The sequence below is a fragment of the Burkholderia sp. BKH01 genome (assembly GCF_025685725.1).
GTDB classification, from domain to species: Bacteria; Pseudomonadota; Gammaproteobacteria; order Burkholderiales; family Burkholderiaceae; genus Burkholderia; species Burkholderia pyrrocinia_C.
In genome coordinates this window covers 515,390-571,627 of record NZ_JAOTQT010000001.1, presented here as the reverse complement: position 1 = coordinate 571,627, position 56,238 = coordinate 515,390, and the positions used below count along the sequence as shown (strand labels likewise).

Sequence of the window (56,238 nt, the reverse complement as noted above, 5' to 3'; positions counted from 1 at the left end):
TTTTGCCACGGACTGGCAGGCGCGATGAAGGCCGGACCGATTGCAGCGTCTCGCAGCCAGCGCATGACCTTGGCCGCGGTAAATTCAGCGCCGTTGTCAGACCGAACGAATACGCGCTTGCCGTACAGCCGCATCAGTCGCGACAGCGTCAGGATGACATCCTGCGACCGCAGGCTGGCACCGACTTCGATCGCAGGCTGGCACCGACTTCGATCGCCAGGCACTCGCGGGTATATTCATCGATCACGCAAAGCATCTTCAACGCTCGCCCATCGACCAGTTGGTCATGCAAGAAGTCGTAGCTCCATACCGAATTCGGTTGTGTCGCACCGGGCAAGCGAATGTCGTTGCCACAACGACGACGGCAAGGCCGCCGCCGCGGAATGTTGAGCTGCAAGGCTCGCCATATTCGCCGCACGCGCGATTCGCCCAGCGCCAGCCAAGCCGACATGCGCCGTTAGCCGAAGCGCAGCACTTCCTGCGCGGCCGCCATCAGTTGCTCGCCCAGGCTCCGATCCTTCTCCGGTTGCTTGAGCGTATAGGTGGCCACCCGGCGGCTCAACCCCAGATAACGACTGCCTTGCGTTGCGAGAGACCCCGCCGAGTCAGGACTTCCAGCGCTTCGCGCCGGCCCGTTGGGGTGCTCATTTTTTTCGGCTGAATTCCTTCAGGCCGTGGATGACCAGCAATTGCTCGGCAATCAGGCGCTTGAGCCGCTCGTTCTCCGATTCCAGATCCTTGAGCCGACGGGCGTCGGCCACATCCATGCCGCCGAACTTGTTGCGCCAACGATAGAACGTCTGTTCCGAGACGTTGTGGCGCTTGCACAGATCCTTCACCGGCTCGTCCTGGCTCTCGGCCTCGCGCAAGATTCGGATGATCTGCTCGTCGGTAAATCGCTTCTTCATCGAGTTCTCCTTGCCTCTAGGATAAAAGAGAACTCGCTTGCCAAATGGCTACAAGAAACGTCTCAGGTCATATCGTCGATTGGATCGAGGGCTATTGCAATCGGCAACGCCTGCATATCTCGATCGACTTCCTCACTCCCGTCGACTACGAGGCTAGCTTGATCGCCGCATGAGTTGCTGTACGTGAAAACGAGGCAGGGTCAAAAGTCGATATCCCGGAGCCGCTCAACGTGAAGCATGTGTTCGTCAAGGCTGCAGCTCTTGTCGACAAGCGAGCAGAGAACAGCCATCATCCCACACGGGAGCGCGAGCGGCGCATGCGAGGCTTTCGCGTTCCGAAGCGCACACAGGCATCCTTGTCGAGCGTCGGTCCGATCCGGCAGCACTTCGCACTAAAACGACATTTGCTGCGGGTTTCTCTCTATCGCAAGCACCTCGCGGCCCGGTTCGTCGCATGGCGCGAATTTACCAACGTCGCCCAACTCAGTCGAATGATTTCAGAGACACTGTGCGTTATGCATCGTCATTGACGAAGTCTCCCAAGTTGACGGCGCCCGTGGAAAAGCGACGCGCCGCATGATGCGACGGCCGCCGGCTCGGCGGATCACGGCGCAATATCGGCGCGCTGCGAGGGCTACCCGTCAGGGTTCCGCGATGCACATGCCGACGCGATCGTCGCCCGTCTCGACGATCCACGCGTTCGACGCGAGCTTGCGAAAGCGCAGGTCGATCTCGTCGCCGACGTCAGGCAGCGCGGAAGGAAGCGGCTGCGACGCTGCGCTGTCGCGCGCCGTGTAGGCAACATGATTGACGCGGCAGAGCAGCGAGCCGTCGCCTCTGAAGAGCGTTTGCAGCGACCCGACACGATCGATGGACAGGTTCACTTTCTCGTGCTCGAAGCAGCCCGAGACGTGCACGCGATGCACGTCGAGCCAGAACGACGTTGACAGCATCGCCTGACGCGTCGCGCCGTCCTTGCTCAGCACGAAGCGCGGCTGGCGGATCACGCATTTGGCGTGCGGCAGATCGCGATATGCGCCGATCGTGACGTACCAGGCAGTCCATCCGCTCAGCGCCACAACGCACAGCGCGATCAGTTGCTCTTTTCGATGAAATAGGCTTGGCACAGTTCGGGCGTTTCGTAAATGGATTCCGGGCACACCGCGAGCCAGTCGTTCGAACCCAGTTCGATCTCGTAGACGTAGCTGCCCTTGAGCGGTTTGACGTCGATGGCTTTCAGCAGAGCGGGCTGGTTCATGCGGCCGTCGGAGAAGTAGTGGATGCCGTCGAGGGTTCGCGTGAAGCGGAACCGGAAGGTGTTGTCTCGATGCCGGAACGTCTCCCACGCGAGCACGCTTGCCCATGCCGCGAGCGTCACGTAGATCGCGAGATACGTCGCTCGGCGTCTTGGCGATCGGCTCTGCGCCGCGTGCTTGACGGGGGCCGGCACGCTCGGCGGAGGTGCGGGCGCCGCGATCGGCGTAGGCGACGCATTCGACACAATCGGCGCGTCCGGCGCAGCGGACTCCGACTCGGGCGCAAGAGACGGCTCCGATGCGGCCGGCGGAGCGGACGCGGCGTGCGCGTCCGGAGAAGGCGGCGATTCGTCGAGCAGCTTGGCGACCCCGAGGAAGCGAAGGCCGAGCCGCGGCAACGTCTTCACTTGCGTGGGCGGGATGCCTTGCTCGTCGAGCTTCACGCGCAGCGTGCGCACGAGTTGGTGATAACTGCCTTCCGTGACGAAGAGCCGTTTGCTCTCCCAGATTTGCTCGATCACCGCCTGCTTGCTGGCCGTGCCCTGCATCAAGATGCAGAGCAGCTCGGTTTCGTTGGCGGTAAGCGTGGTGACGATGTCGCCGCGAGAAAGCGTCATTGCTTGACTATCGAATACGACACTGCCGTCGATCTGATACTTGCTCAAAATATGGCACTTCTCACTGTTTGAAAATCATTCGAAGGCGATGTGAATTGCTCCATATTAGCCGACTCGACCGAGTGCGCGTCGAATTGCGCGCATTTCTTTTCGAGTACTGACCAATGGCGGTACGTGTGGGCGCTGCGACGCTGGGCGGCGTCTGCGTCAATCTGTCGCGGAGGTCCGGATCAAGCGAGCGGTGTTTGGTACTCCGATGGTGGATAGCGCTGAAGCGTTTCTTGTGACCTCGACAGCTGGCAGACACTCCATTATCTTTTGCTTACTTGTTGTAAGCAATTATTTAAAAAATGTGTCCGATTTTGCTTCTCGACGATTCAAGTCGAATGATGTCGAAATTCGGTCTGCGAATTGAACGCTTTAAATGGAAATTTCGCGCTGAAAAGCGCCTGGCGAGAAATGAGGCGGCAATGCCGGAATCACGAGGGCCGATGCGCCGACGCATGTTGAGCATGCGTTTCGCGGTCGACGCGCACAGTCGGCGCGTTGTCGCCGATGGGCAAGACGATTTGTCGCGCCGCCGATTTCGCGCGGCGTGCGCAAGGCGCGTGACGCGTGTGATGACGGGCGTTGCGTTGCGACGCCTTGGGCGGCATCGAAATTCGCGCGGCGCGAACGTGGGGAGCGGTGGATGACGCCTGAGGGCATGTCGCCGCGCAGCGCATCGGAACGCCGTGCATCGCAGTGCCTCGTAGCGCCTCGAGTCGAGCGCGCACGAAGCGTGACATGCGCGTGCGCGCCACGCTCGCGATGTGCCGCGCGCGCTGTGCGGGCCGCTCCGTTCAGCGGAAATCCTTGGTTCTACGGGCGAACGCCGGGGGGCGCGGCGTATCGCGCGCGCGTTCACCAACTGCCGGTGCCGTCGAACGTCGGGCACGCGCTCGGGTCGTCGGGATCGGGGAACATCACCTTCTGCTTGAAGTCGTCGAGCAGCCATCGTCTCATCATCTCGTCGAGCGAGGTGGACGGCTTCGACGAGTCGCGGTCCGTCGAGCGGGGCACAGCGTCAGTCTGCGCGTGCGTCCCGGCTTGCAGGGGTGTCATGGCCTTGCTCCGTTTCGGTTGAAGTGTCGATGGATGCGGGCGGCCGATCGTCGTCGGTCGTCGCGCGCTGCGTGAGCACGTCGCCGTCGGCGGCCGCGCGGCACGCGTCGAGCGCCGCATCGCAGAGCTCGCGCGCGATGTCGCGCGGGTCGAATTCGAGAATTGTCTTGTCTGATTCGACGACGAACGTTCGCGTGTCGGCGACGATAACCTGCACCTCAGGGTATGCGCCGTTCAGGCGTTTGCGTATCGCAGGCGCGATGCGTCTCGCGTGCGCCGGCACCGACACGCGCAGTGGGCGATCGGCCGCGCATGCGCGACGGCTCGCGAGCGCGTTCACGATGCGCAGCAGCAGATCCGGATCGTCGAGCAGGCGTTCGAGCGAGCCGCGAACATCGTCGACGACGCGCTCGAGCAGCGTCGCCCGCTGCGCGTCGATCCGCTCGACGCATGCGGCGACGTCGGCAATCGCGCGGGCGAATCCGGCTTCGTAGCCGGCCGTCTCCGCATGCGCACGGCATGCATCAGCGTCGCGCACGAGCCGTTGTGTGCGGCGCTTCGCTTCGTCGAGCAATCGGTCGGCGCGCGCCGCCTGCGATAGCGGTGCGCGTTTGAGCAGCACGCCGGCGAGCGGCGCGAGCGTGTCAGGAAGCCGGCGCAGGGTCGAGGAGCGCATAATTCACCGCGAAGGAGAAGAGTGTGGGAGAGCAGGCGACGCGTGCGTCGCCGCGCGTGTCGTCCAGTTCGGAGGCGAGCCGTGTCGCATGCGCGCGCGGGAACAGTAGCGGCAGGCGCTGGCGCAGCGCGCGCGGCGCGGCGCGCAGTGCGGCCGCGACGCATGCGGCGCCGGCGGCGGCGATCGCATCGTCGTCGGGCGCGCCGGCGCACGCGGCTTTCGGCACGGCCGCGAGCGGCACGCACAGAAAGCGCTGGCTCGACGCATCGAGCCGCACGTATCGGCCGTGCTCGACGAGCGCCACGCGCAGCCGCTGCACGCCGATCAGGAACGCGATGCGCGGCAGACGCGCCCAATGGTCGACGCAGGGCGTTGCGAGCGGCGCGCCGCGCCAATCGAAATCGATCGCGGTGTCGAGCCGATGATGGTCGATCAACCATTGGTTCGCGATGTCAGCGGGCATGCGCGCGAGGTCGACGCCGTCAATCGTCCGATGATCCGGATGCGCATAGCCGAGCGGGCCGTAGATCACCTGTATCAACGCGTGCGGATTCATCGGCATGGCTCCTGTGGGGCGCCGCGCGATGCGTGCGATGCATCGGCCGCGGCGAAGCGCGCGTCGTCGTCGGCTGCATCAGAGGCATCGGCGGCATCGGCGGCATCGGGCGCGTTGCGCGCCGGCGTGTCGCGCGCGGCGCCACGCTGGCGGCGCAGGTACGCGAGCCCGCCTGCGGCCGCCGCCGCGAGTGCGGCCGGGATCGCGGCGAGCCAGTAGAGCCACGCGGCGCCCGCATGCGACGCCGCTGGCGTCGGCGCGCCGCGGAACAGCTTCGGCGCGCGATACAGGATCACCGAGATGTCGTCGTAGTCGATGTTCGTGAAGCTGTTCTTCACGAACCGCTTCACTTCACTCACGAGGATGTCCGCGTTCACGTCGTTGCGATACGTGAGGAGCGCGGCCACGTGCATTCGCGCATCGGGCTTGCCGCTGTCGGACGGCTTGAGCGGATAGCTCACCTGTACGCGCGCGCTTACCACGTTTTGCAGCGCGGCGAGATTCTGCTCGAGGCGCTGCTCGACGGCCGACAGAAGCCGCGCCTGCTCGGCCTGCGGCGACGCGACGAGCGAGTCGGCCGGAAACGCCTGCGCGATCTGCACGCGCGCCTGCGACGGCAGGTTGTATTGCCGCAACAGATCGACGGCAGTCGGAAAGTCGGCCTGCTCGACGCTGACCGCATAGCCGGTCTTGCCGAGGTCCTCCTTGCGCACGGCGAGATCGTGCGCAAGGAGCACCGCGACGACGTCGTTCGCCTGCTGCTCGGTCAGGTTCTTCAGCAACTCCTGCTGGTTGCAGGCGGCGAGCAGCAGCAGCGCCGGCAGCAGCGAGAAAGAGACGAATCGCTTCATCGCGTCATTGCGCCTTGACGAGCGTCTCCACTGCCGAGACGGCCTTGCGCGCGAGCGTGCTCGCGAGCGAGACGTAGATGTTGTAGTCGGACAGTTCGACCTGCAGCGCGATCAGCTTCTCCGGATGCGCGAAGTCGACCGGATCGGTGAGCCGCGACTCGATGCTCGCCTTCGCGGCGTTCGACTTGTCGTTCGCATCGGTGAGCGTTTGCTGGAGGATCGCGTCGAGCGTCGCCGGCCGCTCGGGCGATTCGATTTCGCTGAGCGGCGGCAGCGCGGGTGCGGTGTGCGGGTTCGTAATGTTCATGATCGTTCGGTCCGGGAGGGCGCGGCTCGCGCCGCGCCCTCCCGGAGATGAGGAGAGGGTTAGCGGAAGGTCGAGACGATCGTCGAATCGATGTCCTTCATCGATTTGACCGCGCTGCTCTGCGCATTCCGGTACAGGTTGTATTCGGACATGATCATCTGGTAGTTCGCGAGCGCCGTAGGATCGCTCGGGTTCTTCGTGAGATTTGCCTGAGCGTCCTGCAACTGCTGGTTCAGGTCCTTCACGCCGCTGTCGAACGCGCGGCCGATGCCGGTCAGGTAGCCTGACCACTCGTAGTTGAGCAGCGGTGGAGTCGGGAGATTGCTCATCGGTAATGTGCTCCTTCCAGGGGTTGCGGGAAATACCAGGACGCGTGATCGAGCAGCACATAGCCGTCGCCGCCTTCCCGATAGGATTTGCCCTTCAGCCAGTCGGTGCGCAGCGCGATCTTGAAGTCGACGCGGCGCGTGCCCCACTTGTGGCCGAACGAGCGCATGAGGTTCTGCAATGCGGCGAGTTTCTCGTCGCCGAACGATGTCGCCACTTCGAACGTCGCGCCGTCGCGCCGCGCGAGCAGCCGGTAGCGCGCGCCCACCTTGTCGAGCGCGTTGCGCGCCTCCTGCTCGATCGCGCCGAGGCTTGCGTCGGACACGCGCACGTCCCGCACGTACGGCGCTGCGCGCCGCAGCTCGCGGATCGCGCGTTCGCGTGCGGCCACGGGTAGACCGTCGACGACGATCAGCTCGGGGCGCTCGGGTGCGTCGAGGCGCACGGTCACGAAATCGATGCCGGCTTCGTCGAGCCGCCCCTCGATCCGCTGCAACTCCGCGCCGATCACTTCGACTTCGACGTGCTCCGGCAGCCCCGCCTTCAGCAGCGCCTCGCGATCCCATTCGGCGCCGTCCTGCGAAGCGCTCAGCGCGTAGATTCGGCCGTCGTCGCCCTGCAGGATTGCGTTGCGCGCGGGCGCGCCCGCCAGCACGCCGTTCACGATTGCAAGCTTCTGCGTGCCCACGTAACGCTGCACCTGCCAGTAAGCGAGCGCCGCGAGCGCGACGCCGACGATGAGCAAAGCGCCCAGCATGAGCGCGAAGCACGATGCGCGCTCGTCGGCACCACCGGGCTCGCCGGCGACGTCCGCCGCTTGCGGGTGCGACGCGTGCGGCGCGTAGTGCAGGACCGAGTCGGCCCACGCTTCGTCCTGGCGTTTGACCGCGAACGCGACGTCGCCGGTGCGGCAAACGGTGTTGAACGCCGCGTGTTGCGTAACGCAACCGTTCGCGGCCAGAAAATCGACTTCGAAATCACCCTGCGTATCGGCGCCGGTTCCCGCGTTTTGCGTCGCCCGTTCGGTTTGCTCCGGAAAACGCAAACGGAAATTCGGCGAGCCCTTCCGATGCGGGATATACAGCGTATCGACCGCGCGATCCAGGAAGTGATCGACGCGATTTTCAGCATTTTCGCTCTGGCGAGCGTCGACCACGTGCTCGCCGACGCAGAAAAATATTTCTGCCTGCGAAATCGCGATATCCGATCCGAATAGCGGGCCGAACAGGATTCGGAGCTGCAGGATTTCACGTCCGGAATCTGACTTATTCATCTCGGTGATTTTCCAAGGCGACTTTGTCAATACATGATCCGATTAGTGGTGTGCCGTCAGATCGATTTATTTCAATGCCGCCGATCGCGGCCCGGATCGTCGGATTCGAAACAGACGATCACGTCGAGTGGAGTCTTTGCGGAGGCGCCGGATTCCGGCTCGTTGGACAGAATGTAGCGTCGAGCGGCCTTGGGCGCCATTAGCAACCCTGAATAGTTCTAAAAAGAAATATGAATGAAGAATATCAAATAATGAATATATATGATTTTCGTGAGATTTTATAAATCGTCGGTTTTTTGCTTGATCGGAATGTGATGCCTGATTAATCTGGTTTCCGGGAAAGGCCGAGAAATATCGTTCGAGCGTTTCGAGGTCGATATCGAGGAGTGTGAGATGGTGAATCGATTCAATAAATTCGATTGCGTGGTGGTTTCACCTGGAAAATCAAGATCATTTACGGGTCCGGTAATCCATCTGATCAGGTCGGTCACGGAAATCGCGAAACTGGACGTGTCGTTCGGCGCGGCATCTCACGCCGTTTCGATCGACAAGAATAAATCGGCGCTGGTCGTCGGCGCCGGCCAATTCAAAATCGCGGCGCACGAGGGCGCGTGGCGTTTTCATGAAGCGCCGCTATTCGAGGCGGCGAAATTACTCGCGTTTCTGGAAAGCTGCGCGACGCCGAATGACGCCGCACGCGAATATCGCGCGGGTGTTCCGGACGGCGCTGTGATCGCGGTGCCGGGAGATCTGAGCATCTGGAAATTCGACCGGTGGCTGATCGCCCGCGTGATGGGCGCGCCCGGCGGCGCTGATCCGCTGCTCGCGTTCCTGCGCGCGCAGGAGAGCTACGGGCTCGTGCGCTTTTTGCTGCGCGAGCGCGCGAACCCGCAGCCGATCGCCGCGCTCGCCGCGCGCTACGGCGTGTCGGAGCCGCACTTTCGGCGGCTGTGCCGGCAGGCGCTTGGCCGGGGCCTGAAGCGCGAGCTTCGACAATGGCGCGCCGCGCAGGCGGTGCTCGAAGTCGTCGAGAGCCGCGACAGCATGACCGAAGTCGCGATGAGCAACGGTTTCGCGTCGTCGTCCCATTTCTCCAGAGAAATCAAAGACTTGTTCGGTGTTTCGCCGTGCCGGTTCCGCCACAGGATATGAGGAGCACGAACCGATGAGCTATGCTGATACGACCAGACGGTACGCAGTCGCGCTCGCCGCATCGCTGCTGACGACGGGCGCGGCCGTTGCCGCGCCGCCCGACGCGGCGCCGCCAGCCGACGCCCCTCGGCCGCCCGCGCTGCTCGACGCGGCGGACGGCGGCGCGCGCGCGGCCGCGCAGCCGGCGAGCGCGCCGCAAGACGACGAGCGCCATTTCGTCGCGAACGACGCGAGTATCAGCGTGCTGCTCAATGCGCTGTCCGGCCGGCTGCACAAGCCGATCGTCGTGAGCGAGAAGGTGCGTCGCAAGCACGTGACAGGCGAGTTCGACCTGTCGCAGCCACGCGCGCTCCTCGCGCGGCTCGGCGAATCGATGGCGCTCCTCTGGTACGACGACGGCGCGTCGATCTACATCTACGACAACTCGGAGATCAAGAACGCCGTCGTCTCGATGCGCCATGCGACCGTGCGCAGCCTGCGCGACTTCATCCGGCAGACGCGGCTCTACGATCCGCGCTTCCCAGTGCGCGGCGACGACCTGAGCAATACGTTCTACGTGACCGGAGCGCCCGTCTACGTGAATCTCGTCGCCGCCGCCGCGCGCTATCTCGACGAGGTGCGCTCGAACGAGGCGAGCGACCAGCAGGCCGTGCGCGTCGTGCAACTTCACAACAGCTTCGTCGTCGATCGCCAGTACATGCTGCGCGACAAGGAAGTCGACATTCCGGGCATGGCGACCGTGCTCGGCCGCATCTTTGGCCCCGCGCGGCCGGGCGCGCGGGCGGCGTCGCCCGCCGTCCTCCCCGCGGCGGGCGATGCGGCGGGGCGCGCCGGCGCGGGGGGCGCAACCGGAAAGCCGGCGTTCTCGCTCGCCGACGCGTTGCCCGCGCCGCTCGTTGCCGGCAATGTGCCGGGCGGCGCAGGCTCGACGGATCCGGCGAGCCCGACGGGCGGCGTCGCGCTGCCCGCGTCGGACGGCGTGCGTGCGGTCGCGTATCCGGACACGAACAGCGTGATCCTCGTCGGCCGTCTAGACAAGGTGCAGGACATGGAGGCGCTGATCCGCTCGCTCGACGTCGAGAAGCGGCAGATCGAGCTGTCGCTGTGGATCATCGACATCAGGAAGAGCCGGCTCGACCAGTTGGGCATCGATTGGCAGGGCGCGCTCAATGCGCCCGGCATCGGCGTGGGTTTGAACACTAGCGGCGGCAACGTGACGACGCTCGACGGCACGAAATTCCTCGCGTCGATCGCGGCGCTCGGCCAGACGGGCGACGCCACGGTGATCTCGCGGCCGGTCGTGCTCACGCAGGAGAACGTGCCGGCGACGTTCGACAGCAACCAGACGTTCTACGCGAAACTGATCGGCGAGCGCGCGGTGCAACTCGATCACGTGACCTACGGCACGCTCGTCAACGTATTGCCGCGGCTCACGCGCGACGCATCGCAGGTCGAGATGATCGTCGACATCGAGGACGGCACCGCCGACGGCGCGACGAGCGACGGCCAGATCTTCGCCGAGAACAACGCGATGCCGCTCGTGAACCGCACCGAGATCAACACGGTCGCGCGGGTACCGCGCGAGATGAGCCTGCTCATCGGCGGCAACACGCGCGACGACGTTACGCGCCGCACGTTCAGGATTCCCGGGCTCGCGAGCATCCCACTGATCGGCGGGCTGTTTCGCGGGCATTCGGAGCGGCACGAGCAGGTCGTGCGCGTGTTTCTGATCCAGCCGAAGCTGCTGCGCGCGGGCGCGGCCTGGCCCGACGGCCACCCGTGGGAATCCGGCGATCCGGCGGACAACGCGACGCTGCGCGCAACCGTGCAGATGCTCAAACCCTACATGGACGACAAGTCATGAGCTCGAACATCGGCGGCGCCTCCGTCGCGCGGCGCGGCTTTTCGGTCGAAGGCGCCGGCACGGCGAACCGGCTCGACGCGGAGCCGTCGCTCGACGACGCGCCGCAGGCGCCGGCGTCGGGCGCGGCGGGCGTCGACGCGCAGCTCGCCGAGTTCGACGGAGAGGCCGCGAACGCAGCCGTGCAGTTCGGTCGGTTTCGCGCGTCGGAGCGCAAGGGGCGCCGCAGCGACGATCTCGAACGGATCCTCGACACCGACGCCGACGAGAAGCTCGACGAGCTCGCCGCGCTGCTCGGCCGTCCGACCTCGCCCGACGGCCACGCGTCGCGCGGCCGCGCGGATCTCGCGGCGTTGCTGCGCGACGCGCGTGAGCGCTTTCGCGATGAGAGCGACCTGCTGCTCGCGCTGCGCGAGCTGCGAAGGCGCCGCCGGCTCGATGGCGAATCCGTCGACGTGGTCGAGCGCGCGATCGAGGAGCTGCTCGCGGGCGACGGCAACAAGCGGATCAAGGCGGGCATCAACGCGGCGCTGAAGGCAAAGGTGTTCGGTGCGCGGATGCAGCTCGATCCGCGCCGGCTGCGCGAGCTGTATCGGCAGTTTCTCGAGTTCGACGGCTCGCATCTTGTCGTCTACGAGGACTGGATCGAGCAGTTCGGCGTGAGCCGGCGCAAGCGGATTCTCGACTACGTGAGCGCCGCGCTGTCGTACGACATGCAGTCGCACGATCCGAGCTGCGGCTGCGCGGCCGAGTTCGGGCCACTCCTCGGCACGCTGCATCACGTGCGGTTGCTCGCGTCGGGCGACGAGCTGTTCGTCGGCCGGCTGCTCGACGACGCGCTCGCGCGCGATTGCGGGCTTACCGAGGCGCGTGCGCTCGCAACGATGCTGGGCGGCCTGCAGCGGCCGCTTTCGGTTGCCGACGTGCTCCTGGGCACGCTCGGCGATCTGCTCGGGCCGCTTTCGGCCGAGCGCCGTTCGCAGTTGCTGCAGCTCGCGCTGCGCGCGTTCGCGGGCGTGCCGATCGCGCTCTACGGCAACGTCGACGCGCGTCGCGCGGCGCTCGGCGCGATCGAGGAACTGATCGGCGCGACGTACGCGCGCGAGCGGCGACAGGCACGCCCGGACACGGACGCTGGCTGATGCGCGGCGTCCTTCATTCAAACCGGTCGATAGTCATGCTGAAGAATCTCCTGGTCAAGACCCAAGCGCGCCCCGAACTGATCGTCCTGAGCATGATGGTGCTCGTGATCGCGATGCTGATCGTGCCGCTGCCGTCGTACGTGCTCGATTTCCTGATCGGCTTCAATATCGTGACTGCGCTGCTCGTGTTCATGGGCTCGTTCTACATCGTCAACATCCTCGAGTTCTCGACGTTTCCGTCGATCCTGCTGATCACGACGCTGTTCCGGCTCGCGCTGTCGATCAGCACGAGTCGGATGATCCTGCTCACGGCCGAGGGCGGCAAGATCATCACGACGTTCGGGCAGTTCGTGATCGGCGATAACCTCGTCGTCGGCTTCGTCGTGTTCGTGATCGTGACGATCGTGCAGTTCATCGTGATCACGAAGGGTTCGGAGCGTGTCGCCGAGGTCGCGGCGCGCTTCTCGCTCGATGCGATGCCCGGCAAGCAGATGAGCATCGACGCGGACCTGCGCGCTGGCATCATCGACAACGAAGGTGTGAAGGCGCGCCGCACGGCGCTCGAGCGCGAGAGCCAGCTGTACGGCTCGTTCGACGGCGCGATGAAGTTCGTCAAGGGCGATGCGATTGCCGGCATCGTCGTCATCTTCGTGAACCTGATCGGCGGCATCTCGGTCGGCGTGATGCAGCACGGCATGTCGGTATCCGAAGCGCTCACCACTTACACGATCCTGTCGATCGGCGACGGCCTCGTCGCACAGATTCCCGCGCTCCTGATCGCGATCGGCGCGGGCTTTGTCGTCACCCGCGTGAGCGGCTCGGGCAACAACCTTGGCGCGAACATCGTCGGCGAACTGTTCTCGAATCCATTCGTACTCGCCGTGACGGCCGTGCTCGCGCTCGCGATCGGTTTGCTGCCCGGCTTTCCTCTCGCCGTCTTCTTGCTGATCGCGCTCGCGCTGGGCGCGCTGTACGTGCGCCGCGAATGGCCCAAGCCGAGCGAGCCGGCGCGCGAGAGAGGGGGCGTCGGCAAGGTGGCGGGCGCGCTGTCGGGCGGCGGCGCGGCGAAATCCGCCGACGCACCCAACGACGACGTCAACATCGACACGCTGATTCCGGAGACGGTGCCGCTGATGCTGATGGTGCCCGAAGCGGCGAAGCCGATGTTCGAGCGGGACGGCGTGATCGGCGCGTTCAGGCGGCGCGCGTTCGTCGACATGGGGCTGCGGCTGCCTGACATCCGCGTCGTGTATTCGCCGCAGGTGCATCTGCGCGAGGCGATCGTGCTGATCAACGAGATCCGCGCGGCGACGTTCGCGATCTGCTTCGACAGGCATCGCGTGATCGGCTCGACGCTCGCGCTCGAAGGGCTGCCCGTCGACGTCGTGCAGCTGCCGGATGGCGCGGGCGGCGACGCGTGGTGGGTGCCGGGCGCGCAGACCGACGCGCTCGCGAAGATCGACGTCCTCACGCGCTCGGCGATCGACGACCTGTACGGGCAGTTTCTGGCGGCGATGCTGAGCAACGTGTCGGAATTCTTCGGCGTGCAGGAAGCCAAGCGCCTGCTCGACGACATGGACCGCAAGTACCCGGAACTTATCAAGGAAAGCTATCGGCACATTTCGGTGCAACGCATCGCCGAGGTGTTCCAGAGGCTGCTCGCCGAGAAGATTTCGATCCGCAACATGAAGCTGATTCTCGAATCGCTCGCGCAGTGGGGCCCGAAGGAGAAGGACTCGATCCTGCTCGTCGAGCACGTGCGCGCGGCGCTCGCGCGCTACATCTCGAACCGGTTCGCTACAGGCGGCAAGCTGCGCGCGCTCGTGCTGTCCGCCGAGTTCGAGGACGCGGTGGGCAAGGGCGTGCGGCAGACGTCGGGCGGCGCGTACCTGAACCTGGAGCCCGCGACGAGCGAGCAGTTGCTCGACGGGCTCGCGCTCGAACTCGCGCGCGCGGGCTTCTCGCAGCGCGACATGGTGCTGCTCGCGTCGATGGAAGTCAGGCGTTTCGTCAAGCGGTTGATCGAGAGCCGCTTTCCGGAGCTGGAGGTGCTGTCGTTCGGCGAAGTGGCCGACAGCGTCGCAATCGATGTCTTGAAGACGATTTAAGGAGAGAAACGATGAATGTCGATGTCGTCATGCTAGTCAAGCAAAGCATGGAGAAGATGGGCTGCGGAAGCGCGATCGCGGGCGAGATGGATGCGCACGCGCCGATCTGCATAGCCTTTCATTCGATGCCCGAAATGTTCGTCGAGCACGACGGTGAGCACCTGACGATCTGGAGCCGGCTCGACTGCCCGGGCGAAAGCCAGCTCGCGCGCTGCGCGTTCGATCTCCTCGCGTACCAGCTGCCGCGCGGCTCGGACGCGTTCGCATCGCGCCGCCCGTTGCTGTCGCTCGTCGACGACGCACTGATGCTGCACGGCCGCGTCGAGCCGCGTTGCCTCGCCGACGCCGAAGGTTTCACCGAGGCGCTTGAGACGTTCTACGCGGACCTCTGCGCGATCCACGAGATCCTCGCGCGATGAATGCCGCCGGCAATCCGCTGCGGCTCTTGAGGCGGCGCGCGCATCCGCGCCGCATCCAGGGGCCGATCATCGAGGCGCTGCTGCCGGACGTCGCGATCGGCGAGATGTGCACGATTCGCGCGGCGGCGGGCAGCGACGCGACGATCGGCCGCGCGCAGGTGGTGGGCTTCGGGCGCGACGCCGCGATCCTGAGCACGCTCGGCAGCACGGCCGGGCTGTCGCGGCAGGTCGTACTCGTGCCGACGGGCGAGCGGATGATGATCGACGTATCGCGGACGTTGCTCGGCGCGGTTGTCGACGCGACGGGCGGCGTCGTCGAGAGGTTCGGCACGGTGGGCGCGTCGGGCGGCGCGGTGCCGCGTCGCTGCGCGATCGACGCCGCGCCGCCCGATTACGCGGCGCGGCGGCCGATCGAGCGGCGGCTCGAGACGGGCGTGCGCGCGATCGACGGGCTGCTCACGTGCGGCGTCGGCCAGCGCTTCGGCATCTTCGCGGCCGCGGGCTGCGGCAAGACTTCGCTGATGAACATGATGATCGAGCATGCGGCGGCCGACGTGTACGTGGTCGCGCTGGTCGGCGAGCGCGGCCGCGAGGTGTCCGAGTTCATCGAGCGGATGCGGCGCTCGGGCAGCCGGGACCGGACGGTCGTCGTGTATGCGACGTCGGACCGCGCTTCGGTGGACCGTTGCAATGCGGCGCTCGTCGCGACGACGATCGCCGAGTACTTCCGCGATCTCGGCTGTGACGTGATGCTGTTTCTCGACTCGATGACCCGCTACGCGCGAGCGCTGCGCGACCTCGCGCTCGCGACCGGCGAGGCGCCCGCGCGGCGCGGCTATCCGGCGTCGGTGTTCGAGCAGTTGCCGCGGCTGCTCGAGCGGCCCGGGCGCACGGACGCGGGGAGCATCACCGCGTTCTATACGGTGCTGCTCGAAAACGAGGAGGAGCCCGATCCGATCGGCGACGAGATCCGCTCGATCGTCGACGGCCACGTGTACCTGAGCCGGCAACTCGGCGCGAAGGGCCATTTCCCGGCGATCGACGTGCTGAAAAGCGCGAGCCGCCTGTTCGACGAGATCGCTGACGAGCCGCATCGGGCGGCCGCGCGGCAGCTCCGGTGGGACCTCGCGCGCATCGACGAGATGCAAGTGTTTCTCGATCTCGGCGAATACCGGCGCGGCGAGAACCCGGAGAACGATGTTGCGCTCGACAGGCGGCCGGCGCTCGATGCGTTCTTGCAGCAGGCGATCGACGACGCGTCGGCGTTCGGGGACACGCTCGAACGGATGCGCGAGGCCGCGTCGTGAAGCGGCTCGACAGCGCAGGGCGGCTGATTGCGGTGCTCGAGCGGCGCGGCGACGCGCTGCGTCGGCAGGCGGCGCGTGAACGCGGCGGGCTCGCGGCGCTCGACGGGCAGATCGCCGAGCGGCGCGCGGCGCTCGCGCAACTGCGCGAGCGGCTCGCGGCGAGCGCGCCGCCGAAGCCGTATACGCGCAGCGAGCTGATGCGCGTGCGCGGCAAGCAGGCGGCGATCCGCCACGAGATCGCATGCAGGCAGATCGAGGCCGACGAACTGCTCGAGCGCCGGCAGGCGGCCGAGCAGGCGTTGCGCGACAGCCTGGCCGCCGCGCTCGCGCTCGAGCGGCGACGCGACGCGCATCGCGATTGGCTCGCGCGGCGCAGGATCGAAAACGAGCGGCTGCGCGAAGCGGTCGCCGAAGCGGACATTACGGAAGGAGCAGGTCATGGGTTCAACCATCAGCATTAGCGCGCCGATCGCGGCGGGCGTCGAGCCCGCGCAGCGCGCGGAGCCGGCGGGCACGGGGCAGGCGTCCGATTTGCAGCGTGCGTACCGCGAGCAATGCGGCAAGGTGCTCGACGGGCGCCGCGACGAACGCGACGACGGTCGTGAGGGCGACGACACCGAAGCGGCGCGCGCTCACGCGGGGAAGAAAACCAAGCGCCGGAGCGAGCCGCTGGCGGCGGCGCTCTGGATGCCCGCGTTGCCCCAGGCGCGGGATCGGACGATCGCATTGCGGTGCAGCGATGCGCGGTTGGGCAGTGCGCGACGCGACGCCGGCGGCGAGGCGGGCTTCGAGTCGGGTTCGGCGGAAGGTGCGGCGACGCGCGGCGACGCAGCGGCGCTCGATGCCGTGCTCGCGACGGGTGAGCGGGCGCCCGGCGCGTCGATGGCGGACGCACGCGCGCCGCACGCGGCGGCCGAGACCGCACCGCCTCCTGCATCTGCGCACGCGGGACACGCGGATCGCCGAACGCTCGACGCCGCCGCGCGCGCGATGGCGGCCGCGGCTTCGCGGCCTTTCGCGACGCCGGCGGAACAGCCGGCGGGCGTTGCGCAACCGTCGGCGACATCGCCCGCGCGATCGCCGTCGTCTTCGCCGACAACGGCGATCGACGTCGCGTCGGCCGCCGCAGCGGCAAAACGCTTGACCGCCGGCGCCGCGCACGGTGCGGCGCGCGAGGGCGGCGACGGCGACGATCAGGGCCGCTCGGGCGACGCCGCGATCGCTGGTTTCCCACGGGCCTTTCAACCGTCGGCGTTGACGCACGCCGCCAAGCCCACCTCCCGCGCGCACGATCCGTCGCGCACCGCGGGCCAACGCGCGCAAGCCGGCGCGGCGCACTCGGAAGCGCGCGACATTCGCGACACGCAGGGCACCCGGGTGCGCTACAGCTTCAACTCATGGGATGGGCAGCCTGCGGTCGAGCTGCGCTTCGATTCCGTCGGCGCGCCGCGCGTCGTCAACGCTCAGCCGAGCCACGAGCGCGTGCAGCGCGCGATGGAGCACGGTGTCGATCGGCTGACGCCGGGATGGTCCGTTCAATTCGACCGTCAACGCCCCGATGACGACGGCGGCCGCTTGCCGTGGCGTCGCGCGCGGCAGCAACCGGAGGCGGACGAGCAATGAGCGCGCGCTACTCGCTGTTGCGGCGCGTCGCGCCTGCGGAGTTGCCGCTCTATCGGAGCGCGCAGGTGCTGCGCGTGGCGGGCGAGCACGCCGCGCTGCGCACGGTCGCGCCGCCGCTCGGCTATGCGGCGCTGCGCGCGACCTGGCGGGGCGTCGAGCACGAAGGCTGGGTCGACGTCGACGATCTGATGCGCCGCCGCTATCCGGCGCTCGGCGTGCTCGCGTGGCGCGCACTCGACAGGCGCTACGCGCTCGAGCTGCTGAGCGGGCGGGACGCCGCCGCCGAGCTGCCTGCGCCGCCGGGCGGCTGGGCGCACGTGCGGCTGGTCGATCTCGTCGAGCGCGCGCGACCCGCCGAGCCGCTGCTGTGCTTCGATGGGCCCGGCCGCCCGCGCGCGCTGTTCCGCGCATTTCCGGATGAAGTGCCCGCGACGCGCGCCGTGGCCGACATCGGCGGCGTGCCGCTCGCGATGCGCTTCGCGATCGGCACGGCGCGCCTGCCGTTCGCACTGTTGCCCGCAGTCGCGCCGGGCGACGTGCTGCTCGTCCGCACGCCGCGCAACGTGGTCAAAGTCGGCGCGCAAGCGCTATGTGAATTTTTCTGGGAAGGAGAGAACATCATGCTGAACGAGCCACTGAACGGCCAGGCGATCGACGAGACGCACGATGGCCCGCATGACGAATCCGCGACGGGGAACGCGCGGCCGGCAGCGCCGCCGCTGGCGTTCGACCTCGACGCACTGCCCGTCACGCTGGAGTTCGTGCTGCAGGACGATCACGTGACGGTCGCGCAGCTGGCGCGCTGCCATCCGGGCCTGGTGCTGCCGCTGCGCGGCACGCCGGGCGAGGTGACGATCCTTGCGAACGGCCAGCCGTTCGGCAGCGGCGAGCTGATCCAGGTCGGCGAGCAGCTCGCGGTCGAAGTGAAGGCGCTTTGGCGCGCGAAGCCGGCGGCACGCGATGGCGAATAACGAAATCGCGCTGATCGTTCTGCTGACGGCGGCGACGCTCGTGCCGTTCGTCGTCGCGGCGGGCTCGTGCTTCATCAAGTTCTCGATCGTGCTCGTGCTCGTGCGCAACGCGCTCGGCATCCAGCAGGTGCCGTCGAATCTCGCTCTCAACAGCATCGCGCTCATCATGTCGCTGTTCGTGATGATGCCCGTCGCTCAGAGCGCGTACCGGTATCTGCAGCACCATCCGCTCGACGTGATGAACAGCGACTCGGTCAACGACTTCATCGACGGCGGCCTCGGTGACTACAAGCGCTATCTGACGCGCTACTCGGATCCGGAGCTCGTGCGCTTCTTCGAGCGCGCGCAAGCCGCGCGCCTGAAGAGCGACGACGCCGACTCGTCCGACGCAAGCGCGGCCGGCGACGAGTCGGACGGCCTCGACAACTCGCTGTTCTCGCTGTTGCCCGCGTATGCGCTCACCGAGGTCAGGAGCGCGTTCAAGATCGGCTTCTACCTGTATCTGCCGTTCCTCGTCGTCGACATGGTGGTGTCGAGCGTGCTGCTCGCGCTCGGGATGATGATGATGAGCCCCGTGACGATCTCGGTGCCGATCAAGCTGATCCTGTTCGTCGCGATGGACGGCTGGACGCTGATCTCCAAGGGCTTGATCGAGCAGTACCTGAACCTGATGAAATAGCCGCGCCGCGGCGCATCTTTTAGGATGAAAAATGATGGATGAACTCACCTATGCCGGCGACAAGGCGATTCTGCTCGTGATCCTGCTGTGCGCGGCACCCGTCGCGGTCTCGACCGTCGTGGGCCTCGCGATCGGTCTGTTCCAGACGGTCACGCAATTGCAGGAGCAGACGCTGCCGTTCGGGCTGAAGATGATCGCAGTGTTCGGTTGCCTGATGGTGCTCTCCGGCTGGTTCGGCGGCAAGCTGCTCGCGTTCGCGACCGAGATGCTGTCGATCGGCCTTCGCTGAGCCGCGTCACGCCGAGCGACACGATGGATGTCTCGATGGAAGCGTTCTACCGGCAGGCCGGCGCGATCGCGATCGCGTATGCACGCGTCGCACCGGTGTTCTATCTGCTGCCGTTCCTGAACGACCGGACGATCGTCAACGGGATTGTGAAGAACACGATCGTGTTCGCCGTCATTCTCGGCTTGTGGCCGAGCTTCGCGCACCCGCATCTGCAAGGCGGCGCGCTCGCCGGCGCCGAGCTGACGGAAGCGGCGACGGGCGTCGTGCTCGGCGTCGCGCTGTCGCTGCCGTTCTGGGTCGCGACCGCGATCGGCACGCTGATCGACAACCAGCGCGGCGCGACGATCAGCGATTCGATCGATCCGGCCACGGGGGTAGAGGCGTCGGCGCTCGCGCCGTTCGTGAGCCTGTTCTACACGGCCGCGTTCCTGCAGCAGGGCGGCATGCTGACGATCGTCGGCGCGCTCGAATCGAGCTATGCGACGGTGCCGGCGGGCGCGCCGTTCTCGATCGACCTGCCGCGCCTCGGCGCGCTGCTGACCGATCTCGTCGCGCACGGGCTCGCGCTCGCCGCGCCCGTATTGATCGTGATGTTCCTGACCGATGCACTGCTCGGACTCTTCTCGCGCTTCTGCCCGCAGGTCAATGCGTTCTCGCTGTCGCTGACGGTCAAGAGCATCGTCGCGTTCGCCGTGTTCCATCTCTATTTCGTGTACGCGGCGCCGCGCGAGATGACCGCGCTGCTGCTCGTGCAGCCTTTCAGCAGCCTGGTGAAGTGAGCAATGGCGGAGAAAACCGAGAAGCCGACCGCGAAGAAGCTGCGCGACGCGGCGAAGAAAGGGCAGACGTTCAAGGCGAGGGACATCGTCGCGTTCGTCGTGATCGCCACGGGTGCGTTGACAGCGCCCACACTCGTCGATCTGACTCGCATCACGGCCGAATTCGTGCGGATCGCGTCGACGGGCGCGCAGCCGAATCCGGGCGCATATGCGCTCGCGTGGGCGAAGCTGTTCCTGCGGATCGCGGCGCCGTTCGGGCTGCTCTGCGCGGTCGCGGGCGCGCTGCCGTCGCTCGTGCAAAGCCGCTTCGCGCTCGCGGTCGAATCGATCCGCTTCGATCCGACGGCGCTCGATCCAGTCAAGGGAATGAAGCGGCTCTTCAGCTGGCGCTCGGCGAAGGACGCGGTGAAGGCGCTGCTCTACGTCGCCGTGTTCGCGATTGCGGTGCGCGTGTTCATCGATCTCTACCACCACGACGTGTTCGGGTTGTTCCGCGCGCGGGCGGCGCTGCTCGGGCACATGTGGATCGTACTGACGATCCGGCTCGTGCTGCTATTGCTGCTGTGCGCGCTACCCGTGCTGATCGCCGACGCGGCCGTCGAATATTTCCTGTACCACCGCGAGCTGAAGATGGACAAGCACGAGGTGAGGCAGGAATACAAGGAGAGCGAGGGCAATCACGAGATCAAGAGCAGGCGGCGCGAGATCCATCAGGAACTGCTGTCCGACGAGATCAAGGCGAACGTCGAGCAGTCCGATTTCATCGTCGCGAACCCGACCCACATTGCGATCGGCATCTACGTGAATCCGGACATCGTGCCGATTCCGTTCGTGTCGGTGCGCGAGACCAATGCGCGCGCGCTCGCGGTCATCCGGCACGCCGAGGCGCACGGCGTGCCGGTCGCGCGCAACGTCGCGCTCGCGCGTTCGATCTATCGCAACTCGCCGCGCCGCTACAGCTTCGTGAACCAGGACGACATCGACGGCGTGATGCGCGTGCTGATCTGGCTCAAGGAAGTCGAGGCGGCGAATCGCGGCGGGCCGCCCGATATGCCGCTGCAGACGCCGCCCGCGCAGCAGGAGGGCGGCGGCGAGGAATCGCCGGGCGACGCTTCGCCGGGCGGCGCGCCATTGGGCGACGGCGCGTCCGCTGAGGCGGGCGGCCGAAACGCATGACAACCCGAAAAGACTGCTTTGTGAAATTTTCCCGAGCGAACGGCGCGTAACGTAGCAACCGTCATTCGACGGCACTGCAACGCTGCGACATCCATGTAACTGAAAGAACCGAGCGAGGTGAAGGCATGACGCAACACGACGTGAACATAGAGGACATCGACGCCGACGAGATGGCGGCGGCGCTGCTGGACGCGGTCCAGAACGGCGCGACGTTGAAGGATCTGCATCGGGTTCCGCAGGACCTGATGAACGGCATCTATGCGTTCGCGTACCGTTTCTACCAGCAGGGGCGGCTCGACGACGCGGAGGTGTTCTTCCGCTTCCTGTGCATCTACGACTTCTACAACTCCGAGTACGCGATGGGGCTCGCGGCGGTGTGCCAGTTGAAGAAGGAATACGCGCGGGCGATCGATCTGTACGCGCTCGCGTATTCGCTGTCGAAGGACGACTTCCGGCCGATGTTCCATACCGGCCAGTGCCATCTGCTGATGGGCAAGGCGCCGCTCGCGCGGCGCTGCTTCGGCAGCGTCGTCGAGCGCTCGCGCGACGAGCGCCTCGCGCAGAAGGCGCAGTCCTATCTCGACGGGCTCGACGAAGTGAGCGCCGATGCGGCGCTCGCATCCGTCGGGAACGACCACTAGCCAACAGGAGCTGATCTATGTCATCCGGAGTGCAAGGCGGGTTGGCCGCCAACGCGAACGCTTACCAGACCCATCCGCTGCGCGACGCGGCGAGCGCGCTCGGCATGCTGTCGCCACAGGCGTACGTCGACGTGGTGTCGGCCGCGCAGCGCAATTTCCTCGAGCGGATGTCGCAGCTCGCGTCCGGGCAGCGCGACGGGCAGCCTGCCGCTGACGACGCGCGGCTCGACGGCAAGCCGGCGCTGCGCGCGCCGCAGGAGCACGATGCGCCGCTGTCCGACACGGCGGCTGCGAACGCGCACGGCGGTGGCAGCCGCGCGAGCGGCGCGGCGAAGCTCACCGAACTGCTCGGCGTGCTGATGAGGGTCATCAACGCGAGCAGCCTCAACGAGCTCAAGCAGCGCTCGGACATTTGGAACCAGATGTCGAAGGCCACGCGGGACAACCTGAACCGGCTGGCCGACGCGTTCCAGCGCGCGACCGACGACGCAAAGGCGGCGACCGACGCGGCCGAGCGGGCCGCCGCCGCCGCGAAGCAGGCAGCCGTCGACGCGAAGGCCGCGGGCGCGGCCGTCGACGCCGCGCAGAAGCGGTACGAGGACGCGGTGAAGCAGGGGCTGCCCGCCGATCAGTTGAAGGCGCTGAAGGCGGCGCTCGAGCAGGCGAAGCAGCAGGCGGGCGACGCACATGGCCGCGTGGACGCGCTGCAGGCCGACGCGGCGAAGAAGCTCGATGCGGCGACCGCGCTCGCGATGCAGGCGCGCGAATGCGAGCGGCAGATCGACAATGCGGTGAACCAGGCCGCGCAGCGGTACGGCACGGGCGCGTCGCTGCGCACGCCGCCGTCGCCGAATCTGAGCGGCGCGGCCGAGCTCACGGTGGTGCTCGGCAAGCTGCAGGAGTTGATCTCGTCGGGCAACGTGAAGGAGCTCGAATCGAAGCGGAAGCTTTTCACCGAGATGCAGGCGAAGCGCGAAGCGGAGCTGAAGAAGAAGTCCGACGAGTATCAGGAGCAGGTGAAGAAGGCCGAGGAGATGCAGAAGACGATGGGCTGCATCGGCAAGATCGTCGGCTGGGTGATCACCGCGGTCAGCTTCGCCGCGGCCGCGTTTACGGGAGGCGCGAGCCTCGCGCTCGCGGCCGTGGGGCTCGCGCTCGCTGTGGGCGACGAGATCAGCCGCGCGACGACGGGCGTGTCGTTCATGGACAAGCTGATGCAGCCTGTAATGAACGCGATCCTCAAGCCGCTGATGGAGGTGATCTCGTCGCTCATCACGAAGGCGCTCGCCGCGTGCGGCGTCGATCAGCAGAAGGCTGAGCTTGCCGGCGCGATCCTCGGCGCGGTCGTGACGGGCGTCGCGCTCGTCGCCGCCGCGTTCGTCGGCGCATCGGCGGTGAAGGCGGTCGCATCGAAGGTGATCGACGCGATGGCGGGCCAGCTGACGAAGCTGATGGATTCGGCGATCGGCAAGATGCTCGCGCAGCTGATCGAAAAGTTTTCCGAAAAGTCCGGGCTCGAGGCGCTCGGCTCGCGCACCGCGACGGCGATGACGCGCATGCGCCGCGCGATCGGCGTCGAGGCGCATGAAGACGGGATGCTGCTCGCGAACCGGTTCGAGAAGGCGAGCACCGTGATGAACGTCGGCAATCAGGTGTCGCAGACGGCGGGCGGGATCGTCGTCGGCATCGAGCGCGAGAAGGCGATGGGCCTGCTCGCGGATGTCAAGGAAGCGATGTACGACATCAAGCTGCTCGGCGACCTGCTGAAACAGGCGGTCGAATCGTTCGCCGAGCACAATCGCGTGCTTGCGCAGCTGATGCAGCAGATGTCGGATGCGGGCGAGATGCAGACCTCGACGGGCAAGCTGATCCTGCGTAAGGCCCGCGCAGTGTAATACGGGCGATCACGTTAGTTTTCTGAGTCGAAGAGGTGCGTATGTCAATCGGTGTACAAAGCAGCGACATCAATATCAGCAACGCGGAGCTGTCCCGGCTTGCCGACGCGGGACTGACCGAGCAGGGCAACAAGGCAGCCCGCAACGACGGCCGTGCGCTCGCGCGCGCGGACGCGGCGCTCGCGGCCGTCGTCGGCGAGCGTGTGTCGCCGCGGCGCGACTCGGGCCCGGGCGCGCAGCGCGTCGAGCTCGCTCAGCCGAAGCCGGCCGCGCAGACGCGCGCGACGGACCGGCGGACGGTCTCGGGAATGGAGCGCGAGCACAAGCTGCTCGCCGCGAGCCAAATGCCGGCCGTCACGGACATGCACGAGGCGCTCGTGCAGCGCCACGTGTCGCCCGGGAGCGAGGGCGACACGTGCGTCGGCGGCCACGCGTCGCGCGCAACGTCGAACGCGCCGCAGCGCTTCTCGTTCGCCGAGGACAAGGCGTTCGACGCGATGCTCGCGCTCGGCATCGCGCTGCAGAAGAACGTGCAGTCGGATCTCGTGATGCAGGGCAAGCTCACGACGCTCGCGCACGAAGCGATGATGAGCGCGGCCGCGAAGGATCGCAGCATCGGTGCCGCGCAAATGACGGCGGCGATCGCGGGCGGCGTGCTGCAGGCGACGACCTCGCTCGGTGGCGCAATGCAGCAGATGAAGGGCTTGAGCACGAAGTCGATGTCTATCGAAAAGGAGATGAAGCCGCAGGCGGAGCTCAAGCAGTTCCATGCGGAGCAGGCGCTCGAGCTGCGCGGTATCAACAAGCCGGTGCTCTCGAACGACGAGCTGTCGCACGTGAAGGTCAAGCGCGATACCGGGGAGACGACGCGCCACGAGATCGACCCCGGCGGCGAGCGGATGAGCGACGAGCACACGAGCGTGCTCGCGCAGGATGCGCCCGCCCGGCAGCACCGGATCGACATGCATGGCATTCGTCACGAAGAGAATCTCGTGAAGGCAAGCCGCCAGCAGATGAAGGGCGATCTGATCCAGTCGGGCGGCCAGATCGGCAAAAACCAGATCGACGGCGCATCGGCGCAGCAGCAGGGCGCGGACCGCGCCGAGCAGAAAGAGGACGAGAGCGCGCAGCAGACCGCGATGGCGGTGGCGGGTGCGCGGGACGAAGCGGCGCATCGCGGCCGCGAAGCCGCGCAGAAGGCGATCGATGCGGCGAAGAGCCAGATCGCGAACGACAACGCGGTGGCCGCGCAGGTGGCCGGCAATCTGCGGACCTGATGGTTCGCGCCGCGGCGGATGCGGCGGGCTTCGCCCGTCGCGCCGTCGCGTTTCCCGGGACGGGCGATGGCGCTTTTTTGAAAGCCTGCGCCGGCGTCTGTCTCCAAGATCGGAATTTCGATGGTTGAGCGCATGGCGACATACAAGGAACTGAAGGCCCGGGCGGAGGCGTTGAGCACGCAGGCAGAAGCGGCGCGGCAGGCCGAATTGCAGGCCGCGATCGACGACGTGCGCGCGAAGGTGCGCGAGTACGGTCTCACGACGTACGAAGTGTTCGGATACCGGAAGAAGCCGGGCGAGCGCAAGCGCGGAGCGGTCAGGCCGAAGTATCGCGATCCGGCGACGGGCGCAACCTGGAGCGGGCGCGGTATCGAGCCGAAATGGATCCGCGGGCGCAACCGGGACGAATTCCTGATCGAGTGAAGGCGGGCGCCGCGCATCGCGCGCGCTCTCGATGAATCCGACAGCACGAAGGTGAACCACGATGAATGTCCATGTCAACATGGGGCGCGCGCTGGCCGCGCGCGATTGGCCAGCGGTTGCGGCGCTCGCGAAAACGATGCCCGTCGATGCCGGTGTGAGGGCGATGACCGACGACGATCTGCGCACGGCGGGCGTCGATCGCCGGTTGCCGGAGCAAAAGCTTGGCGCGGCGATCGACGAATTCGCGTCGGTCCGGCTGCCCGATCTGGTCGACGGCCGCTTCGTCGAAGGCCGCCCCGCAGCCCTCGCGGTGTTCGACGATGCGCGCGTTGCGCTGCGCAGTCACGCGCTCGCGCAGCGCAACTTGCTCGAGCGCTGGGAATCCCAGCACCTGGGCGGCACGCTCGACGCCGCGGGCGACAACGGCGGCGTTCAGCCGGATCCGATCCTCCAGGGGCTCATCGACGTGATCGCTCAGGGCAAGTCCGACGTCGACGCATACGCCAGGATCGTCGAGGGGCTGACGAAGTATTTCCAGAGCGTCACCGACGTGATGAGCAAGCTGCAGGACTACATCTCGGCAAAAGACGACAAGAACATGAAGATCGACGGGCACGCGATCCGCAAGCTGCTGCAGGACGTCATCGATCATCTGCCTACGATGCAGCTGCCGAAAGGTGCGGACTTCGCCCGCTGGCGCAAGGAGCTCGGCGGTGCGGTGACGATCAGCGATTCGGGCGTCGTGACGATCAACCCCGACAAGCTGATCAAGATGCGCGATTCGCTGCCGGACGAGAGCGACGTGACCTGGGACACCGCGCGCTACCAGGCGTGGAACACGGCGTTCTCCGGCCAGAAGGACAACATCCAGAATGACGTCCAGACGCTCGTCGAGAAGTACTCGCACCAGAACTCGAGCTTCGACAATCTCGTCAAGGTGCTGAGCGGCGCGATCTCGACGCTGACGGACACCGCGAAAAGCTATCTGCAGATCTGAATGGGGCCGCGCGCCGGCGCGGCGCCGATCGCCGCCGCCCCGATCCGGAGCAACCGACAAGAGGAAAAGGACTCGCATGCCGCCGTTCATTCAACGATCTTCGTCCATCCACAACAAGCCGACCGCGGTTGCGAGCGGCGCCCTGCGTTCGTCGGCGTCCGACGGCGGCGCCTGGCCGCGCTCTTCCACGCCGACGACGCGCAACGTCGATCCCCGGCGGATGAGCCGCGCGCAATTGGAGCGCGCGGGCCTCTATCCGCTCGTCGACGACGACGCGCCGCCGTCGGCGCAGCCCGCGCCGGACGACGCGGCGGCCCGGCGCGCATCGCGGCCCGATGCCGGCGTGCCGAAGCGGAGCGCGGGCACGCGTGCGGCGACGGCGTTTCCAACCGTCGCGCCGCCCGACAGAATCGTGACGACCGAAGGCGTGACGCGCGTCGGCTGGGCCGACTCGATCGATAGAGGCGTGAAGCGATGACGATCGGCTCATGCCCGAACGAAGCCGCCGTCGCGCTCGCGACAGCGAAGACGTTGCTGGCCGGCATTCTGGGCGTGCCGGAGGCGGACTTCGCACCGGAGCAGCGGTTGCTCGACGATCTGGCGATGGATTCGCTCGAGTTGATCGAGCTTGCGATGGCGCTAGACGAGCGCTGGCACATCCGGCTCGATCGCGCGCGGCTCGCCGATATCGCGACGGTGGCCGACGTCGCCGCGCTGCTCGGCGCGGCCGACGCATGAGCGCGCGCCGTCCGGATGCGGCACGCATGCGCGCACGCGTCGCGCGCGTGGCCGCGGCGCTCGCGATCAGCATCGTGTCGGCGGGCCGCGTCGCGCATGCGGACTGCATCGACGACGCCGCGCGGCGCTATGGCGTCAACGCCGATCTGCTGCGTTCGATCGCGTATTACGAGTCGGGACTGAACCCGCGCGCGCTGCATCGCAACGACGACGGCTCGACCGACATCGGCCTGATGCAGATCAATTCGGTGCATTTGGCGGCGCTGCGCAATCAGGGAATCGACCGTCTGCGGCTGTACGACGCGTCGATCAACGCGCGCGTCGGCGCGGCGCTGCTGCGCCGGCAGATCGATCAGTACGGCGATACGTGGCGCGCGGTCGGCGCGTACCACTCCCGCACGCCGGGCTTGAGCGACCGCTATGCGCGCGCGGTTCACGACGTCTATGTCGCGCGACCCTGGGAAAGAAAGATGGCTGCGCAGCGGGATGCGGCGGTGCGCACGATGCTGGCGCGCGAGCCGGGGCTCGTCATCGAGGAGGCGTCGGTGCAGTGAGACGGCGGAGGGAAGCGGGCGCGTGCGTCGACATGGGCGTGTTTATGGATAGACGTGCGGCCGCTTCGCCTGCCGCCGTCGAGGCGGCCAGCGAGCGGGCAATCCGATGGACCCGCTTCGGCATGCGATTCGTTTTGCAGCGTCGCGCATCGATTCGGCGAAGGAGCGGCGTTTGAACGACGATTGAGTCGTGATTGAACGGGATACCGAAATGCGGGGGCCGATCCGGCCGCGAATCGCTTCGGGAGCGACGGATCGACGGAACTCCTTGAATCCGTCGAGCGCTCCGAAGTCACCGAAGTCTCGTCGAAGTCGTCGAATCCTCAGTCCCCGCAGCTCCACGATCCGGACCATCGCGGCAGCCCTCGCCGGACGATCCGGATCACACGCTACTTCGTCACGCGGTGCCCGGCTCGTCCGACGTTCTCTTCGCGTCTAGCGACGCATCCTCCGCCGCACGGCGGTACGTGGCTTCGAGCGTTTGCACCGTCTGCTGGAAGCGGGCGAGCGTGTCGGCGCGCTCGGCCGGCAACGCGTTCGCGACGAGATCGATCGCCTGCTGGCGCGCATGCAACTGAAGCTCGCGGTACTCCGGGCGCGCGATCAGCTCGGCGCCCATCAGCGCATCGGCGCGCTGCCGGATCTCGAGGTAGAGCGGATTCGTGCCGGCGCCGCTCGGCGTGAACACGCCTTGCTTGTCGGCGCCGGGCAGCCCCGTCGCGCGCGCCGCATCGCCGAGCGCTGCGACGAACGCCGGGCGCACATTGCCCGCGCGTGTCGCGGGATCCATGCAGAAGCGGTCCTTCGCTTCGCTGAAGATCGCGCAGAGCGCCGATTCGTAGATCTGCCGGGCGAATTCCGGATCGCGCCGGATCTCGGTGGTGCGCGTGTCGGCGACCTGCTTGACCGCCTCGTCCATGAAATGCCGGATCGCCTGTTTCGGGTCGCCGGTGGGTCGATAGCTGCCGACATAGCGAACGTCCTGCAGCTTGACCCGCCCGGGCGCGTTGTCCGGCGCGCTGCGGTGGAACAACTGGCCGAGCGCTTCGCCGATCTTGCTGAAGACGCGCTTTATCTGCTGTGCAAACGATGTGCGCGGCCGCGCTTCGCAACGGTTGGCGTGAACGTCGAACGACGCGTTCCTGACGTGCGTGAATCCGCCGATTCTCGGGTTGTAAGTCATGTTGTGCTCTCGATTGAGTGGAAAGGGAACCGGTCGCCCGCATCCGCGTCGCGTTTCGTTCGACAACGGCGCTCGCGTAATGCGGATAACCGGATCGATTCTAGGGGCCGACGCACGTGGTCCGATTCCATAAATAGCGCATTTGCGGTTGCGCGAGGCCTCGTGACGTCACATGCGGTCGTATGCGGCGACGCTCGGCGATGTGCGACTGTTCAACCGCCATTAGCGCATTGACGCGGACGGCCACGCCCGCTCCGGTTTGCACACTGACGCGCGAAGCGAACCCATGCCGCATGGCCGAGCGAGCGCGTGCCGGGTGCGGCGCGCGACGCGCGGGCGCGCGCAGTCCGCGACGCTGCGCCGCTTGCCCGGCGAACCGGCATGTGCATTGCCGCCTGAGCGGAATCTGAAAGCTACGCTGGACGAATGTCTTCAGCATCGGCATTCGTGTCGAGCGGGATCGCGCGCCGGCCACCCGGCGTTGACGCGCAGCCGGGGCGACGATCCGCTCGACGCTCATGCGCGCCGGCCAGAGCGGCTGGCGCGCCGTATCAGAACGTCTCGAAGCAAAGGGAGGACAGGATGATCAATGTCGATGCATTCGTCGCAAGCGCACGATCCGGCGCGCGTTTCGTCGTCGGCGGCGACGCGCGCGGCCCGGCGGTGTCGGTCGCGAGGTTGGGGATCAAGGAGCGGCTGTTCGAGATTCTCGCGCACGTCCCGCTGCTCAAGCACTGCGGCGTGGTCCGGCGCTACGTCGAGCAGGTTCGCACGGAAAACCGCCGCGCGCTCGAGGGCTTCGTGCTCGCGCTGTCGAAGCGATACGGAACGGAATGCGCGAAGGCGGCGTTCGACTATGGCGCGCGGCGCGACGGGGAGCCGCTGGATCGGCGGCTCGTACGCAACATGGTGTCGATCGCCGAGCACTTTCACGGGACGGGCGATGCGAAGCCGCTTGCGCGCCAGATGGTATTCCGGTCATGGGAATGGCGAGGTATCGATCATCCGGGGCATGCATCGCTGACGATCAAGAATCAGGCGGATGCCGATGCCAGCCAGCACGTGTACGAGCACGTCAGTTGGTGGCCGCACAACCCTTTCGATGGCAAGGGATTCGAGCGCGTCGACGCGGAGGCGCTGAACGATTACCGCCAGGACAAGCGATCGGAAATCGGCGCGCAAACCGTGCGCAATCTGTGGCGAGGCGAGCTCGCGAGAGGAAAGATCGGGAAGGAGGCCTACGATCCGCTTGACGACGCGGATTTTCGCGACGCACGTTTTTTCCCGAGAGCGGGGCAGAAGCTGGATAAGGAGCTGCAATGGGGGCAGAGCGCGCGCAAGGTGTACTTCCCGGCGATCGGATTCAACCGCGACAAGCACAATAAGCGCGACGGGCACGACACGCGCGACGCGTCCGGCCGGGCTACGTTCGTGCTGTTCGGGCTGAACGAGGCGGCGATGTTGCGCGACGCGCGCACGGTGAAGAACGCCGCAACGACGGGCGAACTCAAGTACCAGATGATCAGCAAGACGGAAAACTGCGCGTCGATGGCGCTGCGCGTGCTGCGCTGCGGCGGCGCCGAGCAGTTCGTGCCGTATACGGCCACATGGATCTCCGAGGATCCGAATCGTGCGCATGCGTATGCGCAGACCGTGCAGGAGAGGATCGACACGCTGAATCGGCAGCGCGCCGGCGTCGCGCGCCACTGCGAGCGGTTGTACGAAAGCGCGTCGGTGCGGCTGGCGTGGCGCGCATTCTCGGAGGCTGGCGCGGCGGCGGGCAATGCGGCGGGAGGCCCGTTCGCGCGCGAAACCGATCTCGGGCGAGCGCCGGCGCACGCGCCGCGGCAAGCGCGGCTCGACGATCTCGCGCGCGAGGTTGAGCGGATCGGCGCGTACTTCGCCGAACTGTCTGCCGGGCGATCCGGCAAGCATCGCGATCGAGCGGACGCAGATCTGGCCGACGCGATGAAGCGTTGCGCACCGTCGGCTCGCGACGACGTCGCGGCTCTGACGCGCAAGGCGCGCGTGTTCGTCGAGACGCTCGACCGGCATCTCGGCGTGCCGCCGCCGAACGACCAATCCGCGCTGCAGATGCTGGCCGCGCACGCGATGATCGCCCAGATCGAAGCGTTCATGGCGATCGCGATCGCCGACTGAAGGTCGCACGAAGGCCTCATGAGGGCATGGAGGCCGCGTGAGCGCGCCGCCGCTCGTCGGACACCGGCGCGCACCGATTTGAATCACATGACTCGGATGGAGAACCTCAAACGATGAATACGCATACCGAATGGTTGGACACGTTGAGCGAAGCGGCGGGCGTACCGCTGGACTTCGACGAGCACGGGCAGTGCTTCGTGCTGCTCGACGGGCAACTGATGATCTCGATTCGCGACCGGCCCGACGCGCTCGTGCTGTACGGAATGGTCGGCGAATTCCCGGCGGATGCGCCGGCCGAGATGTGGAAACGGATGCTCGCCGTCAATCTCGACTTGTCGGAAGCGGGCGGCGGCGGCCTCGGCCTCGACGAGGACATGGCGGCCATGATGCTGATCGAGCGCATTGCAACGGCGAATCTCGACGTACGCGAATTTGTCGACGCTTTCGAGGCATTCGCATCGCGCCTCGAAAGCGTGATCGGCACGTTCGAACAGATGGGCGCGTACGACGCCGTCGTGCGGGATCGCCCGGCGGATTCACACGCGGCCCGCGCGTGGCGCGGTTGAATCGACGAAGCGGCGGCCCAGTCCGATTGCCGCGCACGACGCCCGCCCGCGCGCAGCCGCGACAGCTGAGTGGCGAACGTGTGAACGACCGAAACAGGTCTGAAATCTTCCAGTGATGTGCGCGCGCTAAGCTCAATGACATGTGCGGGTGCGGCGGGGATCGCGTTTGGCTCGGGCGACGCGTCGTGCAGGCGGGCGCGCAGGACAGGATGCATCGGAGCAACAAGAATTCGATTATGGTAGTAGAGAGAAAGTGTGAACGGGTGCTTGTCGTCGACAGCCATCCAATCGTGCGCGACGGCATCGAGGTCGTGCTCGGCAGGGCGTATGCGGGAATCGACGTGGGCGGCGCGGCCGACATGGCCGAGGCGAGCGATCGGTGCGGTCGTGATCGCCTGGATCTCGTGCTGATGGATGTGATGCTGCCGGGCGACGATCCGCTGCCGGCGATGGGCGAGATCCTGCGGGTTCATCCGGATGTGCTGTTTGTCGTCTTCACCGCGCTCGGCTCGGAGGCGCGCGCGGCGGATGCGATCCGCTTCGGCGCGTCCGGCTATCTGCTGAAGTCGTGCAGCCCGGCCGGCGTCGTGCAGGCGGTTCGGCACGTGATGGCGGGGCGTGTTCACATCGATCCGTCGCTCGACAAGGCAAGAGTGGTATCGGCGGCGGGCGGCCGCACGCTGGCGTCGCCCATTGACGAGCTCACGCCGCGCGAGAAGCAGGTGCTTAAGCTGATCGCGGACGGGATGCGCAATCGCGAGATCGCGTCGGTGCTGAACATCAGTCCGAAAACGGTCGATTGCCATCGGCAGCGGCTGATGCAGAAGCTGGGCGCACGCAACGTCGCGACCGTGATCCACTGGGCGTATCGATACGGATATGCGAACGCGTGTGCGCAGGCGATGTAGTGCACGGCGGGCGCGCTCGCATCAGATTGCCGCGCGACGCGGCATCGAGCATCTGACATCCGACGTGACGAGCCTCGACCACCGCATGCCGCGCGCCGAGCGGTTCGTGAAAGTGCCGCGCCGATGCGTGCCGGAGAATGGATGCTCGCCAATGTTCACGAAAGGAAAGACGTCATGACGAAGCTGAATGAAATGACTGTCGCGCAATGGAGCCGCCGGCATGACGCGATCGAGCGGCATGCGCGACCCGATGGCGACGACCAGCGCGCGCAGGGCGCGGCGAGCGAACGCGATGGCCGGACGATGAGAAGCGAGATCAAGGCGATCCGGATGGACGTGCTCAAGGAGATCCGCTTCAATAGCGCGGTCAGCAAGCAGGTGCTGCTCGCGAAGCGGAACCGGATCGTCTCGAACATTCGTGAGGTTAGCGAAAAGATCGACAGGAAAGGGCTATTCGGCAAGGTGTTCGAAGCGGTCAAATGCGTCGCGCATCGCGGCCTGTATCACGACCGGCACGCGCTGCGAACACTCGACGCGTTGGTCGTCCGGCACATCGGCGATCGGCCTGAGGATCACAAGTGCAAGGTCTTGCCTATGCGGACGCGGCGTCCGGCGCCGTGAGTGCATGTGCGCGTCCGACGCAAGCCGACAGGTTGGCATGCGGTGCGGGCGCGGCACATGCGGCACGAGCCGGCCGCCGATGCGTTGCGGGCGCTTGCGCCCAGCCCGCTGCATCGCCGACGCTTGCCGGGGGCGTCGCATGCGGCGCATCGTGAGTCAGGCGTCGCACGCCGTGCATTGCCTATCGCTTGCAGCACGCCAGGCGCTTCAGCTCTCGACGCCCCGCTCATGCCCGATTCGGCAGCCTTTTGGTGCGCTGCGCATTTCGTAATGCGTGACGCGTTGCGCAGTGCGCAGTGCGCGACATGCGGCATGTGTCCCGCACGGTCTCTCGGTAGACGCGCTTTCCGTCGTACCATTCACCGGCCTTCACTATGGCGAAGATGCACACGCCCCGCAGCGGCCCGCTGCTGCAGTTCTTTTCGACCGACGACATGCCGTTCGCGCACGCAGCGGCGTTCTGGAGCGCGCATGTGTTCCAGTGCGAGGACGTGCGCGCGGCGGCGCGCGCGTTTCACGGGCACGGCTTTCTCTGCCGGTGCGAGCGCGGCCGGTTCGTTCGTTTCCGCGGCGCGTCGCTCGACGCGCGGAGCGGCGAAGCCTGGCTGAGCGCAGCGACGGCCGACGCGCACGTGACGATCTGCGCGCTGCATGCGGGTGAGTGCACGGTCGAAGCGCCCGGCTTGCCGGATGCACGTTTTTGCGCGAACGACCTGTTCATGCTCGACGGCGGCCAGCCGATGCGCGTGCGCTGGAATGAGCCGAGTTTCAGTGCGCTCAGGCTGCCGCGCGCGTCGGTGGGGCGCACGCTCGGCCAGGCGGCAATGGATTCGTCGCCGGGCGCGGCTTCGTTGCAGGCGGCGCGGCTCGCACCGTTTCTCGCGGCCGAACTCGCGCTGATCGGCGATCGCGGCCCGGCACTATCGTCCGAAGAGCTCGATTGCGTGCTCGCGCGCGCGGCCGAACTCGGCCGCGCGCTGCTTCAGGCGGCGCTGTCGTCGCGCGTGCGGCGCGGCGCGCCCGCGCGCGCTGACCGGCTGCAGTCCGCGTACCACTACATCGATCAGCATCTTCATCTACCGACGCTCACGCCCGAGCGGATCGCCGACGCGATCCACTGCTCGCGGACGCAACTCTATCGCCTGTTTCGCCGCGAATCGCAGACGGTGAAGGCGGTGCTGCGCGACGCGCGGCTGAACCGCAGCCTCGGCTACCTCGAGCGGCCCGAACTTGCGCTCAGCATCGGCGAGATCGCGCATGCGTGTGGGTTTCCCGATCAGTCGACGTTCGGCAAGCTGTTTCGCCGGCGCTTCGGTAGAACGCCCGGCGAAGTGCGGCGCGCCGCGCGGGGACACTGCGGCGAAGCCGCGCCGCCGGACTTCGCGGAAGGCGGAGATGCGGCGCGTGCGTGAACGCTTCGACGGCGGGCGGCGATCGGGATGCGCGGATGGTTCGACGGACTGCCGGGCGAGGCGTGCTGGGCGGGGGTATCGCGATGAAACTGCGCTGCCACGATGCCGTGGAAGACGTCGACGCGGTGCGAACACGAGCACCTCAACGACAAATTGCGATTTCGCCACGTCGGCGCAGTTCCGCGAGCAGCGTCTCGTGGATTCGTTGCCATCGGCTTGCTGCCACGCAGCGAGTCGTCGCCAGTAGGCCGTACCCGAGCCACAACCCATTTCCGGTGGCAGCAGGTTCCGCCCAATACTGAGCGCAACACGAACACGATGCCAGCCAGCACCGCACGGTCGGGCGTTGGTTTGCGGCCAGCATGCCGGCGATTGTGCGGGCGGAAGCGGTTCGATGAGCGACCGCAATTCGTCGTCGATACGTTCTTTCGGTATCGCTTCCTGTCAGGCAAAACAAGACGGGAAGTTAATATCAATTCGGAAAAGTTAATAGAACTGAAATTTAATCTCGAAACAGCTCATTAGTCTGGTCCACCGCGATGAACAAATATGTCGTCACGCTCGTCATTGCGGCTGGCGTCCCGGCTGCCCAGGCCACATCTTTCGACTGCTCGAATGCAGTCACGCATGCCCAAAAGCTGATATGTCGCGACGCGACGATTTCGAGTCTGGACGATACAGTGATGACCACCTACGAACAAGCAGACGACTACCTCCGCCGATTGCCTCTTCTTGTGGCCACCGAACAGGACGGCTTCACCAACGCTCACAGGGCCTGGCTCGGCGAACGTGACCGGTGTGCTTCCACCCACTGTCTTGCTGACAGTTACAGGAGACGGCTCGATATCCTAAACGGAGATTTGGTCAGATACAGGTCGATTTACTTCTACTACTGATCAGCATTCAACAGGCGAAGGCGAGGAAATGGAATCCGGCCAGCGTGTGAGGCAAATGTCCATAGTCGCGCGCGAGGCGTCGAAAGCGCGCAGCCCATGCGAAGCTGCGCTGGACCACCCAGCGTCTGGGCAGCAACACGAAACCGCGTTTGGCCTCGGTGTGCTTGACCACCTCCGACTCAATGCCGTGGCTTGGTGCTGCCTGACGAGCCGCTTCGTCGGTATAGCCCTGATCTTGTCTTGTTAGCGGCAAAGTTCGTAACACCCGCTAAAGTTGCTCATCTCGATCAAGAGGGTGGGCGGCGCCCTGCGCCGCGCGACCGACTACGTGCTGTTCGGATTGCAGACCAGACAGGCCGTGGGGTACGACGTCAAAATCTGGAACGGGATGAAGCCGGACGACGGCGGCGCGTACAGCAAGTACGACAAGCTCGTGCTCAAGTACCGCGCGTTCTACCGGGGCTGGGTCGACCGCGTCGCCGAGGCGACCGCGCAGCCGCGAGTGAGCGGCGATGCGTGAGTCGGCGGCCCTGGAGGGTGTTATGAACTTTGCCGCTGATAAGACAAGCTGTCGGGATGAAAGCCCCGCAAGCCTTATTACATCAGCTTAGCTGACGTGTCCTGGAAAACGAGGGAAAGCCAGGAATGGCCGGAGGGAGAAGGCCACACGTTATCGCTCGTCTGAAGCCGGTCGGCAAGGTCATGTACCGCGAGCAATGCGGTGCACGCTGCCGGCAAATCCACGAGACGACGGTTCGTCGAGTGCGTGATCTGCTGCTGTTCGAATACCGGGTGGTGCGGCATGTGCCCCGCCGCCGGGTTTGGTGCGAACGCTGCCGCGACCCGCGACTGGAGAGGCTGGCGTGGCTGGGTCGCTACCAGCGAGTGACGGAGCGCTTCGCCAAGGCCTGCGAGAAGCTGCTGCAGGCTGCCAGCGTGCAGGCGGTAGCGGTCTTCTACGATCTGGGCTGGCACACGGTCAAATCAATCGACAAGATGCGCGTGCGCGTCGTACGGTGACGCACGGTGCGAAGGTCGACTCGATCGCGTTGGTCGTGCAGATTTCGTAACGCTGCTAAGCCGCGCCACCAGACTCCGTGGAGGGCGGAGTCTGGTGGCGCGTGGATCAGCATTTCATCGATAGATCGCGATTTCGATCGCGACACTGCCGCTATCGGGATTGAACGCCGGCAGGGCAAGCAAATGCTGTTCGGTGACGGCGCTCACCTGAGCATCGTCGATCCGATACCAGATTCCCCCCCGCTTCACATAAGCGACATAGTGACCACCCGTGTTGTAGTCGAAAGCGACGAGCCGATCACGGTTTGGCAGATCCGCGTAGGTGAGCGGATAGGAGTTCAGCCAGAACGCCTTGGTGTTGGGCGGCGCGTGAAGTATGGCGTTCGTTGCGTTCGTTGCGTTGCTCGCGCTGCTTACTCCATACAGCGGCATCCGCAACGCCTGAAGCACGTCCAGCGTGAATCCCGGCTGGCTGCCCGGAATTCCCGTCATCGCGCGCAGCGCGGCGACCGCGGTTTGCAACTGCGTATCGAGCTCTTCGGTCGATGCGGCGTCATAGTTTTCGAGCAGCGTGCGGACCGCAGACGGGACGTCGTTGTCCGACAGGATTTCGTCGAGCGCGGGCGAGTGAACGGCCAACTGCAGCGCCGTGTTGATGAAACACGAGTTGCCGAGGTTTGGCAAGCCGCGCGGCGGCGTGGTCGGCGCAGTATCGAAGCTGGTCGTCAGCGGATTGGCCGACTGTTCGCCCGTCATGCTCTTGATGCCGGCGGGCACCATGATCTCGTGGCGGCTGTTGGATTTGAGCGGCCCGATCGCCGTGAACGCGAGCCGGCGATCGCTCAGCCACGACGGCGTGTTGACGGCGACGCTCGCGCCATCTTCACCGCGCAACTCGATGTGTCCGACCGAGCGCGCGTCGATCGCGCGATCGAATGCGAGCTCGATCGTCGGGTGGCGCAACGCCGCGTGCGTCGGCGCGACCCCGGCGGATACGATGCCCGGCGAAGCGGTGGGCGCGTTCGGGGCGGCTGCTTCCGGCTGCGCCGGATACGCTAGTTGCACGGTCGGCGGCACGAACGCAGATGGAGCGAATTTGTTCGAATCGCCGCCGCTGCATCCAGTGAGCAAAGCGACGGTCAGTGCGAGCGCTGCGCCGACGCGTCGGGGCGCGTGCATGCAGGTGGCGAGGCGGGACGAATAGCGGGTCGAGTCGGGCGATGCGTGTCGCGCCGGATACGGGGCATTGGAATGGTCGGGGTGGTTCGAAGTGTGTTTCGTCATTGCAAGATAGAAGGTGAACATTGATCGTGAATGGAATCGATTAACTTGGCGACGGCGGCGCGCGCGGTCGCCAAGTTGGGTATGGAGCGGATCACGGACGCGCGTCGCCACCGGGCTTGCCGCGCGGCAGATCGGCCCAGCATGCGCCGATGCGACGGGGCAGCGCGACATTCGACACAGACGACGCGTGCGCTGCCGTGCCGCTGCCGCCCGCGTTGTCGTCCTGCCGGCTCGCGGCGCGCCGCTGCCGCGCAATGTCGTCGCGGCGGGCTCGCTCGAGCGCGTCGATCCGCTCGATGTGCGCGAGCAGCGCGTTGTGCCCGGAGAAGTCGTAGCGCACGTCGATGTGGCGCACGCCGAGACGTTGGAGCTGCCCTTTCGCGCCCGGAAAATCGCGAGGCGTGAAGCGGCGCACGCCGTAGCGGAAGTCCTGGACGAAGCGCGCGACGGCGAGTGGCCCCGCGTACCGGTGCACGAGAGTGACGTCACCGAGCGCGATGCGCAGCGTGACGTCGCCGCACTGATCGGGCCGCCAGTCGATCTGCTCGGACACGCGCAAGTTGTAGTTCGTCAGCGTGCGCGCTTGCGGCGCGCATTGCAGTGTCAGTACCGTTTCGAACGGCTTCGCCTGCGCTTCGCGGTTCACGTCGGTCGGCTGCGCGACGATTCCGATGCGCATCGTCTTCGCGCGTAGCGCGTCGATCTGCTTGCCGAGCGACGCGATCCGCTCGTCGAGCTCAGCCGCCGCCTGCTGTTGCTCGCGCCGCTCGGCGTCACGCCGCGCCTGCGCGACACGTCGGGCGGCCGCGTCGTCGACGAGCTGCAGGAACGCGTTGGTGAACGGCAGTCGGTAGCCGAGCGTGTCGACTGCCGAGGCGCGTGCCGCGCCGACGCGCACGAACGGCTTCGCCGGGCCATCGACGAACGCCCAGATCGCGCCTTGCGGACCGAACAGCCGATCGTTTGCGTCGTCGCGCGTCGCCGCGCGCTCGAGCGGCCACAGCACGTCGCGTTCCCAGTCGTCCTGCAACGCGCACGACGCCTGCCGCTCGACGTACGCGATCACCGTGTGAAGCGAGCCACCGACGAGGCGCCAGACGAGGTCGCCGCCGACGTCGCGATCGCCCGCGAGCCGCTTGACGTCGCGCAGCGCGTCGTCGGCCGCGCGCATCGCGGACGCCTCGACCGATGGGTCGACGCCGAAGCCGTGAAAATCGGCCGCGAGGCGGTAAGCGGCGCCGGGGCCCGCGAGCGCGTTGGCGGCGAGCGTAGCGACGCGCTGCTCGTAGTCGACGAGCGCGTCGCGCAGCGCGGCGTCGCGCTCGAGCGTGAGCCGGCCCTGCGCGGGTGCGCCGCCGAGCGCCTCGCGCAGGGCGCGGCCACCGCTGCGCGAGATCGAGCCGAGCGCAGAGCCGAGACCGCCGCCGCTCGCCGCGGGCATTCGCGCGGGCGCGAGCATTTGCGACGCGGTCCGGACGAACCGCAGCCACGGCGGCAGCGCGTCGTCGCGCACGGATTCGAATTCGTGATTGACGCGCGCGAGCAACGCCGCGAACGGATCGCGGCGATCGGGAATCCGGTCGATCATCGCGCGCCATTGCGCTTGCGTCATCAATCGCTGCTCGTCTTGCGGGAAACGTGCAACGAAGTCGCGCCAGGCACTGATGCGCGTTGCGTGATACCAAGTGTCGAACGCATCGCGATGGAACGCGAACTTCGACCGGTTCGGGACCGCCTGCGCCATCTCGTCGAGGAACGCGTCGATCGCCAGCCGATGGGCGGCCGTCAGCGAGGCGGGAACGCGCACGTCGCGCAGCGCGGGAGGCTGCGCGAGCGTCGCGGCGGCCGGCCAGAAGTCGGCGAGGGTCACGTCGCGCGGCGGCGATGCGTCAGGCAGCGCAAGCAGCCACGCGCCGTCAGGGTCGCGGTACGCGAGCCGTTCGAGCTGCGCCTGCATGGTCGCGATCCGCGCGTGGAGCGCGCCGTCGTCGGGTGCGCTCCACGCGATCTGGTCGATGGTGAGCGCGCCGATGCGCGGCGACAGGCCGTCGCCGAAATCGCGCGCAGTGCTTGCCTCGTGCGTGTCGTACGTGTCCTTCGTGCCGCCCGCGCCATCCGACGGGGGCGCGCCGTCGCGCTGTGGCGCGCGCGCGAGTGCCGGCGCGGGCATCCGCGCAAGCGACTCGCGGTCCGCGCCGCTCCGGCGCGCCTGCATCAGGTTCACGTAGCGGACCAGATTGCGGATGCGCGAGGCGGCGTCGCCGTCGTACGCCGCGTGCGCGTTGCTCGCGTCGTCTGGCTCGCCGAAGAACAGCCGGTCGACAGCGGGCTCGATCGAGCGCCGATAGTGCGCGACGTAGCGGCGCTTGAGTTCCGCTTCGAGCCGGCCAACGGGCGTCGCGTCGGCGATCGGGGGGGCGAGTCGCCGCACGAGCCGCCGCTCGTCGTGCCGCTCGACGTCGACAATCACGCGGCCGATCCGCTCGAGCGTCGCCGCATCGCGCGCGAGCTCGCCCGTAAAGCGAGGATGCGCGGGGTAGTCGCGGTGGATCAGCTCGACGGTCCGCATGTCGCCGATGAACGACGCGCTCATCAGCAGCCCGATGGCGGCGCACGCGAAGAGCCACGCGGCGAGTGCGGCGCGCCGCAGTGTCAGACGCGAGCGGCTCGGCCGCTCGACAGGTTGCGATGCATCGCGATCGCCCGGCAGCACGCGCGAGAACACGTCGTGCAGGAACAGGCCCGCGTCGCCGGGCGCGCGCGCTGGCGCGGCGTCGAGCAAGTCGGGCAGCGTCAGCGACGGCGCGCCGCCCGTCTGACGACCGCTCGCGAACAGCAGCCCGCGCAGGTAAGGCGTTTCCTGATAGATGTTCGGGCCGAACGCTGCGCGCACGAAAGCGTCGAGCGCAGGCCGCAGGCGCGCGAACTCGTGCGGTAGCATCAGCGTGCGCGGCGACGGCGGCTCGCCGTGCGCCGCCGACGCGACGCGCAGCGCCGCGAGCCGGGCGTCGACGCTGTCGAGCGCGTGCGCGACGAACGCATCCGCATCATGATCGCCGAGATAGCCGAACGCGCGCTCGCGTTGCTCCGGCGCAAGCTGCGCGGCCCAATCTTCGAAGCCGTAGAGCCGGTCGCATTGTGTGACGAGCACGTACACCGGAAAACGCCGCTCGAACAGGCGGATCAGTTGTTCGAGCCGCTCGCGAAGCGCACAGCCGTCGATCGTCAGCGCGTCGCGATCCGCTTCGACGAGGCGCTGCGCGTCGATTGCAACGACGACGCCGTCGACGCCGCGGCGCGCCCGAGCGCGGCGGAGTTGCCCGATGAGCGCGTCCCATGCGCGGCGATCGTCGTCGGACGCGTCGGGCTCGGCGAAGCGGCCCGCCAAGTCAAGTACGACCGCGTCATCGAAGCACCACCAGTCGCAGTCTTCGGTAGGCGAAATGCTCTCGTCGTGACGCGTGTGCCGTAGCGGCGACGCGATGCGCGCGCGCGCGAGCGCCGTTGTCTTGCCCGTGCCCGTGCGGCCGATCACGAGATACCACGGCGGCGCGTCGCGCGAGCGGCCACGCAAGCCAGGCGCGGGCGCGGCGCGTTCGAGCGCGTCGAGCGACGCGCGCCAGCGCTCGATGACGCGCTTGAGTGGCGCGTGACGATCGCCCGGCAGAGGTTCGGACGCGTCGAGCCGCGCGATCTGTCTGCGCGCGCGCACGGCGCGCAGCGCGCGGCGCGCGAGCCCGAACAACAGCCATCCTGCGAGCCCTGCACTGAACAAGGTGGGCGTGCCCCACAGCGGCCACTCGAAATAGAGCGCGGTCGCCCAACTGAGCGCGGCAAGCGAGACGAGCGCGAGGAGCCGCGCGAGCATCATGCAAAGCTTCTTCATTGCAGCCTCGGGAACACCGAATCGATCATCCGCACGATGACGACGTGATAGATCAAGCAGAGCGACAACAGGATCGCGAGCGGCAGCCCGAAGTTCAGGCCGGCGCGCGCGATGCGGCGGCGCGCGCGCGCTTTCGCCGCGACGGCGTGCGGACCGGGTCGCGGATACGCGGCGGGAAACGGCGGCTCGCCCGGCGGCACGTGCGCCGACAGCGCGTCGAGCGCACGCAGCCGGATCGCGTCGAGCCCCCGGTCGCCATCGTCGTAGCCATGGCGGCCGCGAAAGCCGAGCTGCAGACACAGCAGATAGACTTCGAGCACGTTTGCCCGCGCACCGTCGAGCGCGTCGAGGCGCTCGAAGAACGCCACGCCCGCGTGCGACGTGTCGAAGTGGCGCTTCTGAAGTAGCCCCAGCGTCCAGCGGTCGGCGTCGTGCCAGCCGCTGTTCAGCAGCGCCTCGTCGATCCACGCGCACACTGCGAACAACGCGTCTTCGACGTCGGCTTGGTGCGCGCCCGCGCAGGCCGCGTGATCGCGAGCGCGTTCGATCAGGACGTCGAGCCGCAGCGCGACTTCGGTCGCGTCGCCGTGCGGCGCTTGCGCGAGCTGCCGCGCATACGCGACGAGCGGCATCATCGAATCGGACAGCTTCATCATGCGTGCCTCACCGCGATGAGTTCCGCATGCAGATCGTCCGGCGCGTCGGCCCAGCGCAGCGAGACGCGACCGTCGCGCCGGATCGCGTCCCACGGGCGGCCGGTCTGCTCGATCCGGAAGTATCGCGCGTCGCCGCGGCGCGGCAGGCGCGGGGGCGCCCCAGGCAGCAGGGTCAGCTCGACGCCCGGTAGTGCGAGCGCAGTGAGCTGCGGCATCTCGTCGGTCGCCGCGATCCGACCGCCGATCAGGAAGCGTTGCGCGAGCGTGTCCGGATCGTGCGTGCTGCGGATCGCGACGTAGATCAGATGGCGATCAGCGAACACGCCGGGCGGCAGTTGCGCGAATCGTTGCATGGGCTGCTGCTCGTCGTCGGGCTCGAACGTCGCGACGCAGTCGGGACCGACCGCGATTTCGTCGAGCAGATGGCCGATCAGCGTGTGCGCGCGAGAGAAGCACTCGCCGAGGTCGCGATGGTTGTACGGAGGAAGGCCGCCGCGCGCGTCGGGCGTTTCGCCGAGCATGTCGAAGCGCTCGGAGAACGCGCTGAGCTCGCCGACGAGTTGTCGTAGCACGCCGTAGGCGGTCCACGGATGCTGCCCGTCGCATTCGGCGAGATGGAACAGCAGCGGGCCGAAGCGGTTCAGCGAGCGCAGTGCGAGCAGGAACGCCGTGTAGCTCGCGTCGAATTCGGCGCGCCGCATCTCGTGCGGGCTTTTGTACTGCTGCAGTTGCCGCGCGCGGCCCGCGAGCTCGTCGCGGATACCGCGAACCCGGTCGAGCAACACGCGCGAGCCGGACAGCGCGTAGCACGGGGGCGCGAACTCGTCGTCGACCCGCAGACGCTCGCCGTCGCGCACGATCCGCGCGATCGGGATCGTCTCGTGTCCGGCGAGCGCATCGAGTTCGTGATCGAACACGATCTTCAGCACGTGCTTGAGCGTGCGCACCGGCGCGCCCGGATGGTCCGAAAAAAGGTCCCCGATCTCGTCGGCCGACGGCAGCGTCGCGTAGCGCGTCGTGGCGTCAGGCAGCGCGTCGGGCGCGGCCGCGACCGTCACGTTGTTTGCGCCGTACGCGAGTCGCTTGAGCGCGACGTGCACGCCGAGTGCGCGACCTTCGTCGAGCCACGCGGGATCGAACGCGCGCGCCGCGACCACCGCGTTGCCCGGATATTCGACGTAGCTGCGTTCGGCAAAGAGCAACCGCGCCGAGCGGATCTCGATCACGCGGCGGTCGATCGCGGCGTGCGCGAGCGATAGCGCGCCGACGCCCCAGAAATGCGGCGGACCGGATGCGAGCCACGGTTCGATGCGGAACTGCTGATGCAGTTCCGCCAATTGAAAATGTTGCGGTTGCAGCAGCATCCCCTGATGCCAGTAGACGTTGTCCATGTTGTTCGTTTCGGTTCGTGATGTGTCGCGCGTCATCGCTTGCGCGGTGCGCGGGTGGCGGCGTCGCCGTTTTCGTTACTGTTGCCGCCGCCGTTCGCGTTGACGTCGGCGCCCGGCAGCGCCAGCGTTTTCGCGCCGCTGTCGAGCGTTGTCCACGCGCGCCCGCCCGGCGGCGGCAGGTTCAGCGGCGCTTCGCGCGCGTCGGTGATGCTTTGCGCGCCGAGCCGCAGCTTCAGCCCGAGCGTTCGCGGCGCGGCGCGATAGGTGGACGAGAACCAGCCGCGCTTGTCGATTTGCAGCGGCACGTCGAAGAGGCGTGCCGCGCGCGGGCCGTCGGCGTCGTAGTAGCCGGCGACGATGCCGACGTAGCGCGCCTGCTGCGCGCGATCGATCGACAGTGCGACGTGCTCGCCGGGCGCGATGACGTAGCGCGTCGTCTGAATGAAGTCCGCCGCGGGCCCGCCCTCCGCGAGGGTCGTGCGCAGCCGGGCCGGATTGTCGGCGAGACGGCGGAATGTCTGTGCGTCCGCGCTTTGGAACACCGCGAGCAGCAACGTGTGCGGTGCGTTCAGGAATTCGTTCAGCCGCGGCGATGCGTCGACGTCGATGCGCAACGCGTCGGGCGCGTAGTCCCATCGTACGTCGGCGCGCGCCTGTTCTTCGGTGACGCCGCTCGCGCAGCCGGCCAGCGCCGCGAGCATGGCGAGCATGGCGAGCACGGCGATGGACGCGCGCGCGGCCTCCGGCATCGAGATGTGTCGGTCGTTCATGCCTCTTCCTCAGCTCATCGCCATCACTTTCTGCTGGCTCGGCTGCAGCACGGCGCCCGTCGCGTTGCCTTCGTTGTGCTTCGTCGGCGTCGTCAGCCGCACGGCTGGATTGCCTTCGAACTTCACCTTCGTGCTGCCGGCGGCGAATTCGACCTTGCCCATGATCTTTCCGGACATCGCGCCGCCGGCGGTGCCCGGCTGGTCGCCGTTGGTCATCGGAATCGTCGATTTCTTCGTGAGCGCGGGCATCCCGCAGACGAGCACTTTCGTCGTGATCGACTCGGCCATCATCGGCAGGCCGGTGTTCGGATACGGGACGGGCACCGGGCCGCCCGGCGTGGGTGTCTTGCAGACGTCGACGGGGCTCATGCAGAGGCCGGACGCAGTGGTGACGACAAACATGTTGGAACTCCGAATCTAAAGGGAAAATTCAACCGAGATCGATGCGCTCGCCATCGATGCCGACGTGGCGGTCCGCGAGCAGCGCGACGTCGCGCGCATGCAGGTGCGCGCGCTCGTCGACGCGCCAGAGCGCGCGCGTCGCGCGCAAATCGTCGACGCCGCGCACGCGGCGAAAGCAATCGCCGAGCATGTGGAGCGCGCGGCCGATCGTCGACGTGAAGCGGTGCGCCACGACGCGCACGTCGCGCGCGGCGGCGCCGATCGACTGCGCGTGCACGTCGAGGCGCGCGGTCCGCACACTCGCGCGATGCGCGTGCACGTCGAAGCACGGCGCGCCGGCGTCGATCCGCTCGCGCGCCGCGAGCGTGATGCGCGGCGCGTCGATGCGCAGCCCGTCGACGCCGGCTTCGAGCACGACGCCGCCTGGCAATGCGAGCGCGGCTTGCGGCGCACCTGCGCGCGCGAGCACGGCGAGCACGTACGCGGGAGGCGCAACGCATGCGTCGCCCGCGTGCGCGTGGCCCGGCGACCAGATCAGCACGCGATCGCCTACGTCGGGTGCGAGCAGGCAGCCGTCGGCGCGCCGCGCGCGGCCGACGCGATCGTCGAGCGTTAGCCAGTCGCCGACACGGCCCGTCACGCACGACGCGCGGAGCGGCGCGTCGGCCTGGGGCGCGCACGGATCGTCGTTGGACTGCAATGGTGCGAGGGCACAAGTGGAGGCGCAAGAAGAGGACATGCGCGTCATCGAGGTGCGAGAGTCGTGTGTCATCGTTCGGTCGAACTCCATTGCTCGGCCCGCGCGAACACGGGATCAGTCACACGCGCGCCCGTCTTGCTCGCGCCGTCCCAGCGCACCGCGCGGTCGTCGACGCCGTGCAGGTTCGTGTGCGAGAAATCAGCGTGCGCGCAATCGGCACGCGACAGCGTCGCGTGCGAGAAATCGCAGTAGACGAAGCTGCCGCCCGCCAGCGTCGCGCCCGCGCAATCGGCGTGCGTGAAGAGCGACATCCGCGCGCGTAGCCCGCGTGCGTTCGCCGACGACATCCGCGCACGCGCGAAATCTGATTCGTCGAACGTTGCGCCCGTGAGGTTCGCGCCCGAGAGCATCGCGCCCGCGAAACGCGCATGACGGCCGCGCGCGCCCGCGAGCGTCGCGCGTTCGAGATCGGCATCGAAGAACATGGTCTGCACGAGCGACGCGCCGCTGAAATCGCTGTCAGCGAGCGCCGCGCCGCTGAAATGCGTCATCGTCAGATCGCAGCGCTCGAAACGTTGGCTGCGCAGATTCGCTTCGACGAAGAGCGCATTCGTCAGGCGCGTGGCGTTGAAGCGCGCGCTCGATAGATCGGCGCGCATTGCGGCGAAACGCTCGAGCTCGGCGCTTGAGAAATCGGTGCGCTCGAAGCGGCAGTCGATAGCTTCGCAACGCAGCAGCTTCGCGCGCGCGCACAGCGCGGCGGAAAAATTGCCGCGCTCGAATGTCGCGCGCGACCACAGCGCGTCGACCAGCGTCGCGCCGACGAATTCGGTGTCCGTCATCGCGAAGGCGTTGCCCGTCGTCGAGCGCAGGCTCGCGTCGCGCAGCGCGACTGCACGCCAGCTCGAATCGCTGAGCGTCGCACCGTCGAGGCGCGCGCCCGTCAGATCGCACTGCTGCCAGCGCGTCGCGTCGAGCAGCGCGGCCGACAGGTTCGCGCCGCGCAGTATCACACGATCGAACGTGCAACCGGACAGGTCCAGGCAAGAAAGATCGGCATTCGAAAGATCGACCCCGGATAGCGTGCGGGTGTCGGCGAGGGCGGCGAGCGCCGCGTGAACGGGAGCGGATAGGGTTGGCATCGAATCAATCAGCGGGAGGCGAGTTCGGGGCGGTTAGGCACGGCGAAGAGCGTTCGCTCGACGTTCGCGCCATCGATTTGTGATGGGCCGAGCGCGGCGCCGTAGCAGTCGGCGCCATACAGGTTGCTCGACTGCAGTTGCGCCCCGTCAAGCCGCGCACGACGCAGCGACGCGCCAAGCAGGTCCGAATGGCGCATGTCCGCGCACGTCAGGTCGGCTTTCGTCAGATCGGCGTGCCGCGCGCGGGAAGACGTCAATTGAGCGCCGCTCGCGATCGCGCGCGCGAAGCTCGCGCGATCGAGCGTCGCCTTGTGCAGATTGGCGTAGCGCAGATCGACGCCGTCCCAGCTCGCGTCGTCGAGCGCCACGTTGCTCAGGACGGCCTGATGGAATGACGTCGACGCGTCGGCGCGCGAGCCGCGCAGCGACGCCGATCGAAGCTGCGCGCGCAGCGCCTGCGCGCCATACCATTCGGCGCCGTCGCACTGCGCGGCCGCGAACGTCGCATCTGCCAGCGTCGCGTGCTGGAAGTTCGCGCGCGGCACGTGCGCCGACGTAAAATCGGCGGTATCGAGTGCGCAACCGGCGAAGCTCGCGTGCACGCCGTCGAGCCGTGCGGCGGCGAGCCCGGTCATCGCGCTCTCGTCGAATTGCGCGTGTGCGCAATGGCTGCCGGCAAGCGACGCGTGCGTGAAGTCGCCGCCGGTAAAATCGGAGCGATCGAGGCACGCGCGATCGAGCGCGGCGCCGCGAAACGATGTGCCGGGAGCGGACGCGTCGGCGAAGCTCGCGTCGCGCAGGTCCGCGTTCGAGAAATCGGCACGCGACAGCAGCGCGCGCTCGAACGACGCGCCGGCCAGCCGGCAGTCGGCGAAGCAGGTGTGTTCGATGCGCGCGTCGCGGAAGTCCGCGCGCTCGAGCGCGGCCGCCGACAGGTCCAGGCCGCTCAGGACGAAGCCGGCGAATCCGAGGCCGCGCGCGTGGCGCTCGATCACCTGCTCGGACGTGAGCGGATCCGCGAGCGGCGCATCGCCGGTCGGCGATGCAGCGGGGTGCGTCGAAGCGCGAGCAGGGGTGGCGTCGGCGAACCGTTCGGCGGGCGGGAGCGGGTCGGGCTCGGCGGACGTCACCGGTTCGTTGGTGGCCGTGCCGGCGGCGGGTGCGCCGAGTCCTGCCGTCAGCGCGGCGACGTCGAGCGGCGTGTCGAGCGCATCGAGCGCGTCCGCGAGTGCGGCGAGCTCCGGCCGGTTTCGCGCAGCCGCCTCCATTTGCGCGCGCGACAGGCCGTGTTGCTCGACGAGCGCGCGGATCTGCGTGTCGGCTTGCCGAAGCAGGTCGGCGAATGACGATGCGTCGTCCGATGCCTGCGAATTCGGCGAAGAGGGCGGCGAAGCATCGCGCTGCTCGCCAGCCGCGGTCGTGGCGTACTGCGCTTGCCATTGCGAGGTCTGCGCGTCGAGCGTGGCCGCGAGCGCGGCGAGCTCGTCCAGGTTCATGTCGGCAGGCGCATCTCGCGGCGGCAGAAGGCGCGCGATGTCGGCTTCGGTCAAGCCGAATTCGGCGAGCAGCGCGTCGGTTTGCACGGCGAGCGCTGCCGCATCCCGTTCGAGCGCTGATAGATCCGGCGCGGGTAGCTCATCGGGCGATTCCGGGGCCGCCGCCGGCTGCGCATGCGAAGCCGACGGCAAGTTATCGGCGGCGCGACCGGGGTCGGCGCACGCTTCGTCGCCGGCGGTCGACGCCAGCGCGGCCGCGGCGATAGGCGCAAGCGGCGCGCCAGACCCACCGTGTTCGGACGCCGGCTGGCCTATATACGCAGCGTCGGGTAACGGCGGTGCGTCGGCGTCTTCCCAGCCGGCGATCACGCGAACGACGTCGTCGCCGTCCTCATCGTCGATCGTGACGAGCGCGCGATACAGGACGATGCCGCACGCCGCGCCGGGGAACAACCAGACCGTTTCCGCCCGCATCGGGCACGCGTCGATGCGCGCGACGCCGGCGACCGAGCGTTCGACGAAGCAGCGCGCCCGCACGCGCGGCAGCGCGCCGGCGATGACTGGCCGGTCCGCATGCAGGTTGACGAGCTCGATGTCCTCGTCGCCGCGCCAGAATCCGGTGATCCGCTGGTCTCGCGGCGCGGTATGGAAATGCTCGGCGCGCGTGCCGGCGGGCAGGTGGGGCCAGCGCGAAGCCAGCCAACGTTCGTCGAACGGCCCGAGATCGCGTGCGCGCTCGGGCGCTGACGACGGCAGCGCGCGAAACTCGGCGAGCGGCGCGGCGGCTCGCGCGTCGACGAGCCGCTCCTTGCACGCCGCGCCGATGCGCGCACGAACCGCGACCGGCGCCCCCGGGCGGCGTTCGCGTTCCGACGGCGCATACGCGTGGCCATAGACGAGGAATTCGCCTGCCGGCTTCGGCACGCCCTCGTCGAGTGGGGTCTGCGGGTCGAGCCACTGCTGCGCGACTTGCCACAGCTCGGCCTCGCTCGTCAGATCGCCTGGGCCGACGGGTGCGTGCGCACGCAGCGCAAAGCATGCCAGCGCGCCGATCGACAGCCGGTCGAGTCCTTCGAAGCGCAGCGTCCGGCACAGCAGCGAGAGAGAATCGGGTTTGATGATTTTCATGATGGAATCCGAACGAATGCGTGGGTCAACCGAGCTGGATCAACTGGCTGTCTAACTTCAGCGATGCGCTGCCGTTCAGCTTGACGTTGGTCGCGCGCACGTCGATCGTGCCGTCGCTGCCGAGCTTCAGCGATGCAGAGCCGCAGCCGGCCGCGATCTTGTCTTTGTCGAGCTCGAGGCTCGATTTGCCCGCGTCGATGCCGATCTTCGCGTCGCGCACGTCGAGCTTCGCCTTGCCCTGCGCATGCGCGAGCGTGACGCCTTCGGCCGTCGCGACGAGCCGGTTGCCCTTGAAGCTGAACTCCGATTCGGAGGCGCTCATTCGCGCGGCGCTCAGGTTCTTCACCTGCTTCGCGAGATTTTCCTGAAGTTTGTCGATCTTCAGCCCGACGGCCTTGCGCTTTGCTTTCAGCGCGAAGAGCTTCGCTTCCTTCGCCTTGATCGCGACCGCCGCGACCGCGTCGGCGGGCGACGATGGCTTGGGCACGAGCGCGCTGACGCCGAACGCGTTCTGATGAGTCGACAGCACTTCGTTTTCCGAAATGTCGGCTTCGAGATCAGCGATGTCCTTCAGGCAGGCGTCGAGATCGCTGCGCTGCTTGATCAGGTCCTTGAGGGCCAACTTGGTGGTCGGATCGGCCGCCACCGCGAACAGTAGCGTGTCATGCGCATGCACGTGCGCGTGCTTGGCAGATTCCACGCCCCAGCGGCCGTTGCCGGCGCTCATCGCAACGCCCGCCACGCCTGGCGCCTTTGCGTCTGTCGACCACGTGAGCCCGTCGACGGTGAGCGACATCCGCGTCGCGTGCGTGAGGTTCTTCGCTGCGAGCGCGATACCGTGCTTGCTGAGCGACAGATCCGCGACGAGCGGCAACGCCTCCTGCAGTTTCGCGACGTTCGCGAGCATCGTGCGCGACGTCGCCATCAGAGCGGTACTGGCGGCGGTCACGCCGGCGAACTGAGCGGCGGATACGCCGAAGCCCGACCACGGCAGATCGGCGACCGCGCCGCCGCCCTTGATGAGCCCCGCAGCGGCGGCGGCGGAACCCGCATTCGCCAGGCCCGAGACGATCATGAACTTGCGCACCGCGCCCTTGAGCTTGTCGAGCTGCTTTTGCACCAGCGCGGATGCGTCCTGCCCGGCGGACAGCCGGATCGCGCCCGTAGCAGACTGCTTGTGCAGCGTCTGCAGCAGCGTCGACGCGCTATCGTTGATCTCGAAGGTCCGGCTGCCGGGCAGCATCCAGCGCAGGTTGCCCTGCAGCGTCGTCAGGAAGTTCGCGCTGACGTCGAGGCTGTTGCGCACGCCGACATAGACGTCGGTATTGCCGCCGATCGACACCGAGCACTTGAGCCCGCCCGAGAAGCTGTATGCGTTGCCGAGCGAGAAATCGAACCTGTTGCCCGACGTGAGGAGCGCGAGGCCCTCGCCTGGTCCGACCGAGCCGAGGCCGATGTGGTTGTTCGGCGCGTGCAGCCACGTCGCCGCACCGCTGCCGTCCTTCATGTAGAGCTGGTTGTGCTCGGTCAGGATCCGGTGCGCGGCGGGGTTGCGGCGCGTGACGACGCTGCGGTGCGACGAGTTGGGAACTGCGCCGATAATCACGGGGCGGTCGGGATCGCCGCCTTCGAATGCAGTCTTCACTTCGGTGCCCTTCACCAGCGGCAGGTGCATGCCGCGATCCGAGCCCGCGTAGGGCGTGGCCATCCGGATCCGCGCGGAGCCCTTGTTCGCCGGATGCGCGGTGTGCGCGAACGGAAAGCGCACCTTGTACTGCCCGTGTTCGTCGAGCTCGGCAAGCTTGCCGCCGCCCTCGCCGTCGACGATCGCGCTGACGACGCCTGCCGCGCGCGGCTTCGGCGTCGTGCGCGGCGGCCGGTACTGGACGCCGGCGGGGAGTGCGTCGAATTCGGTGCGATAGACGGGCACGTCCGGCGTCGCGCCGAACGGCTTGTCGAGATCGGGAAACAGCAGGCGCGCCTGCGAGCCGCGATGCGTGACCGCCGTCACCAGATAGCGGCCGTCGAAATCCGCTCGATAGTGGCCCTCGAGCGCGATGAAGCGGCCGGCGCGCAGGCCAGCCGCAGTCGCCTCGCCGGCGAACCGGCGGCCGTCGCAGACGAGCGCCTCGGCGCGCAGCTTCGCGTAGCGCCGGCCTTCGTCCTTCGTATGGAAGTGCTCGTCGCTCGACACCCGCTCGCCGATGCCGTCGCGTGACACGTGCTCGCGCACTTCGAGCGATAGCTCTGCCTTCCGGTGATTGAAGTCGCGCAGCACGACTTCGCGCGGCAGTGGCGTCGCGCGGCACGCGAACGCCTGCACGCGGTCCGATTCGGCGCCCGTGTCGAATTCGGCCACGGGCAGGTAGCGCAGCGCGAGATCGGCGGCGGGGCCGGGCTGATGGCGGCGGTCGTCGACGATCGCGAGCGTCTCGCGTTTGCCGTCGTGCTCGAAGTAGTAGTAGAGGCCTTCCTTCTCCATCCAGCGCGACACGAAATCCAGGTGGCTCTCGTCGTACTGGCATACGAAGCTGCGCTTGCGGTAGCCGCTACCGCACCGCAGGCGGTAGTCGCGGCTGCCGAACGACGCGGTGCGCAGCACCTGCTTCACGATGTCGGGAATCGTCTGCTCGTTCAGATAGACGTCCGTAACCTTGTACAGCGACAGCTGCCAGAGGCGCGGCACGAGCGTCGCGCGATAGACGGTGAAGCCGCGAATGTCCTTCAGTTGCTCGAACTCGGCGAGCACACCGCTATAGCGGGTCGTGCCGGCTTCGCCGTACGGCGGCAGGATCGTGAGCGTCGCCGCGCGGCTCAGCATCTTCGCGAAATCGATCTGCGGCTGCTTGCTCACGAGCGTGAGCTCGAACCGGTACGGTTGCGAGATCGCGTCGCGGCCGCTCATGTCGACGACGTCGAACGTCGTGGCGTCGTACGCTTCGCTTACGAACGTGAAGCGCAGCAGGTTCGCGCGCGACGAGCCGTCCGTGCGAGCCGCGCGGGTACCACGTTGATGGGATGAAGGCATCGGGAACTCCTGGGCGGCGCAGGGCGTTAGCGCGCGTTGGCAACATCGAACACAGCGGACACGTCAAGCGCATCGCCCCCGGCCGGCGCGTCGGCCGAGACGACGAAGCGCCCGTCGGCGTCGACTGCGACGCGGATCGCGGCCGCGGGCGTCTCGTCACCAGCGCACACGAGCACGTGCTGCGCGAGCGCGGGCAGCACGTGTCGCTGTAAGACGAAGTCGACGTTGCGCGCGCCCGATTCGACTTCGGTGCAGCGTGCGGCGATGTGCGCGACGACGGCGTCGTCGTAGACGACGCGCGTCGCGTGCTGCGCGGCCACGCGTGCCGCGATGCGCTCGAGCTTCAGTCGCGTGATGTCGGCAAGCGTGTCGGGCGCGAGCGGCACATACGGAATCTCGGTCATCCGCGCGAGCAGCGCCGGCTTGAAATGGCGCGACAGCGCTGGCCGGATCGCCGCGCGCATCGTGTCTGGATCGGGGTGCGGGTCGCGCGCGGCGAGCTCGGCGACGGCGTGCGCACCGAGGTTCGACGTCAGGAAGATCACCGTGTTCGCGAAATCCACTTCCTTGCCCTCGCCGTCGGACAGCCAGCCCTTGTCAAACACCTGATAGAACAGGTTCAGCACGTCCGGGTGGGCCTTCTCGACTTCGTCGAGCAGCACGACCGAGTAGGGCCGCTGGCGCACTGCCTCGGTCAGCATGCCGCCTTCGCCGTAGCCGACGTAGCCGGGCGGCGAGCCGATCAGGCGGCTCGCGTCGTGCCGCTCCTGGAACTCGCTCATGTTGACAACGACGATCGAGCGCTCGTCGCCGAACAGCGCGTCGGCGACTGCGAGCGCGGTCTCGGTCTTGCCGGTGCCGGACGGGCCCGCGAGCAGGAACACGCCGAGCGGCCGGCGCGGGTCGTGCACGCCGGCCGCGCCCGTTTTCACGGCCTGCGCGATCTGTTCGATCGCGTGATCCTGGCCGCGAATGCGGCGCTTGAGCGTATCGGCGAGCCGCAGCATCACGTTCGCGCGGTCGCGGCGCAGCTTGCCGGCCGCGATGCCGGTCCAGTCGGCCACGACGTCGGCGATCGCGTCCGCATCGACGTCGATTCGCACGAGCCGCGCGTCGCGCAGCACGTGCTCGAAACGGCGGGTCGCATCGGCGAGCGCGTGCGAGGCGCTCTCGCGCGCGTCGGCGTGCGAGGCAGCGCGGGTTTGCGCATTCGGATTCCGGGTGGCCGGCGCGGGCGGCCCGGCATGCGTGCCCACAGGGGGCACGGCTGCGGCGACGCCGACGCTATTCGTTTCGGCGCCGTCGGCTGCTTCGAGTGCCTCGGTTCCAGCGTCGGTCTCGCCCGCGCCGGCTGCCCCGACGGCGTCCGCGACCGCCCGGCACGCGCGGCGCGCGTCGACGAGCGCTTGCGCCGCGTCGCGCTGCGCCGCCCATGCGTCGCACAGCGCGACGGTACGTGCGGCCAGCGCGGCCAGCTCGCGATCGATCTCCGCGATGCGCGGCGTGTCCGGCGTGCAGCGCTCGGCCAGATCCTGTCGCAGCGCGCGCCGCTCGCGCTCGAGCGCCTGGATCGCGTGCTCGGCGTCCTCGAGCGCCGCGGGCTTCGTCTGCTGGCTCACCTTTACGCGCGCGCAGGCTGTGTCGAGCAGGTCGATCGCCTTGTCCGGCAACTGCCGGCCGGTGATGTAGCGCGCCGATAGCTCGGCGGCCGCAACGAGTGCGTCGTCGCGGATCGTCACGCCGTGCGCGTCCTGATAGCGATCCTTCAGGCCGCGCAGGATCATCACCGACGTCGCGACGTCCGGGCTGTCGAGCTTCACCGGCTGAAAGCGTCGCGCGAGCGCCGCGTCCTTCTCAAAGTACTTCTTGTATTCGCTCCACGTGGTGGCGGCGATCGTACGCAGCTCGCCGCGCGCGAGCACGGGCTTCAGCAGGTTTGCCGCGTCGGACGCGCCCGCCGGGCCACCCGCGCCGATCAGCGTGTGCGCCTCGTCGACGAACAGCACGACGGGCGATTGCGACGCGCGGATCTCGGCGATCACGCGCTTGAGCCGCTGCTCGAATTCGCCTTTGACGCTCGCGCCCGCCTGCAGCAGCCCGAGATCGAGGCCGAGCAGCGTCGCGTCGCGCAGCGTGGCGGGCACGTCGCCTTCGACGATCCGCAATGCGAGCCCTTCGACGACAGCCGTCTTGCCTACGCCAGGCTCGCCGACGCACACCGGATTGTTCTTGCGCCGCCGCGCGAGGATGTCGACGATCTGGCGGATTTCCGCGTCGCGGCCGAACACCGGATCGATGCGGCCCGCGCGCGCCTTCGCGGTGAAGTCTTCGCAATAGCGGGAGATCGCGCTCGACGCGTCGGGCGCTGCTCCCGCGTCGCCCGAGCGAGATTCGATCGATTGCGCGCACGCGCTCGAAAAGCATGCGACGAGCGCGTCTTTGCGCAGCGCTTGCAGCACGTCGTCGCCGGTGTGCGAAGGCTGCCGCGCGGCGCGCGCGACCGCCGCAGCGAGCACGGCCGCCGAGCGGATGTGCGTGTCGCCGAGCTCGAGCGAAGCGATCAGCCACGCATCCTGCAGTAACGCGAGCAGCGACGGCGCGAACGCGGGGCGACCGCCGCCGCCTGCCGGCCGCGCGTCGAGTGCCGCGTCGGCCTGCCGGCGCAGGCGCGCCGCGTCGGCGCCGCTCGCACGCAGCAGCAGTGCGATGTCGGCCGACGGCTCGTCGCACAGCCGCGCGAGCAGATGCTCGACGGAGACGTCGTCGTGCCGGCGCGCGACGCATGCGCCGACTGCGTTTTCGAGCGCGGTCCGACAATAGGGATTGAGCTGTTCGATCAACGGTTTCAGGTCAACCAGCAGCATGATGGGGTCTCGCTTGATCAAAGAGGGAAGTCGGAAGACGGAATTCGGGCGACGCCGCGCGTGCGGCGCTTGGTTCGCCCAGCCACGCGTCGAACCCGACGCGCGACCATGCGCCGCCACCGCAGCACGCGGGCAGTGCGTCGCGTGCGCGCACGCGGATGGTGACGTCGACGGTGAACGGCCGCGTCAGATAGAGGCGCGTGAGAAAGCGCAGCCGGCGAAACGCTTCGCCACCCGGCATCAGCGCGCGAAACAGCGGGCCGGGCACGTCGCCGAGCACGATGCGCAACCGGGCGCCGTCGTCGCGCATGCGCGTGCCGACGCGCGCATCCACGCCGAGCCGGTGCGCGCATGTGCCGACGCGGGTGCGCTGTATGGCCGGGATCGGAAGCCATTGCGGCACGCACGGCTCGATGTCGACCGTCGCGGGCGCGAATGCGTCGGCGAGCAGCGCGCGCAGCCCGACCGCCGAGCGCGGCCGCTGGCTCAGCAGCCCGACGTAGCGCAGCAGCGCGTGCTCGTGCAGACCCGCGTCGCGCGCGATGCGGGCATCGACGCCCGCGAGCGCGTAGAGCGGACGCAACGCGTCCTCGTCGCGCTCCTCGACGATTCGCAGCGACAGCCGATGCTTGAGCCACGCGTCGAACAGCAGCGGATAGAGCGCGCGATGCAGCACGTCTAGAAAGCCGCGCGCCGCATGGCGGCCCTTGAATGCCTCGTCGATCAGGTCTTCGGTGTAGAACGTCGGCAGCGGCGACGACACGCCGTACAGCCCGAAGAAGTTCGCGACGACGCGATAGCCGCCGTCGTTCGCCTTGT

General features: G+C 67.6%; 48 protein-coding genes and 7 pseudogenes (2 of these 55 only partly in view). 30 read left to right on the top strand and 25 right to left on the bottom strand.

All coding sequences use genetic code 11. The annotated features are described in order from the left end of the window. Positions 1-908: pseudogene (locus OEJ37_RS02460) on the bottom strand (IS3 family transposase); it reaches 214 nt to the left of the window's first position. Positions 909-1,108: 200 nt separating this feature from the next. On the opposite strand from OEJ37_RS02460, the pseudogene OEJ37_RS02455 reads away from it, so the two are divergent. Continuing rightward, positions 1,109-1,438 (top strand): annotated as a pseudogene (locus tag OEJ37_RS02455) (IS6 family transposase); the annotation flags it as partial. A 111-nt stretch (positions 1,439-1,549) separates the two neighbouring features. Here OEJ37_RS02455 and OEJ37_RS02450 read toward each other — a convergent pair. From OEJ37_RS02450 to OEJ37_RS02410, 9 genes are all read right to left on the bottom strand, one after another. Next, positions 1,550-1,987 (bottom strand): hypothetical protein, encoded by a 438-nt coding sequence (locus OEJ37_RS02450; RefSeq protein WP_175919860.1) that lies wholly within the window; start codon positions 1,985-1,987, stop codon positions 1,550-1,552. Positions 1,988-2,001: 14 nt separating this feature from the next. Next, positions 2,002-2,829 (bottom strand): transcriptional regulator, encoded by an 828-nt coding sequence (locus OEJ37_RS02445; protein ID WP_317891509.1) that lies wholly within the window; start codon positions 2,827-2,829, stop codon positions 2,002-2,004. Positions 2,830-3,684: 855 nt separating this feature from the next. Next, the gene (locus OEJ37_RS02440) at positions 3,685-3,885 is read right to left on the bottom strand and encodes a hypothetical protein (RefSeq protein WP_263343061.1); all 201 of its coding nucleotides are present in this window, start codon (positions 3,883-3,885) and stop codon (positions 3,685-3,687) included. Next, the gene (locus OEJ37_RS02435; RefSeq protein ID WP_263343059.1) at positions 3,848-4,561 is read right to left on the bottom strand and encodes an HrpE/YscL family type III secretion apparatus protein; all 714 of its coding nucleotides are present in this window, start codon (positions 4,559-4,561) and stop codon (positions 3,848-3,850) included. The genes OEJ37_RS02440 and OEJ37_RS02435 overlap by 38 nt, the downstream gene beginning before the upstream one ends. Then, positions 4,530-5,117: a type III secretion apparatus protein OrgA/MxiK gene (locus OEJ37_RS02430; protein WP_174422258.1), complete on the bottom strand. Its 588-nt coding sequence runs from the start codon at positions 5,115-5,117 to the stop codon at positions 4,530-4,532. The genes OEJ37_RS02435 and OEJ37_RS02430 overlap by 32 nt, the downstream gene beginning before the upstream one ends. Next, positions 5,114-5,968, bottom strand: coding sequence for a type III secretion system inner membrane ring lipoprotein SctJ (sctJ, locus tag OEJ37_RS02425; RefSeq protein WP_263343058.1), 855 nt, complete (start codon positions 5,966-5,968; stop codon positions 5,114-5,116). The genes OEJ37_RS02430 and sctJ overlap by 4 nt, the downstream gene beginning before the upstream one ends. A 4-nt stretch (positions 5,969-5,972) precedes the next feature. Beyond that, positions 5,973-6,275: a type III secretion system inner rod subunit SctI gene (gene sctI, locus OEJ37_RS02420; RefSeq protein WP_175919818.1), complete on the bottom strand. Its 303-nt coding sequence runs from the start codon at positions 6,273-6,275 to the stop codon at positions 5,973-5,975. A 59-nt stretch (positions 6,276-6,334) separates the two neighbouring features. Beyond that, positions 6,335-6,604, bottom strand: a complete 270-nt coding sequence (gene sctF, locus OEJ37_RS02415) for a type III secretion system needle filament subunit SctF (protein ID WP_174422261.1) — start codon at positions 6,602-6,604, stop codon at positions 6,335-6,337. Continuing rightward, on the bottom strand, positions 6,601-7,875 hold the full coding sequence (locus tag OEJ37_RS02410) for a PrgH/EprH family type III secretion apparatus protein (protein WP_263343057.1): 1,275 nt from the start codon (positions 7,873-7,875) through the stop codon (positions 6,601-6,603). Before OEJ37_RS02410 ends, sctF begins: the two co-directional genes overlap by 4 nt. Positions 7,876-8,385: 510 nt before the next feature. Between OEJ37_RS02410 and OEJ37_RS02405 the strand changes: the two genes are divergently transcribed. From OEJ37_RS02405 to OEJ37_RS02305, 21 genes and pseudogenes are all read left to right on the top strand, one after another. Continuing rightward, positions 8,386-9,027, top strand: coding sequence for a helix-turn-helix domain-containing protein (locus OEJ37_RS02405; RefSeq protein ID WP_263343152.1), 642 nt, complete (start codon positions 8,386-8,388; stop codon positions 9,025-9,027). 13 nt (positions 9,028-9,040) lie between these two features. Beyond that, entirely contained in the window at positions 9,041-10,891 is a 1,851-nt protein-coding gene (sctC, locus tag OEJ37_RS02400) for a type III secretion system outer membrane ring subunit SctC (RefSeq protein ID WP_263343056.1), read from the top strand. Beyond that, the gene (gene sctW / locus OEJ37_RS02395) at positions 10,888-12,030 is read left to right on the top strand and encodes a type III secretion system gatekeeper subunit SctW (protein ID WP_263343055.1); all 1,143 of its coding nucleotides are present in this window, start codon (positions 10,888-10,890) and stop codon (positions 12,028-12,030) included. The genes sctC and sctW overlap by 4 nt, the downstream gene beginning before the upstream one ends. 35 nt (positions 12,031-12,065) lie before the next feature. After that, positions 12,066-14,138 carry a SctV family type III secretion system export apparatus subunit BsaQ gene (gene bsaQ, locus OEJ37_RS02390; protein WP_263343054.1) on the top strand — a complete coding sequence of 691 codons (2,073 nt, stop codon included), beginning with the start codon at positions 12,066-12,068 and terminating at the stop codon, positions 14,136-14,138. 11 nt (positions 14,139-14,149) lie between these two features. Next, complete coding sequence (locus OEJ37_RS02385; protein WP_174421056.1) at positions 14,150-14,557, top strand: hypothetical protein; 408 nt, start codon at positions 14,150-14,152, stop codon at positions 14,555-14,557. After that, complete coding sequence (bsaS, locus tag OEJ37_RS02380; RefSeq protein WP_263343053.1) at positions 14,554-15,864, top strand: SctN family type III secretion system ATPase BsaS; 1,311 nt, start codon at positions 14,554-14,556, stop codon at positions 15,862-15,864. The genes OEJ37_RS02385 and bsaS overlap by 4 nt, the downstream gene beginning before the upstream one ends. Beyond that, positions 15,861-16,325 (top strand): BsaT protein, encoded by a 465-nt coding sequence (locus OEJ37_RS02375; RefSeq protein WP_174421058.1) that lies wholly within the window; start codon positions 15,861-15,863, stop codon positions 16,323-16,325. Before bsaS ends, OEJ37_RS02375 begins: the two co-directional genes overlap by 4 nt. Continuing rightward, entirely contained in the window at positions 16,303-17,487 is a 1,185-nt protein-coding gene (locus OEJ37_RS02370; RefSeq protein WP_263343052.1) for a BsaU protein, read from the top strand. The genes OEJ37_RS02375 and OEJ37_RS02370 overlap by 23 nt, the downstream gene beginning before the upstream one ends. After that, on the top strand, positions 17,484-18,458 hold the full coding sequence (gene sctQ, locus OEJ37_RS02365) for a type III secretion system cytoplasmic ring protein SctQ (RefSeq protein ID WP_263343051.1): 975 nt from the start codon (positions 17,484-17,486) through the stop codon (positions 18,456-18,458). The genes OEJ37_RS02370 and sctQ overlap by 4 nt, the downstream gene beginning before the upstream one ends. Continuing rightward, positions 18,448-19,137 carry an EscR/YscR/HrcR family type III secretion system export apparatus protein gene (locus tag OEJ37_RS02360; protein WP_174421061.1) on the top strand — a complete coding sequence of 230 codons (690 nt, stop codon included), beginning with the start codon at positions 18,448-18,450 and terminating at the stop codon, positions 19,135-19,137. Before sctQ ends, OEJ37_RS02360 begins: the two co-directional genes overlap by 11 nt. 34 nt (positions 19,138-19,171) lie before the next feature. Next, the gene (bsaX, locus tag OEJ37_RS02355; protein ID WP_263343151.1) at positions 19,172-19,426 is read left to right on the top strand and encodes a SctS family type III secretion system export apparatus subunit BsaX; all 255 of its coding nucleotides are present in this window, start codon (positions 19,172-19,174) and stop codon (positions 19,424-19,426) included. Positions 19,427-19,449: 23 nt separating this feature from the next. After that, complete coding sequence (gene sctT / locus OEJ37_RS02350; RefSeq protein ID WP_174421062.1) at positions 19,450-20,205, top strand: type III secretion system export apparatus subunit SctT; 756 nt, start codon at positions 19,450-19,452, stop codon at positions 20,203-20,205. Positions 20,206-20,208: 3 nt separating this feature from the next. Beyond that, the gene (locus tag OEJ37_RS02345; protein ID WP_263343049.1) at positions 20,209-21,381 is read left to right on the top strand and encodes an EscU/YscU/HrcU family type III secretion system export apparatus switch protein; all 1,173 of its coding nucleotides are present in this window, start codon (positions 20,209-20,211) and stop codon (positions 21,379-21,381) included. 125 nt (positions 21,382-21,506) lie between these two features. Then, positions 21,507-22,022, top strand: a complete 516-nt coding sequence (gene sicA / locus OEJ37_RS02340) for a type III secretion system translocator chaperone SicA (RefSeq protein WP_174421064.1) — start codon at positions 21,507-21,509, stop codon at positions 22,020-22,022. A gap of 17 nt (positions 22,023-22,039) precedes the next feature. Further along, positions 22,040-23,917 carry a type III secretion system translocon subunit BipB gene (gene bipB / locus OEJ37_RS02335; protein ID WP_263343048.1) on the top strand — a complete coding sequence of 626 codons (1,878 nt, stop codon included), beginning with the start codon at positions 22,040-22,042 and terminating at the stop codon, positions 23,915-23,917. 41 nt (positions 23,918-23,958) lie between these two features. After that, a complete protein-coding gene (locus OEJ37_RS02330; protein WP_263343047.1) occupies positions 23,959-25,194 on the top strand; it encodes an IpaC/SipC family type III secretion system effector in 1,236 nt (411 codons plus the stop codon). A 132-nt stretch (positions 25,195-25,326) separates the two neighbouring features. After that, positions 25,327-25,617, top strand: a complete 291-nt coding sequence (locus tag OEJ37_RS02325) for an H-NS family nucleoid-associated regulatory protein (RefSeq protein ID WP_174421067.1) — start codon at positions 25,327-25,329, stop codon at positions 25,615-25,617. Positions 25,618-25,678: 61 nt separating this feature from the next. After that, positions 25,679-26,614, top strand: a complete 936-nt coding sequence (sctA, locus tag OEJ37_RS02320; protein ID WP_263343046.1) for a type III secretion system needle tip protein SctA — start codon at positions 25,679-25,681, stop codon at positions 26,612-26,614. 121 nt (positions 26,615-26,735) lie between these two features. Continuing rightward, positions 26,736-27,092, top strand: a pseudogene (locus OEJ37_RS02315) (hypothetical protein); the annotation flags it as partial. Further along, positions 27,089-27,352, top strand: a complete 264-nt coding sequence (bapB, locus tag OEJ37_RS02310) for a T3SS-associated acyl carrier protein BapB (protein ID WP_175919805.1) — start codon at positions 27,089-27,091, stop codon at positions 27,350-27,352. The pseudogene OEJ37_RS02315 and the gene bapB, both read left to right, overlap by 4 nt. Continuing rightward, entirely contained in the window at positions 27,349-27,906 is a 558-nt protein-coding gene (locus OEJ37_RS02305) for a lytic transglycosylase domain-containing protein (protein WP_263343045.1), read from the top strand. Before bapB ends, OEJ37_RS02305 begins: the two co-directional genes overlap by 4 nt. Before the next feature lie 397 nt (positions 27,907-28,303). Here the strand turns inward: OEJ37_RS02305 and OEJ37_RS02300 are convergent, their stop codons facing one another. Next, positions 28,304-29,089 carry a type III secretion protein BopE gene (locus OEJ37_RS02300; RefSeq protein WP_263343044.1) on the bottom strand — a complete coding sequence of 262 codons (786 nt, stop codon included), beginning with the start codon at positions 29,087-29,089 and terminating at the stop codon, positions 28,304-28,306. A gap of 582 nt (positions 29,090-29,671) precedes the next feature. Here OEJ37_RS02300 and OEJ37_RS02295 point away from each other — a divergent pair. The 5 genes from OEJ37_RS02295 (at position 29,672) to OEJ37_RS02275 (ending at position 34,756) form a co-directional block, all read left to right on the top strand. After that, on the top strand, positions 29,672-31,249 hold the full coding sequence (locus tag OEJ37_RS02295; RefSeq protein ID WP_263343043.1) for a type III secretion system effector BopA family protein: 1,578 nt from the start codon (positions 29,672-29,674) through the stop codon (positions 31,247-31,249). A 113-nt stretch (positions 31,250-31,362) separates the two neighbouring features. Further along, positions 31,363-31,815: a chaperone SicP gene (sicP, locus tag OEJ37_RS02290; RefSeq protein ID WP_263343041.1), complete on the top strand. Its 453-nt coding sequence runs from the start codon at positions 31,363-31,365 to the stop codon at positions 31,813-31,815. 236 nt (positions 31,816-32,051) lie between these two features. Then, a complete protein-coding gene (locus tag OEJ37_RS02285; protein ID WP_208459197.1) occupies positions 32,052-32,723 on the top strand; it encodes a LuxR C-terminal-related transcriptional regulator in 672 nt (223 codons plus the stop codon). 174 nt (positions 32,724-32,897) lie between these two features. Beyond that, positions 32,898-33,344, top strand: coding sequence for a hypothetical protein (locus OEJ37_RS02280; protein WP_263343040.1), 447 nt, complete (start codon positions 32,898-32,900; stop codon positions 33,342-33,344). A gap of 374 nt (positions 33,345-33,718) precedes the next feature. Then, positions 33,719-34,756, top strand: coding sequence for an AraC family transcriptional regulator (locus OEJ37_RS02275; protein ID WP_263343039.1), 1,038 nt, complete (start codon positions 33,719-33,721; stop codon positions 34,754-34,756). A gap of 145 nt (positions 34,757-34,901) precedes the next feature. On the opposite strand, the pseudogene OEJ37_RS02270 reads toward OEJ37_RS02275, so the two are convergent. After that, positions 34,902-35,191: pseudogene (locus OEJ37_RS02270) on the bottom strand (transposase); the annotation flags it as partial. 248 nt (positions 35,192-35,439) lie between these two features. On the opposite strand from OEJ37_RS02270, the gene OEJ37_RS02265 reads away from it, so the two are divergent. Beyond that, positions 35,440-35,652 carry a hypothetical protein gene (locus OEJ37_RS02265; RefSeq protein ID WP_263343037.1) on the top strand — a complete coding sequence of 71 codons (213 nt, stop codon included), beginning with the start codon at positions 35,440-35,442 and terminating at the stop codon, positions 35,650-35,652. 7 nt (positions 35,653-35,659) lie between these two features. Here the strand turns inward: OEJ37_RS02265 and OEJ37_RS02260 are convergent. Next, positions 35,660-35,887: pseudogene (locus tag OEJ37_RS02260) on the bottom strand (transposase); the annotation flags it as partial. Positions 35,888-35,920: 33 nt separating this feature from the next. On the opposite strand from OEJ37_RS02260, the pseudogene OEJ37_RS02255 reads away from it, so the two are divergent. Then, positions 35,921-36,172, top strand: a pseudogene (locus OEJ37_RS02255) (2Fe-2S ferredoxin); the annotation flags it as partial. Between the two features lie 81 nt (positions 36,173-36,253). After that, positions 36,254-36,660, top strand: a pseudogene (locus OEJ37_RS02250) (helix-turn-helix domain-containing protein); the annotation flags it as partial. A gap of 126 nt (positions 36,661-36,786) precedes the next feature. Here the strand turns inward: OEJ37_RS02250 and OEJ37_RS02245 are convergent. The 12 genes from OEJ37_RS02245 to tssG all read right to left on the bottom strand — a co-directional run. Further along, on the bottom strand, positions 36,787-37,851 hold the full coding sequence (locus OEJ37_RS02245) for an Ig-like domain-containing protein (protein WP_411859229.1): 1,065 nt from the start codon (positions 37,849-37,851) through the stop codon (positions 36,787-36,789). Positions 37,852-38,047: 196 nt separating this feature from the next. Beyond that, the gene (locus tag OEJ37_RS02240; RefSeq protein WP_317891515.1) at positions 38,048-41,827 is read right to left on the bottom strand and encodes a type VI secretion protein IcmF/TssM N-terminal domain-containing protein; all 3,780 of its coding nucleotides are present in this window, start codon (positions 41,825-41,827) and stop codon (positions 38,048-38,050) included. Between the two features lie 11 nt (positions 41,828-41,838). Beyond that, the gene (locus tag OEJ37_RS02235) at positions 41,839-42,495 is read right to left on the bottom strand and encodes a DotU family type IV/VI secretion system protein (RefSeq protein WP_263343149.1); all 657 of its coding nucleotides are present in this window, start codon (positions 42,493-42,495) and stop codon (positions 41,839-41,841) included. Beyond that, a complete protein-coding gene (gene tssK, locus OEJ37_RS02230) occupies positions 42,495-43,889 on the bottom strand; it encodes a type VI secretion system baseplate subunit TssK (protein ID WP_263343035.1) in 1,395 nt (464 codons plus the stop codon). The genes OEJ37_RS02235 and tssK overlap by 1 nt, the downstream gene beginning before the upstream one ends. Before the next feature lie 32 nt (positions 43,890-43,921). After that, on the bottom strand, positions 43,922-44,659 hold the full coding sequence (gene tssJ, locus OEJ37_RS02225) for a type VI secretion system lipoprotein TssJ (RefSeq protein WP_263343033.1): 738 nt from the start codon (positions 44,657-44,659) through the stop codon (positions 43,922-43,924). Between the two features lie 9 nt (positions 44,660-44,668). Next, positions 44,669-45,061: a DUF4150 domain-containing protein gene (locus tag OEJ37_RS02220; RefSeq protein ID WP_174421080.1), complete on the bottom strand. Its 393-nt coding sequence runs from the start codon at positions 45,059-45,061 to the stop codon at positions 44,669-44,671. A gap of 28 nt (positions 45,062-45,089) precedes the next feature. After that, positions 45,090-45,851: a DUF3540 domain-containing protein gene (locus tag OEJ37_RS02215; protein ID WP_317891508.1), complete on the bottom strand. Its 762-nt coding sequence runs from the start codon at positions 45,849-45,851 to the stop codon at positions 45,090-45,092. Then, positions 45,830-46,903 (bottom strand): type VI secretion system accessory protein TagB-5, encoded by a 1,074-nt coding sequence (gene tagB-5 / locus OEJ37_RS02210; protein ID WP_263343031.1) that lies wholly within the window; start codon positions 46,901-46,903, stop codon positions 45,830-45,832. Before tagB-5 ends, OEJ37_RS02215 begins: the two co-directional genes overlap by 22 nt. An 8-nt stretch (positions 46,904-46,911) precedes the next feature. Beyond that, positions 46,912-49,527 (bottom strand): type VI secretion system accessory protein TagAB-5, encoded by a 2,616-nt coding sequence (locus OEJ37_RS02205; protein WP_263343030.1) that lies wholly within the window; start codon positions 49,525-49,527, stop codon positions 46,912-46,914. Between the two features lie 25 nt (positions 49,528-49,552). Next, a complete protein-coding gene (locus OEJ37_RS02200) occupies positions 49,553-52,555 on the bottom strand; it encodes a type VI secretion system Vgr family protein (RefSeq protein WP_263343029.1) in 3,003 nt (1,000 codons plus the stop codon). A 26-nt stretch (positions 52,556-52,581) separates the two neighbouring features. Beyond that, positions 52,582-55,419 carry a type VI secretion system ATPase TssH gene (gene tssH, locus OEJ37_RS02195; RefSeq protein WP_263343028.1) on the bottom strand — a complete coding sequence of 946 codons (2,838 nt, stop codon included), beginning with the start codon at positions 55,417-55,419 and terminating at the stop codon, positions 52,582-52,584. Beyond that, on the bottom strand, positions 55,406-56,238 hold the 3' portion of the coding sequence (tssG, locus tag OEJ37_RS02190) for a type VI secretion system baseplate subunit TssG (protein ID WP_263343027.1). Its footprint extends 190 nt past the window's final position; the window shows 833 of its 1,023 coding nt (coding positions 191-1,023); the start codon falls outside the window, past its right edge — the gene reads right to left on this strand; the stop codon is at positions 55,406-55,408. The genes tssH and tssG overlap by 14 nt, the downstream gene beginning before the upstream one ends.

What these genes read in the sequence shown, in the direction of transcription:
- sctT (WP_174421062.1), top strand. Translation starts at nt 19,450, where the DNA reads ATGGATGTCTCGATGGAAGCGTTCTACCGGCAGGCCGGCGCGATCGCG.
- OEJ37_RS02430 (WP_174422258.1), bottom strand. Translation starts at nt 5,117, where the DNA reads ATGAATCCGCACGCGTTGATACAGGTGATCTACGGCCCGCTCGGCTAT.
- sctC (WP_263343056.1), top strand. Translation starts at nt 9,041, where the DNA reads ATGAGCTATGCTGATACGACCAGACGGTACGCAGTCGCGCTCGCCGCA.
- OEJ37_RS02345 (WP_263343049.1), top strand. Translation starts at nt 20,209, where the DNA reads ATGGCGGAGAAAACCGAGAAGCCGACCGCGAAGAAGCTGCGCGACGCG.
- OEJ37_RS02205 (WP_263343030.1), bottom strand. Translation starts at nt 49,527, where the DNA reads ATGAAAATCATCAAACCCGATTCTCTCTCGCTGCTGTGCCGGACGCTG.
- sctJ (WP_263343058.1), bottom strand. Translation starts at nt 5,968, where the DNA reads ATGAAGCGATTCGTCTCTTTCTCGCTGCTGCCGGCGCTGCTGCTGCTC.
- OEJ37_RS02200 (WP_263343029.1), bottom strand. Translation starts at nt 52,555, where the DNA reads ATGCCTTCATCCCATCAACGTGGTACCCGCGCGGCTCGCACGGACGGC.
- bsaS (WP_263343053.1), top strand. Translation starts at nt 14,554, where the DNA reads ATGAATGCCGCCGGCAATCCGCTGCGGCTCTTGAGGCGGCGCGCGCAT.
- bipB (WP_263343048.1), top strand. Translation starts at nt 22,040, where the DNA reads ATGTCATCCGGAGTGCAAGGCGGGTTGGCCGCCAACGCGAACGCTTAC.
- sicA (WP_174421064.1), top strand. Translation starts at nt 21,507, where the DNA reads ATGACGCAACACGACGTGAACATAGAGGACATCGACGCCGACGAGATG.
- OEJ37_RS02220 (WP_174421080.1), bottom strand. Translation starts at nt 45,061, where the DNA reads ATGTTTGTCGTCACCACTGCGTCCGGCCTCTGCATGAGCCCCGTCGAC.
- OEJ37_RS02280 (WP_263343040.1), top strand. Translation starts at nt 32,898, where the DNA reads ATGACGAAGCTGAATGAAATGACTGTCGCGCAATGGAGCCGCCGGCAT.
- tssH (WP_263343028.1), bottom strand. Translation starts at nt 55,419, where the DNA reads ATGCTGCTGGTTGACCTGAAACCGTTGATCGAACAGCTCAATCCCTAT.
- bsaX (WP_263343151.1), top strand. Translation starts at nt 19,172, where the DNA reads ATGGATGAACTCACCTATGCCGGCGACAAGGCGATTCTGCTCGTGATC.
- OEJ37_RS02305 (WP_263343045.1), top strand. Translation starts at nt 27,349, where the DNA reads ATGAGCGCGCGCCGTCCGGATGCGGCACGCATGCGCGCACGCGTCGCG.
- sctF (WP_174422261.1), bottom strand. Translation starts at nt 6,604, where the DNA reads ATGAGCAATCTCCCGACTCCACCGCTGCTCAACTACGAGTGGTCAGGC.
- OEJ37_RS02435 (WP_263343059.1), bottom strand. Translation starts at nt 4,561, where the DNA reads ATGCGCTCCTCGACCCTGCGCCGGCTTCCTGACACGCTCGCGCCGCTC.
- OEJ37_RS02235 (WP_263343149.1), bottom strand. Translation starts at nt 42,495, where the DNA reads ATGAAGCTGTCCGATTCGATGATGCCGCTCGTCGCGTATGCGCGGCAG.
- OEJ37_RS02240 (WP_317891515.1), bottom strand. Translation starts at nt 41,827, where the DNA reads ATGATGCTCGCGCGGCTCCTCGCGCTCGTCTCGCTTGCCGCGCTCAGT.
- tssK (WP_263343035.1), bottom strand. Translation starts at nt 43,889, where the DNA reads ATGGACAACGTCTACTGGCATCAGGGGATGCTGCTGCAACCGCAACAT.
- OEJ37_RS02300 (WP_263343044.1), bottom strand. Translation starts at nt 29,089, where the DNA reads ATGACTTACAACCCGAGAATCGGCGGATTCACGCACGTCAGGAACGCG.
- tssJ (WP_263343033.1), bottom strand. Translation starts at nt 44,659, where the DNA reads ATGAACGACCGACACATCTCGATGCCGGAGGCCGCGCGCGCGTCCATC.
- sctW (WP_263343055.1), top strand. Translation starts at nt 10,888, where the DNA reads ATGAGCTCGAACATCGGCGGCGCCTCCGTCGCGCGGCGCGGCTTTTCG.
- tagB-5 (WP_263343031.1), bottom strand. Translation starts at nt 46,903, where the DNA reads ATGCCAACCCTATCCGCTCCCGTTCACGCGGCGCTCGCCGCCCTCGCC.
- OEJ37_RS02325 (WP_174421067.1), top strand. Translation starts at nt 25,327, where the DNA reads ATGGCGACATACAAGGAACTGAAGGCCCGGGCGGAGGCGTTGAGCACG.
- OEJ37_RS02245 (WP_411859229.1), bottom strand. Translation starts at nt 37,851, where the DNA reads ATGCACGCGCCCCGACGCGTCGGCGCAGCGCTCGCACTGACCGTCGCT.
- sctA (WP_263343046.1), top strand. Translation starts at nt 25,679, where the DNA reads ATGAATGTCCATGTCAACATGGGGCGCGCGCTGGCCGCGCGCGATTGG.
- OEJ37_RS02330 (WP_263343047.1), top strand. Translation starts at nt 23,959, where the DNA reads ATGTCAATCGGTGTACAAAGCAGCGACATCAATATCAGCAACGCGGAG.
- OEJ37_RS02385 (WP_174421056.1), top strand. Translation starts at nt 14,150, where the DNA reads ATGAATGTCGATGTCGTCATGCTAGTCAAGCAAAGCATGGAGAAGATG.
- bsaQ (WP_263343054.1), top strand. Translation starts at nt 12,066, where the DNA reads ATGCTGAAGAATCTCCTGGTCAAGACCCAAGCGCGCCCCGAACTGATC.
- bapB (WP_175919805.1), top strand. Translation starts at nt 27,089, where the DNA reads ATGACGATCGGCTCATGCCCGAACGAAGCCGCCGTCGCGCTCGCGACA.
- OEJ37_RS02275 (WP_263343039.1), top strand. Translation starts at nt 33,719, where the DNA reads ATGGCGAAGATGCACACGCCCCGCAGCGGCCCGCTGCTGCAGTTCTTT.
- OEJ37_RS02265 (WP_263343037.1), top strand. Translation starts at nt 35,440, where the DNA reads ATGACCACCTACGAACAAGCAGACGACTACCTCCGCCGATTGCCTCTT.
- sctI (WP_175919818.1), bottom strand. Translation starts at nt 6,275, where the DNA reads ATGAACATTACGAACCCGCACACCGCACCCGCGCTGCCGCCGCTCAGC.
- OEJ37_RS02215 (WP_317891508.1), bottom strand. Translation starts at nt 45,851, where the DNA reads ATGGAGTTCGACCGAACGATGACACACGACTCTCGCACCTCGATGACG.
- OEJ37_RS02360 (WP_174421061.1), top strand. Translation starts at nt 18,448, where the DNA reads ATGGCGAATAACGAAATCGCGCTGATCGTTCTGCTGACGGCGGCGACG.
- sicP (WP_263343041.1), top strand. Translation starts at nt 31,363, where the DNA reads ATGAATACGCATACCGAATGGTTGGACACGTTGAGCGAAGCGGCGGGC.
- OEJ37_RS02440 (WP_263343061.1), bottom strand. Translation starts at nt 3,885, where the DNA reads ATGACACCCCTGCAAGCCGGGACGCACGCGCAGACTGACGCTGTGCCC.
- sctQ (WP_263343051.1), top strand. Translation starts at nt 17,484, where the DNA reads ATGAGCGCGCGCTACTCGCTGTTGCGGCGCGTCGCGCCTGCGGAGTTG.
- OEJ37_RS02285 (WP_208459197.1), top strand. Translation starts at nt 32,052, where the DNA reads ATGGTAGTAGAGAGAAAGTGTGAACGGGTGCTTGTCGTCGACAGCCAT.
- OEJ37_RS02295 (WP_263343043.1), top strand. Translation starts at nt 29,672, where the DNA reads ATGATCAATGTCGATGCATTCGTCGCAAGCGCACGATCCGGCGCGCGT.
- OEJ37_RS02410 (WP_263343057.1), bottom strand. Translation starts at nt 7,875, where the DNA reads ATGAATAAGTCAGATTCCGGACGTGAAATCCTGCAGCTCCGAATCCTG.
- OEJ37_RS02370 (WP_263343052.1), top strand. Translation starts at nt 16,303, where the DNA reads ATGGGTTCAACCATCAGCATTAGCGCGCCGATCGCGGCGGGCGTCGAG.